The 57,671-nt window shown below is 56.3% G+C and carries 41 protein-coding genes, 1 tRNA gene, 1 other RNA gene and 1 pseudogene (1 of these 44 running past the window's edge); 16 read left to right on the top strand and 28 right to left on the bottom strand.

The genetic code is table 11. The features are described from left to right. The 13 genes from L888_RS0107665 to L888_RS0107605 form a co-directional block, all read right to left on the bottom strand. A protein-coding gene (locus L888_RS0107665) for a glycoside hydrolase family 43 protein (protein ID WP_027952472.1) crosses the window boundary here: on the bottom strand, nucleotides 1-605 show its 5' portion. The gene continues 361 nt to the left of window position 1, outside the view; only the first 605 of its 966 coding nucleotides appear in the window; its start codon is at nucleotides 603-605; the stop codon falls past the left edge of the window. A gap of 18 nt (nucleotides 606-623) precedes the next feature. Further along, a complete protein-coding gene (locus L888_RS0107660; protein ID WP_052323291.1) occupies nucleotides 624-1,727 on the bottom strand; it encodes an endo-1,4-beta-xylanase in 1,104 nt (367 codons plus the stop codon). Then, on the bottom strand, nucleotides 1,717-3,252 hold the full coding sequence (locus tag L888_RS0107655) for an MFS transporter (RefSeq protein ID WP_005846593.1): 1,536 nt from the start codon (nucleotides 3,250-3,252) through the stop codon (nucleotides 1,717-1,719). Before L888_RS0107655 ends, L888_RS0107660 begins: the two co-directional genes overlap by 11 nt. 48 nt (nucleotides 3,253-3,300) lie before the next feature. Beyond that, on the bottom strand, nucleotides 3,301-5,232 hold the full coding sequence (locus tag L888_RS0107650; protein WP_005846595.1) for a sialate O-acetylesterase: 1,932 nt from the start codon (nucleotides 5,230-5,232) through the stop codon (nucleotides 3,301-3,303). Next, nucleotides 5,229-6,734, bottom strand: coding sequence for a glycoside hydrolase (locus L888_RS0107645; RefSeq protein WP_027952470.1), 1,506 nt, complete (start codon nucleotides 6,732-6,734; stop codon nucleotides 5,229-5,231). The genes L888_RS0107650 and L888_RS0107645 overlap by 4 nt, the downstream gene beginning before the upstream one ends. 33 nt (nucleotides 6,735-6,767) lie before the next feature. Beyond that, nucleotides 6,768-8,465: a RagB/SusD family nutrient uptake outer membrane protein gene (locus tag L888_RS0107640; RefSeq protein WP_027952469.1), complete on the bottom strand. Its 1,698-nt coding sequence runs from the start codon at nucleotides 8,463-8,465 to the stop codon at nucleotides 6,768-6,770. Between the two features lie 34 nt (nucleotides 8,466-8,499). Next, on the bottom strand, nucleotides 8,500-11,661 hold the full coding sequence (locus L888_RS0107635) for a SusC/RagA family TonB-linked outer membrane protein (protein ID WP_027952468.1): 3,162 nt from the start codon (nucleotides 11,659-11,661) through the stop codon (nucleotides 8,500-8,502). A 3-nt stretch (nucleotides 11,662-11,664) separates the two neighbouring features. Then, a complete protein-coding gene (locus L888_RS0107630) occupies nucleotides 11,665-13,266 on the bottom strand; it encodes a fasciclin domain-containing protein (protein ID WP_245594845.1) in 1,602 nt (533 codons plus the stop codon). 48 nt (nucleotides 13,267-13,314) lie between these two features. Further along, a complete protein-coding gene (locus tag L888_RS0107625) occupies nucleotides 13,315-15,243 on the bottom strand; it encodes a fasciclin domain-containing protein (RefSeq protein ID WP_027952466.1) in 1,929 nt (642 codons plus the stop codon). Between the two features lie 17 nt (nucleotides 15,244-15,260). Continuing rightward, nucleotides 15,261-16,991 (bottom strand): RagB/SusD family nutrient uptake outer membrane protein, encoded by a 1,731-nt coding sequence (locus L888_RS0107620; RefSeq protein WP_052323290.1) that lies wholly within the window; start codon nucleotides 16,989-16,991, stop codon nucleotides 15,261-15,263. A 33-nt stretch (nucleotides 16,992-17,024) separates the two neighbouring features. Continuing rightward, nucleotides 17,025-20,309: a SusC/RagA family TonB-linked outer membrane protein gene (locus L888_RS0107615; RefSeq protein WP_027952464.1), complete on the bottom strand. Its 3,285-nt coding sequence runs from the start codon at nucleotides 20,307-20,309 to the stop codon at nucleotides 17,025-17,027. 13 nt (nucleotides 20,310-20,322) lie between these two features. After that, nucleotides 20,323-22,791: a fasciclin domain-containing protein gene (locus L888_RS0107610; RefSeq protein WP_044248961.1), complete on the bottom strand. Its 2,469-nt coding sequence runs from the start codon at nucleotides 22,789-22,791 to the stop codon at nucleotides 20,323-20,325. Between the two features lie 211 nt (nucleotides 22,792-23,002). Then, nucleotides 23,003-24,589 carry a glycoside hydrolase family 43 protein gene (locus L888_RS0107605; RefSeq protein ID WP_027952462.1) on the bottom strand — a complete coding sequence of 529 codons (1,587 nt, stop codon included), beginning with the start codon at nucleotides 24,587-24,589 and terminating at the stop codon, nucleotides 23,003-23,005. Between the two features lie 256 nt (nucleotides 24,590-24,845). Between L888_RS0107605 and L888_RS0107600 the strand changes: the two genes are divergently transcribed. Both L888_RS0107600 and xylA read left to right on the top strand, forming a co-directional pair. After that, nucleotides 24,846-26,345: a xylulokinase gene (locus L888_RS0107600; protein WP_027952461.1), complete on the top strand. Its 1,500-nt coding sequence runs from the start codon at nucleotides 24,846-24,848 to the stop codon at nucleotides 26,343-26,345. Nucleotides 26,346-26,363: 18 nt separating this feature from the next. Then, entirely contained in the window at nucleotides 26,364-27,683 is a 1,320-nt protein-coding gene (gene xylA / locus L888_RS0107595) for a xylose isomerase (protein ID WP_027952460.1), read from the top strand. Between the two features lie 128 nt (nucleotides 27,684-27,811). Here the strand turns inward: xylA and L888_RS0107590 are convergent, their stop codons facing one another. Beyond that, the gene (locus tag L888_RS0107590; protein WP_027952459.1) at nucleotides 27,812-29,251 is read right to left on the bottom strand and encodes a potassium/proton antiporter; all 1,440 of its coding nucleotides are present in this window, start codon (nucleotides 29,249-29,251) and stop codon (nucleotides 27,812-27,814) included. A gap of 196 nt (nucleotides 29,252-29,447) precedes the next feature. Here L888_RS0107590 and L888_RS0107585 point away from each other — a divergent pair, with 196 nt between their 5' ends. Further along, complete coding sequence (locus L888_RS0107585; RefSeq protein WP_005846618.1) at nucleotides 29,448-30,320, top strand: sigma-70 family RNA polymerase sigma factor; 873 nt, start codon at nucleotides 29,448-29,450, stop codon at nucleotides 30,318-30,320. A gap of 230 nt (nucleotides 30,321-30,550) precedes the next feature. Here L888_RS0107585 and L888_RS0107580 read toward each other — a convergent pair whose 3' ends face one another. The 5 genes from L888_RS0107580 to rnpB form a co-directional block, all read right to left on the bottom strand. Continuing rightward, nucleotides 30,551-31,639, bottom strand: a complete 1,089-nt coding sequence (locus tag L888_RS0107580) for a phosphotransferase enzyme family protein (protein ID WP_027952458.1) — start codon at nucleotides 31,637-31,639, stop codon at nucleotides 30,551-30,553. A gap of 59 nt (nucleotides 31,640-31,698) precedes the next feature. Beyond that, the gene (locus L888_RS0107575; protein ID WP_027952457.1) at nucleotides 31,699-32,349 is read right to left on the bottom strand and encodes a carbohydrate-binding family 9-like protein; all 651 of its coding nucleotides are present in this window, start codon (nucleotides 32,347-32,349) and stop codon (nucleotides 31,699-31,701) included. Nucleotides 32,350-32,394: 45 nt separating this feature from the next. Then, nucleotides 32,395-32,799, bottom strand: coding sequence for a YkvA family protein (locus L888_RS0107570; protein ID WP_005846624.1), 405 nt, complete (start codon nucleotides 32,797-32,799; stop codon nucleotides 32,395-32,397). Between the two features lie 57 nt (nucleotides 32,800-32,856). Continuing rightward, a complete protein-coding gene (locus L888_RS0107565) occupies nucleotides 32,857-33,282 on the bottom strand; it encodes a hypothetical protein (protein WP_005846625.1) in 426 nt (141 codons plus the stop codon). Between the two features lie 54 nt (nucleotides 33,283-33,336). Next, nucleotides 33,337-33,718: RNase P RNA component class A (gene rnpB, locus L888_RS13845), an RNA gene on the bottom strand. A 240-nt stretch (nucleotides 33,719-33,958) separates the two neighbouring features. Here rnpB and L888_RS0107560 point away from each other — a divergent pair. The 5 genes from L888_RS0107560 (at nucleotide 33,959) to L888_RS0107540 (ending at nucleotide 37,783) form a co-directional block, all read left to right on the top strand. Next, nucleotides 33,959-35,434 (top strand): Do family serine endopeptidase, encoded by a 1,476-nt coding sequence (locus L888_RS0107560; RefSeq protein ID WP_027952455.1) that lies wholly within the window; start codon nucleotides 33,959-33,961, stop codon nucleotides 35,432-35,434. Between the two features lie 156 nt (nucleotides 35,435-35,590). Further along, complete coding sequence (locus L888_RS0107555) at nucleotides 35,591-36,004, top strand: hypothetical protein (protein WP_005846629.1); 414 nt, start codon at nucleotides 35,591-35,593, stop codon at nucleotides 36,002-36,004. A gap of 8 nt (nucleotides 36,005-36,012) precedes the next feature. Further along, nucleotides 36,013-36,915, top strand: coding sequence for a hypothetical protein (locus L888_RS0107550; protein WP_027952454.1), 903 nt, complete (start codon nucleotides 36,013-36,015; stop codon nucleotides 36,913-36,915). Then, entirely contained in the window at nucleotides 36,888-37,388 is a 501-nt protein-coding gene (locus tag L888_RS0107545) for a S24/S26 family peptidase (RefSeq protein ID WP_005846635.1), read from the top strand. Before L888_RS0107550 ends, L888_RS0107545 begins: the two co-directional genes overlap by 28 nt. Before the next feature lie 107 nt (nucleotides 37,389-37,495). Further along, on the top strand, nucleotides 37,496-37,783 hold the full coding sequence (locus L888_RS0107540) for a PqqD family protein (protein ID WP_005846637.1): 288 nt from the start codon (nucleotides 37,496-37,498) through the stop codon (nucleotides 37,781-37,783). Between the two features lies 1 nt (nucleotide 37,784). On the opposite strand, the gene L888_RS0107535 is transcribed toward L888_RS0107540, so the two are convergent. Together L888_RS0107535 and L888_RS0107530 are read right to left on the bottom strand one after the other, a co-directional pair. Beyond that, entirely contained in the window at nucleotides 37,785-39,002 is a 1,218-nt protein-coding gene (locus L888_RS0107535) for a DUF4861 domain-containing protein (protein WP_027952453.1), read from the bottom strand. Then, nucleotides 38,999-41,212: a S9 family peptidase gene (locus tag L888_RS0107530; RefSeq protein ID WP_027952452.1), complete on the bottom strand. Its 2,214-nt coding sequence runs from the start codon at nucleotides 41,210-41,212 to the stop codon at nucleotides 38,999-39,001. The genes L888_RS0107535 and L888_RS0107530 overlap by 4 nt, the downstream gene beginning before the upstream one ends. A gap of 600 nt (nucleotides 41,213-41,812) precedes the next feature. Between L888_RS0107530 and uvrA the strand changes: the two genes are divergently transcribed. Then, nucleotides 41,813-44,650 carry an excinuclease ABC subunit UvrA gene (gene uvrA, locus L888_RS0107525; RefSeq protein ID WP_027952451.1) on the top strand — a complete coding sequence of 946 codons (2,838 nt, stop codon included), beginning with the start codon at nucleotides 41,813-41,815 and terminating at the stop codon, nucleotides 44,648-44,650. Then, on the top strand, nucleotides 44,647-45,534 hold the full coding sequence (locus L888_RS0107520) for a glycosyltransferase family 2 protein (RefSeq protein WP_027952450.1): 888 nt from the start codon (nucleotides 44,647-44,649) through the stop codon (nucleotides 45,532-45,534). The genes uvrA and L888_RS0107520 overlap by 4 nt, the downstream gene beginning before the upstream one ends. On the opposite strand, the gene L888_RS0107515 is transcribed toward L888_RS0107520, so the two are convergent. Beyond that, a complete protein-coding gene (locus tag L888_RS0107515; RefSeq protein WP_027952449.1) occupies nucleotides 45,535-46,011 on the bottom strand; it encodes a hypothetical protein in 477 nt (158 codons plus the stop codon). It lies immediately after the preceding gene. Nucleotides 46,012-46,143: 132 nt separating this feature from the next. Between L888_RS0107515 and L888_RS0107510 the strand changes: the two genes are divergently transcribed. Further along, the gene (locus L888_RS0107510) at nucleotides 46,144-46,959 is read left to right on the top strand and encodes an MBL fold metallo-hydrolase (protein ID WP_027952448.1); all 816 of its coding nucleotides are present in this window, start codon (nucleotides 46,144-46,146) and stop codon (nucleotides 46,957-46,959) included. Between the two features lie 82 nt (nucleotides 46,960-47,041). Here the strand turns inward: L888_RS0107510 and tamL are convergent, their stop codons facing one another. After that, a complete protein-coding gene (tamL, locus tag L888_RS0107505; protein WP_027952447.1) occupies nucleotides 47,042-49,270 on the bottom strand; it encodes a translocation and assembly module lipoprotein TamL in 2,229 nt (742 codons plus the stop codon). A gap of 104 nt (nucleotides 49,271-49,374) precedes the next feature. Between tamL and L888_RS0107500 the strand changes: the two genes are divergently transcribed. The 4 genes from L888_RS0107500 to L888_RS0107485 all read left to right on the top strand — a co-directional run bounded on the left by L888_RS0107500 (nucleotide 49,375) and on the right by L888_RS0107485 (nucleotide 52,342). Beyond that, nucleotides 49,375-50,148, top strand: coding sequence for an RNA methyltransferase (locus tag L888_RS0107500; protein WP_027952446.1), 774 nt, complete (start codon nucleotides 49,375-49,377; stop codon nucleotides 50,146-50,148). Nucleotides 50,149-50,208: 60 nt separating this feature from the next. Beyond that, nucleotides 50,209-51,084 carry a hypothetical protein gene (locus L888_RS0107495; RefSeq protein WP_027952445.1) on the top strand — a complete coding sequence of 292 codons (876 nt, stop codon included), beginning with the start codon at nucleotides 50,209-50,211 and terminating at the stop codon, nucleotides 51,082-51,084. A 10-nt stretch (nucleotides 51,085-51,094) separates the two neighbouring features. Then, nucleotides 51,095-52,165, top strand: a complete 1,071-nt coding sequence (gene hisB, locus L888_RS0107490; protein ID WP_005846662.1) for a bifunctional histidinol-phosphatase/imidazoleglycerol-phosphate dehydratase HisB — start codon at nucleotides 51,095-51,097, stop codon at nucleotides 52,163-52,165. Between the two features lie 106 nt (nucleotides 52,166-52,271). Continuing rightward, a tRNA-Cys gene (locus L888_RS0107485) sits at nucleotides 52,272-52,342 on the top strand. A 366-nt stretch (nucleotides 52,343-52,708) separates the two neighbouring features. Here the strand turns inward: L888_RS0107485 and L888_RS0107480 are convergent. The 5 genes and pseudogenes from L888_RS0107480 to L888_RS13495 form a co-directional block, all read right to left on the bottom strand. Continuing rightward, the gene (locus L888_RS0107480) at nucleotides 52,709-53,773 is read right to left on the bottom strand and encodes a relaxase/mobilization nuclease domain-containing protein (RefSeq protein ID WP_027952444.1); all 1,065 of its coding nucleotides are present in this window, start codon (nucleotides 53,771-53,773) and stop codon (nucleotides 52,709-52,711) included. Beyond that, nucleotides 53,757-54,188 (bottom strand): plasmid mobilization protein, encoded by a 432-nt coding sequence (locus tag L888_RS0107475; protein ID WP_005846667.1) that lies wholly within the window; start codon nucleotides 54,186-54,188, stop codon nucleotides 53,757-53,759. The genes L888_RS0107480 and L888_RS0107475 overlap by 17 nt, the downstream gene beginning before the upstream one ends. Before the next feature lie 363 nt (nucleotides 54,189-54,551). Next, nucleotides 54,552-55,013, bottom strand: coding sequence for a DUF3408 domain-containing protein (locus L888_RS0107470; RefSeq protein ID WP_027952443.1), 462 nt, complete (start codon nucleotides 55,011-55,013; stop codon nucleotides 54,552-54,554). Nucleotides 55,014-55,017: 4 nt separating this feature from the next. Then, nucleotides 55,018-55,974 carry a toprim domain-containing protein gene (locus L888_RS0107465; RefSeq protein WP_027952442.1) on the bottom strand — a complete coding sequence of 319 codons (957 nt, stop codon included), beginning with the start codon at nucleotides 55,972-55,974 and terminating at the stop codon, nucleotides 55,018-55,020. Between the two features lie 179 nt (nucleotides 55,975-56,153). Beyond that, a pseudogene (locus L888_RS13495) lies at nucleotides 56,154-57,062 on the bottom strand (VapE domain-containing protein); the annotation flags it as partial. Between the two features lie 464 nt (nucleotides 57,063-57,526). On the opposite strand from L888_RS13495, the gene L888_RS14470 reads away from it, so the two are divergent. Continuing rightward, on the top strand, nucleotides 57,527-57,671 hold a 145-nt coding region (locus L888_RS14470; RefSeq protein WP_075261853.1), incomplete at its 3' end, for a helix-turn-helix domain-containing protein.

Below are 57,671 nucleotides of genomic sequence, written 5' to 3'. Positions count from 1 at the left end.
ACGGGGCGCGGAGCCTCGGCAAACTGCAGACAGTCGTCGGTGAGACGGGCCACCCGGCCGGGCAGGGCGGGCTCATCGCCCTCGGGCAACCGCTCGGCCTTAAGCATCTTGTTGTCGCGATACCACTGGAGCTGGCCGCCCCAGATGCCGCCGAAATAGACATAAACGGCCCCGTCGTCGTCCTTGAAGGCACAAGGGTCAATGCTGTAGGAGCCGCGAATGGGGTCGGGCTGGGGAACGAAAGGGCCCTCGGGGCGGTCGGCTACGGCCACGCCGAGATGGAAAACATCGTTTTTATCCTTGCACGAAAAGACGAGATGGTACCTACCATTCTTCTCCACCACGTCGTTGTCCCACATCTGACGGCCGGCCCAGGGCACCTGCTCGAGCGAGAGAATACAGCCATGGTCGGTCACGGAACCCTGTTCCACCTGGTCGAGCGAGAGCACATGGTAGTCGCGCATCTCGAAGTGACCGCCGTCGTCGTCCTCGGCAGAGCCGCTGTCCCTGTCGTGGGAGGGGTAGATATAGATGCGGTTGTTAAACACGTTGGCCGAGGGATCGGCCATATAGTCCTCGGGAAAAAGATAACGGGGATGATTCATAAGAATAAGGGTTTGGCGTTATTTGAAGAGGTTGACTATCTGATCCACCACCGGTTTGGCCCTGCCTTGGCGGTCGAAGAGCAGCCCATAATTGGTGCGTCCACGGATGGGCCAGTCGTTGAGCCAGGAGTCGCCGTCGGTGAGTCCCCACAGTGTGACGCGCTCTATCTGGCTGGCATGGCGGCGGTAGATGCGGAAGAAGTCCATCCAGCGTGCGTCGATCTGCCGCTGCACGTCGGCCGGGACTCCGTCGGCATAGGGGTTCATCGGCTGCTGGAACGCGTAATTCTGCTCTATGCCGGCCCCTCCGAAATTCCGGGGAGAGGGCAGCACGTTGAGGTCGAGTTCGCTCAAGCTCACCTTAACACCGCAGGCTGCAAAGCTGTCGATGCTGGCCTCATAGTCGGCCAGGTCGGGATAATCGAGTCCCTGGTGGCTCTGCATGCCCACGGCATCGATGCGCAGCCCCTCGGACTGGAGGTGACGCACGAGGCGGCACACGGCCGCCCGCTTGCCAGGCTTGGCCATGGAGTAGTCGTTGTAGTAGAGTTCGGCATCGGGGTCGGCCTCATGGGCCGTGCGGAAGGCAATGTCGATGAACTCGGGACCGATGATATTATAATAAGGTGACCGGCGGAACTCGCCATTGTCCTCGACGGCCTCGTTCACCACGTCCCAGCCATAGACCTTGCCTTTGTAGCGGCCCACCATGGTGCGGATGTGGGTCTGCATACGGCGAATCAGTTCGTCACGCGAGACGACGGTGCCGTCGGCATGCTTGAAAAACCAGTCGGGAGCCTGCGAGTGCCACACCAGACAATGGCCGATGAGGCGCAACCCGTGCTTCTCGGCATAGCTCACCACGGCATCGGCATCCGTGAAATCGTAGACTCCCTCGCGGGGGGTGACCTCGCCGCCCTTGAAGCAGTTCTCGGCCACAATGGTGTTGAAATGTCGGTCGACCAGCGCATCGGCCTGCGCGTCGCCGCCGGCCGTAATGCGGGTGTTGAGGGCCACGCCCACCTGAAAGTAAGGGCCGAGGGCGTCTTTCAGCCCCGGCTGTTGGGCCTGAGCGGCCAGGCCGGCCCAGAAAGCCGACAAGAGCATGAGTTTATTCTTCATTGGAAACAGAATGTTTGACGGATGATTGAACTGAGACGGCAGAGGGTGTGGGTGCCCCTGCGCCCGATGTGTAACGGCCGGCACCCAGCAGCCGAATCCAGCGGCGGCCGGAGAGTTCGGACTGCATCCGCTCATTGTAGACCTTGGTGATGGGGCTGCGGTGCAACGCCCACACGCCCACGGCCAGCGAGAGTGCCGGCACAAGGCTCGACGTGAGCCGGATGCCCGTCTCGGCCATCTCGCTCTGCACAAGCACGGCCCCCGAGCCGTCGCCCGACGCATAGCCGAAAACAGAGAGCAGGAACCCCGTGAGCACGCCGCCGAAGCCCAGCCCCAGCTTGAGCGAGAACGTCATGCCGGAGAAGCAAAGCCCCGTGGATCGGCGGTTGGAGAGATACTCCACATGGTCGGCCACGTCGCCCATCATGGCCCAGAGCAAAGGAATGGTGGGGGCGTAGGCCAGACTGCGCAGCAGGTTGAGCACAAACATGAGGGGCACGTCGGTCTTCTGGGGAATCCAAAACAGGGCTGTAAACAGGGCCGTGAGCAACAGGCAGACGGTGACCACCTCTTTCTTGCCATAGCGGCGGGCCAGATATTGCGACAGGCAGAGGATGCCCAACAACTGGACGAGAGCGGCCGAAATGTTGAAGACGGAGAAGCCCACGCTGTAGGCATAATGCCTGTCCACCTGCATGCCCAACACATTCAAGAAGTCGGCCAGCGACTTGTGGTCTACGGCATAACGGAAATAAAAGCTCATGGCCGAGTTCCACATGGCCAAGGCAATGAACAGAAAGAACGTGAGCAGCACCACGGCACGCCACGAAGCATCGGAGATGGTGTCGCGCAGATCCTCACGCAGGCTTGTCTGCTGCAAGGGCGGCGGCGAGACACGCTCGCGCGTAATGCGGAAGGTGGCCATGAGACAGCAGAACGACAATACGGAAAAGAGCCCCACCGTGAGCAGCCAGCCCTGTTGCCGGTTGGCACCACCCAGATGGTCGACAAGGGGCAGCGTGGCCCCCTGTACCACAATCTGGCCGATGGTCACGGCCACAAAACGGTAGGTGTTGAGCGAGGTGCGCTCGCCGATGTCGCTCGTCATGACACCGCCCAGCGAGCAGTAGGGCGTATTGACCATCGAGTAACACGACATGAGCAGCACATAGCTCACCGTGGCATAGATGGCTACAAGGGCCTTGTCGGCAATGCCGGGATTCCAGAAAGCCAGCACGTAGAACACGCAGAACGGCAATGCCGTCCAGAGTATCCACGGCCGGTACTTGCCCCAGCGCGTGCTGGTCTTGTCGGAGAGAATGCCCACGGCCGGATCGACAAAGGCATCGGCCACGCGGGCTATGAGGAGCACGGTGCCAGCTACAAGTCCTTCGAGACCGAACACGTCGGTATAGAACATCAGCTGGAACATCAGCATCATCTGGAAAACGAGATTGGCAGCGGCATCGCCCATGGCGTAGCCTATCTTCTCGCGGGCCGGTAGTTTCTGTTGGTTTACGGGCATAAGCAGAGATTGAAGCAAAAACGAAACAGTGGAGTTCGGGAGAAATACTTAGGGTTCGACGGTAATTTGGAATGGCGAGGCGGGCAGACCCTCGGGATTGTAGAGGTTGGCCTGTTCGGGGTTGTTCTTCCAAGCATAGCGCACGGCCGTGGGCCGGGACACGGTACCCAAGGCAATGACCACCGTATTGCCCGATACGCGGGCCTCCACATTGTGGAACCGCCCGTCTTCGCTCCGCAGCTCAAATTCGCTCAAAGTGTCGGCCGGGCGCAGTTTCTGGTCGAAACGTACCACCACATACGGTTGGGACTGCCCCCCTACTCCACGGCTCATCAGCCGAGCCGCCACTGGCTGGGGCGACAAGGCTGCGTGCCTGTTGCCGCGCAGCCGGTCAAGGGCCAAAGCCACGCGGTCGGCCAGCTCTCGCTTGCGCAAGGGGTGGATGTCGTTGGCCTCGCCCAAGTCTATGGCCACGGCCAGTGCGGCATGGGGGTCTTCGAGGGCAGAGAGTCGCTGGGCCTCGCGCAACTCGGCCCATCCCGACTCCTGCGGCTGGGAACTGGGAGCCATGAAATTGGCCAGTTGTACAATGACTACAGACAGACTGGAGTCGGCAAACTGAGTGCGCCAGTCGCCTTTGAGCTTACGCAGCATCGTGCGGTATTCGCCGGCACGGTCGGTATTGGATTCACCCTGATACCACACCACGCCTGCCAGCGCATAAGGAATGAGCGGATGGAGCATGCTGTTGTGCATCACGGTGGGCAGGTATTGCGTGGTGACATCCTGCTGCGGACAGGCGGGCATGCGGGCTCCGATGTGGCTGCGCCACTGCTCGGAGAGCTGAAGCACGTCGTCGGGAGTGAACTCAAGCTGGTATTTCTTGCCCCGCGTGAAAGCGGGGGTGCCCGTCTTGTTGACAAAACGAACGGCAATCACATTGTCGCCCTCGTGCAGCAAACCGGCCGGCACGGCATAGCGACGCGGTGGATACTGGTAATAGGTGACACCCACGCGCCGGCCATTGACGTAGGTGTGGTCGGCATCATAGAGCATGCCCAGCACAAGCAAGGCCGGCCGGCCGGCGTGGGCAGCATCAATATGGACATGCTGGCGCATCCAGACTGATCCCACGACACCTCGGCCATCCACCTGGGCCCAGTCGCGGGCATACTGGTTGGCGGCGGGCCATGTGCCGTCGTCGAAATCAAGTCCCGTCCAGCCTTGGTGCATGCCAGGGTCGGTCTCATCGAGCAACTGCTGCCAACGGTCGTTCATCAACTGGTTGGCACGTGTCTGAGAAGCCACATAGTCGGGGGTGTAAAGCGAGGTGCGGGCCGTGTACTGCGGAAAGTCGCGCTGTAACGAGTCGGCCGGGAGCCAAGCCTCGATGGGTGTTCCGCCCCAGCTGTTGCAGATGATGCCCTGCGGAATGCCTGTCTCGGATTGCAGTCGACGACCCAAGAAATAGCCCAGAGCCGAGAAATCACGGGAGCTGGCGGGCGTGAGCGTCTGCCAGCCCGAGGTTTTAAAATCGGTTTGCGGCCCACTGACGGAGGCAACCTGATCGACCCGCAACAGACGCACGCGGTCGTTGGCATAATCTTCGGTGAACCCAGGATACTGGGGCTGTACACGGCTCACGGGGAGGTCCATGTTGGACTGACCCGTGCAGAGCCAGACATCGCCGATAAGAATATCGTCGAGTTGACAGTGCGCGAAGGTCATGGTGTAAGGGCCACCGGCCTTCATGGCGGGCAAATCCACGCGCCACCGCCCCTTGGCATCGGCCCGAACGACATAGGATTTCTTGTTGAACACAATGGTGAACTGCTCGCCGGGCGATGCCGTGCCCCACACCGGAACAGGCTTGGAACGCTGCAATACCATGCCGCTCTGGAAGATGCGGGCCGGAACGACCTCGGCTTGTACCCCACAGGCCAAGAGACAGCAGAAGAGAAGAAGGAGCGTTTTTTTCATCGTACCACTACTTGATGTCCTTGATGGATGTATATGCCGCGCTGTGGGCGGGCCACACGCTGGCCCTGCAGATTGTACCACGCATCGTCGACCATGCGCGGCATACAGACTGGCTCCGAGATGCCTGTGGCAGAACGGTCGATGCGGAAAATGAACGTGGAGAAGCTGCGTGCCGGAATAGGAAGACTGAACCGCTGGGTGGGAGCCTCGACAAGCAGTGTCTCGGTGATGCCAATATGGCCCTCGGTAGAGGTGATGCGCTCGCCGGAGATTGCTTTATAGGGCAATACGAGATTGAGCGTGAGGGGGCGTGGCAGCGTGTCAATGGCATTGACGATGAGCGAATCGCCCTTGATGAAAGCCGATGACTCGAAGGTTTGGGCCTCCTTGTTGATGCTACTGTTACGGTCGAGCATGGTGGCCCCCACAAGGTGCCGGGCAAACTGCCCCATGATGCGGCCACGGTCGAGCACCTTGCCATAGGTGTTGCCAGGCTGAATGGTAGTCTCACCGCTACCAATGAAACTGTAATGGGACACCATGTACCAGTAGACATAGGCCGAGCCACCGGCCAGCATCGTTTCGTTGACATCCTCGGCAAAAAGCAGTTGCTCGTGCCAAGTGGGAAGGTCGCGAACCTTGGTGTCCGACTGGCTGTCGCCGTCGGTGTCGGCCCGCGGATCTACGATGTGCTCTGTCATCCATGCGCCGATGCCGTAGGGGGCGGCCATGGCAGCCGCATGTTTCATGTATTTGAACGGAGCATGACCATAAGTGTGGCCGCCCAGCAGGTCAATGTACTGTCGAGCTTCGGGATCGTTGAGCGTGGGCGCATAATAATTGGGCGTGTAGCCCAGGGCCTCACCACTCATCAGCTTGACTCCAGACGATTTGTCGAAACGGGAACCATACTCGCGAACCAGCGTATCAAGTTCCTGCGGAGTGTAGTAGCAACCGCTGTAATCAGGATGCCAGTCGGGCTCGTTCTGGATAGACACTACGTCGACCGGGGCCCCATTGTTGCGCATATAGCGCATGAAAGTGTTGAGCCAAGGGAAGAAATCCTTGTACTTGTCGCGGCGGAGCTTGCCGATGGTACCGTCGGCGAGCTGGCCGCGTGCACTGTTATTGGTCTTGAAACTGGCGGGAGGACTCCAAGGTGCGGCAAAGATGATAGCCCCATACTGTCGGGCACGTTTTACGGCTGGCAGGAACCCGTGCCAGTCGTAGGGCGTGTCCCAAGGAGTGGTGACATCGCCAATGGTGTTGGGCGACACCTCCATGCGAAGGATGTTGAGCCCCACCTCGGAGTCGGGACCGTAGAGCTTGTCAATGACACTGACATCATTGATGGGGGCCATAGGGCCGCTCATCGCGGCCGCACCAAATCCGGTGATGGTGTGTAGACGGTCGGAGCTGACCGTAATGTTGACCGTCTGGGCCATAGCTGGCAAAGCGGCCATGCCCATCAACAGGCCAAGGAGGTTTTGTATGCGTTTCATGATTCGTTCTTGTTGTTCGATCTTAGGATGGGATTAGTTCTTGGGCAGATACCAGTTGGAAGGGGTCATGAGCAGTTGAAAGAGCGACTCGTCGCGTTGTCCGGCACGCAGACTCACGGGTGTGGCCAGATAGGCCGGTTCACCACGGCGCAGGGCCACCCGCATGAGGTCGTAGAAGCGGCAGCCCTCGAAAGCTGTTTCAAGGGCCAGCTCACGCATAATCATATCCTCGACAAGAGGAACCTGCCAGTTTACTGTGTCGGCCCGGCTGGCCAGCGTAGTCTCGGGCTGAGGCAACACATAGTGGGCATTGGCGTCGCTGTCACCACAACCACGACTGTGAATGCCTTGGGTGTTGTTCCGAGTGAACACGGTCTGGGAAAAGCTAAGCAACGTACCGGCAGCCTTACGCTCCACAGAGTCTACATAATTGTCGATGGCCTCGGGGTACAGCCCATACTTCAGTACGGCCATGGCCGACTGCGGATAGCCCGCACGGTTGAGTGCCTCGGCAAAATGAAGGTAAACTACCGTGCGACGATAGGTGGTAATACCATTGTTGTTGAGCTTGCGCAGTATCTGAATGTCGGAGGAGTAACGTGAATGGGCTCCCTGAAGCTCAACCCGATGGATATAGCTTGCAAAGAAACGGAGGTCGCCGACAGCATCGGAACTAAGCAGATTGACCTTGGGTACATAAATGGTGTCACGGTGGGAGTCCATACCCTCATACACCATGCAATAGTCTTCGGCAGCACTCAGCTCGCGCAGACGGGCAGATGGCCTGGCCTGGAAGTAGGAATAGTTTTCCGAAATGGAGTTGTAGATAGTGGCCAGCCCGCTCTTGACCCCATTGAAGACCGAAGACTCCATGGGGATATACGACAGCACCTCGCCGCCGCTTGAAGACTGTATGTCTGTGGTATAGCCATTTACAACACCCTTGTACGATGTATCTCCCCATCTTGCCCCACTGGTTCCGGTGACAATCTCTTGACCCTGTCTGGTAAGATAGTCGTGGTAATACTGTGCTGCCTCCTGATAGCGACCGACCCAAAGACAGAGGTCGCCGAGCAAAGCACGCACAGGAATGAAGAACCTGGACGACTCCTGCGCAGAGATACTGCCATAGGCCGGCAGCTCAGTATCGACTTCTGGCGCAAGGTCGGAGATGAAGTAGTTGCAAATAGCCGGGATGTCGGACGGTGACTTGGCCATGGCCTCACGGGCCTCAGACTCCGTAAGGACGGGGTCGGTGAGCAAAGGAATGGCACCATAGACCTGGGCCGCCTGCAGATAAGTCCAAGCACGGAAAGCCTTTACTGCGGCATACTCACGGGCAAAGACACTGCGATTGCGCTTGCGCAGCGTGGTATCGACATGGTGCAGGAAATAGTTGCAGTTGTTGATGACTGCATAGTAATCGCTGATACTGTTGTAGGGATTGGTGGCCGGAACGATGCAGGAAGCAATGGCCTTGAGATCGGCAGAGGCCTTGGCCGTGGGTTCCATGAGGTCGGCACGCAGCTCGCCCAGCAACACAGTGCGGTCTGCAATCTTCTGCATCTGGTGCAGGATGCCCATGACGCTGTAGACGGAGTCCTCGGGGGTATCGAGTTTGTTGTCTTCGGCAAACTCCACAAGGTCTGAATGGATGTTGAGCATGTCGGAGCACGAGGACAAACCCAGCAGAAGCAAGAGGGCCAGGAAAGAGATATGACGTTTCATCATGATATGTTTGGTTGAAAGTTATGGCACTGTCGCCTTACAAATTGATCTTGACACCCATCGAGAAACTACGCCCATGACCTAAGAGCCCACGGTCGATGCCCTGACTGAGCACGCTACCCGAGAGAATGTTGTCGGAGTCTGAACCCAGATAATGGGTCAGCGTGAAGAGGTTGCCAACACTGGCCCAGAGCGTGAGTCCCTTGAGATACTGGTAGTCCATGGGCCATGTGTAGCTGAGCGTCACGGTGCGCAGACGCAGGTAGGAACCATCCTCGATCCAGCGATCGCTGAAGCGACTGTTGCCCATCGGGTCAGAATAGTTCACACGAGGAATGGACGTGTGCTGCCCTTCGGTGGTCCAACGTTGGTTCATGGCCGTGGTCTGATTGTAGAAATAGCTGCCTCCCTCGATGACGGAACGCTGATAGTTGTAGATGTCGTTTCCCAAAGAATAGTTGGCTATGGCTGTAAGATTCCAATGCTTCCAGCTAATTGATGTGGTGAGATTGCCATAGAAGTCGGGGTTGGGGTCGCCAATGACTTGCCGATCCTTGGCATTGATTTCATGATTGCCGTCTACATCGACAAAGTGCATGTCGCCCGCCCGAAAAGCCTGCCTGTTGCCACTCTCGTCAAGGAGATAGAGACCGGCTGCATCGGCTTCGGCCTGGGTAGAGAAGACACCGGCTGTCTTGTAACCGTAGAACACACCCACGGGCATCCCTACCTGCGACAGCACCGTGGCTCCATAGAGTGAAGTCTCCACGGGGACATTGTCATTGGAGAGGGCGGTGAGCTTGTTCTTGTAATGGCCCACACTGGCAGACAGTTCCCACTTCACGTTTTTCTCGTTGAGCACACGCCAGGAGGCACTGACATCGAAGCCCACATTTTCGAGCTTGCCACCGTTGGTCCAGTTCTGCTTGATACCACTGGTCCAAGCCAGACGGCCCAGCGTGAGCAGGTCACTTGTCCAGCTCTTGTAGGCATGGATGCCCAGAGAGAGACGATTGTTGAAGAAGTTGCCCGTGAGACCGGCGGTAAACCGACGGGTAGTCTCCCACTTCAGCTCATCGTTGCCGATGTTGCCAATGGACTTGCCATCGACACTTCTGCCCAACATGTTGTTGGCCACGAAGTAAGTACGAGAAGCCGTGTAGTCGATGTCGTCGTTTCCTGTCACATCGAAGCCCACATTGAGTTTCAGGTAATTGACAGCACCACGGGCGTCAAACCACCTTTCATTGCTAAGCACCCAGGCTACCTCGACACTGGGAAAGAGGCCCCACACGGTGCCAAAAAGATTCAGCCCTGCTGCTGCACTGCCAAAACGGCTGGAAGCCTCGGCCGACAGCGTGGCCGCGAGATAGTAGCGCTCAGCAAAGTTGTAGTCGGCATTGGCATACCAAGTGATATCACGAATCTTGTTGTCGGCCCCTTCGGTCGACTTGTACTGCAGGGAAGTACTCATGTTGGGTGTTTTGTCGTTGCCTGTATTATAGCCACGTTGTACATTGAGCTTGTAGTTGCTGGAGAGATAGCGCACACCACCGAAGACGTTCAGACTGTGGGCCCCGAAGCGATTGTCCCACGCCAGGCGCGTGTCGCTCTGAATACTGTTCTGGCGACCAGCCAGACTCTCTGCCATGTTGTTGACATAGCTGTTGGACATGTTCTTCACTCTGAACGCCGGAACGCCGGTGAGCGGCAGGTAATAGTTCTCGTTGGTATTGAGCAAGGTGAAGCAAAAGTGCTCGCTCAGGGAGAGATGGCGATTGAACTGATAGCGCGGCGTGGCACTCAGGGTGATGAGACGATTGCCGAAAGTATTGCGGTTCTTGCCCTCGCCAAATTCCAAAATGCTGTTGGGATTGGCCAGAGAAACATCTGAACCGTACACTTCGGAGAGATAGTCGTCGGCAGCGGAGAGATAATTGCTCCGGTGACCACTGACATCATAGGCGTAGGGCGAGAGGAACGGAGCCTTGATGAGCCCCAGGAAACCCGGCGAAGTGATGGTGGAACCCGTGACATCGCTGGGGATGCCGTCGTCGCGCAGGTTGCGGTTGACGTCACTGTAGCTGGCATCGAACTTGAGGTCAAGATCCTTAAGCACAGAGATGTCGGTGTTGAGACGCATGTTGAACCGCGAGAAGTCGTTGTTTTTCAGTGTGCTGTTGGCCATGCTATAACCTACGGACAGGTTATAGCTGGCCACCTCGTCGCCGCCCTGTACATTGATGCCATAGTTGCTGGAGAAGCTGTTGCGATAGACCTCGTTCTTCCAGTTGGTCTGGTTGTGATAGGGCTTGTAATAATAATAGGTGGGATCTGTATTGACAAAACGCAACGCCGACACGTCATCGGTCTGGTTGCCCAGCAATTCAGTGGCGTAAATGCGGTAGTCCTCAGCTCCCAGCATCTCGGGAAGGCGTGGCGTGAGCTCGTAACGTCCGTTGACGATTACGTCTATCTTGGTAGCCATACTATTGTTGCGCTTGGTATTGATGAGGATAACACCATTGGCTCCTTTGGCTCCATAGATGGCTGTTCCATTCTTCAGTACCGTCACTTTCTCAATATCGTTCACATTGAAATTGGAGAGGATATTGTTGAAATAGCCGTCGTGAAGCATGCCGCTGCCGTATTGCAGGTCAGTGATGACGCCGTCGACCACAACCAGCGGCTGGGCGTTGCTCTGGAAAGAATTGAGACCTCCGATAAACATCACATAGCCCACGCCCTCGTTGCCGCCCCGCGACATGGTTCGCACGTCGGCACCCAGCCGCTGATGAATGAGTGGATCGATGCTCTCTTCGGCATTGTTTTCAAATCCTGTCACTGTCTTATCAACGGTGGCCACGGTGCGACGACTGTAGTTGCCGCTGAAGCTGTCGCTATAAAGAAGCCCGTTCACTTGATTGAAATGGCGGCCAATGGGCACCTGCTGCACCTGATAGCCCACACCCATCATCGTTACCGAGGAGACATAAGTCGGGAGCTGCAAGCTGTACTCACCCTTTCCGTTGGTCATGGCCGTGAGCCGGTTGTTGCCATAAGCCTCTATGCGCACACCGGGGACGGGCGTACCGCTGGCGGCATCGGTCACAACGCCGCTGATGGTGATGCTGTCTCTCTGGGCCATTGCAGACGCAACTGCAAACAGCAGGGCTCCTGTCAGTATTTGTTTTTTCATCGTTTAATCTTCTTTTGAGGTTGAAGGACATAAGTAGATGCAGTCCAGATACATCTCGCGAGAGTATCTGGAGGTCTCACGGGCCAGGATGGAACAGCGGAGCTGTACGCTTACCTTGAGGTTGTCCTGGTCGAAGTTGCAGGCGGGGAACGTGAAACCCTTGGTCAGAACCACGGTGTCGACCCGCGCCGGGTCGGTGGTGAACTGCACGTTGCCGCAATTATAGGTTTGGGACACACCAGCCGTGTCGACATAGTTGATGTTGGCCCGGAACTTGCAGGGACGCAGATTGGTCTGGTTGGGGTTGTAGACTGTCTGCGGCAGGATGATGGCGCAGATGTCATAAGTCCCCGACAGCGTGTTGTCGACACGGAAAGTAACCGTCCAGTTGGAAGTGGCCGTCTGGGGCAGAATGTCGAGATAGGCATTCTTCGACACGGAGTCGGCCGACACGGAACGGGTGTTGTAGGTGCAACTGGTATAAGACGTGATGTAGCCTGTGCGCTCACCCTCTGTGCGTAGCACCTTGAAGAAAGTCTGCTCGGGTGTAAAAGGCCAGTCGGAGGTCTGATACAACGTACCGTTGCTGCAGGCTACCGGCGTGGCCCCTGACAGGATGCCGCCGTCCATCGGCCTGTAGAAGACATGGTACTCCGGGGTGAGCGCATTGTACTGCACCGACTTCAACGAGTCGCGCCAAGAGGGCTGGATGTTCATGTTGAAGATGGCGTCTTCGAGCAATGAACGATTGGTCCAATAATGCTGCACGGAATCGCGCTTGTCCACTGTCTTGTCGTATACAAAGTACTGGCGGGCCATGGCATAGGCCTTGTTCCAACCTGTCTGTGCGGGAGCAACCATCCAATAACTGGAGTCTTCGGCAGCAAGGAGCCCTATCTGCTGCAGCATGGTATTGCGCTCATGGATAACGGAATCCACATAAACGGGCACCCCATCGACAAGACCGCTTGAGATAGAGGCATCCTCGTCGAAATAGTCTTCGTTGTAGACGCGCAGGAAATCGCCTACTGGCTGATAGTCAGGCCGATCAGTCATAGCCTCATAGAGGTTGTACTGGTAAGGCATCCGGGCTCCGAGCACATGCAGCGTGCCGTTTTTGGCATGGACGTTGCCCGTAGCGATGGGGGTGCCCTCTACGTCGCCGGCCGACAGACTGACGTGCTTGCCATTGAGCAGCCGCACCTCACTGCCGGTACCAACGGCCGAATTGGGAGAAGCGGCGATGTGGTTGCGGATGAAGAACTTCTCTACCGTGGAGTCACCACGATCGGTCTGCACAAGGCTGAGCAGCGAATCCTTGTTGAACGTGCCGTTGACCGGCGCAAAAACCGTGAACGACTGTCCGCCATCGAGCAACTGGGCATAGCTCACCGACGTGCGGCGATGGTGACGGAAGATGCGGGACTGCTGCAGCACTTCGCAGAAATCGCTGAGCTGGGGGTTGGCCTGCAGGCTGGCCCACAGCGACTCGCTGCTGGTGGTGTCTGCCTTGCCGTCGTAATGGTCGGCCCAGTCGCTGCACGCCGTCAGCAGGGCGCCGGCTGCAGCCATGAGGGCTATATGTCTAAATGAGAATGTCATCATCACAATTCATAATTCATTATTTCAATTCAAAATACCAATCAACCTTGACTAATGCCGGTCTTCGCCCCTGGGACTGTTGTAGATGCTGGACGGACAAAGCTCGATATAGTCGAAAGAGAGGTAGCACTTCGGGTCGTCGAGCACTTGGCGGAAGCGCAGCCAGTAGGTCTTCTCCGAATCCAGATAGGTGGTTGTCAGGACGCGGCGCAGGTTCTCCACATTCTCACGGAACACATTGCCACCACTGGAGCGATAGCTGTCCATGCCCTTCATATAGCCACGGTTGTGCATGGCTTTGTCGTTGGCGGTGTTCTCGTCGTTGTCCTCGCCATCCGACACCCAACCAATGTTGGGAGCCACACCGTAGATACGCAGGTCGATGGGAATGCCGCAAGGCTCATTGTTCAGATAGACCTGCACCACACCGCGCTCCGTGCCCACGGTATAGCCCATGCGGATTTCATAGGTGCCGCTCGGCACGGGCGGCAGCTTCATCGTCACGTCATAGATGCCCATGAGGCAAATGGCATTGCCCTCGTAGGAGTGCCAGCCCAATTCATTGCTGTGTACGCCGATAAAAGTCTCGTCGCTCACCTTCCAGTCTTGAATGTAGGCATGCTTGAAGGCCGTGAGATAGTTCTCGCCAAAGTGGCCGCGGGCACCGGCATTCATAAAGTCGGGGCTCATGGTGGTGCCGTCCACACGGATGCGTGTGTTGAGCACTTTGTCGCGAACGTCGGGAGAATAGACTAAAATGTCATCGATGAAATGGTAAATGCCATTCAGGGCGTTCTGGTCGGCATGGCCCGACTCTGACGGAGACAGCACCTTGACACCACGGATGGAGAAATTGTTTTGCAGCCCTTTGCGATTGATGAACAATCCAGCCGACGGACCGCTAAAGCGCATGATGGTGCCGGGACACATGGTCTCATAATAATCTTCAGGGTCGAGCACTGAAGTGACACAGCACTGCTCACGAATCTCGCCGGAGCTCACCCAGTCGCTATAGTTGCCCAGGCGATTGATCAGATGGTAGGAAATGAATCGGTTGAGCGGATTCCGACGGTTGGTCCAGTCATCATCGTACCGGCCGGCATCCGCAGGATAGGTCTGGTCGTACACCCTCTTGGCATAAGCCTTGAGGTCGTCCAGACTGTGGATGTTGTGCAGGGCAAAGATGGAGTCGGTCTCGACAAAGGCCGAGAACTTGAAATAACGCTTCTCGGGCCAGTAGGCCTGGGTGGGGCGGCCACCGTACATGGTGGGCACACCATCGACTACCGAGTCGAGACTGATCGTATAACTCTCGTCAAGATACTTGGAGATGGAGTCTTTCATGCCCGTGAGATGCAGAGCCTCGCTGAAGAGGCGAAGTTCCGGGTTCTCGTCGATGAGGTCGGGCAGAAACAGGTTGCTGGCACCCAGCACATGGTCGATGGTGTGCACCACGCCGTTGGTCACAGAGTCGTCACGCTCGGTTATCTTGGCCGTCTTGTTAACGAAGAATACCAAAGCATTGCCATGCGCGACATCGGAGTCTGAAGAAATGGTGATGTAACGGTCGTTCATGTTCATCTCTGGCAGGGCTGCATCGCTCACGTCGGTCGTGAAATAGGCTCCCCGCTTCACGATGTGCGTGCGGGCAATGGTATCGCACTGGGCTTGGGGAATCTGGTCCACACTGGTCCATCCGTTCTGTTTCAGAAACTGGTCCACGGCTGCATTGGTAGGTGCAAAGAGCGTGAACTTGCCATAGGTGGAGAGCAACGTATAGTAGTTGGCACGGTTGAGGATGGCCTCAAACTGGCTGTAGGTGTCCTGGCGCGAGGAGATAAATCCCGCAGCCGTCAGTTTCACCGATGTATAATAAGTGGTAGGCATCTCCTCATCAGAGCAGCTCTGGAAAAGGAAGCCCGGCGTCAGCGTCAGGACGACGGCCAACAGGGAGAATGCGATTTGCTTGGTCGTTTTCATATCACACAAAACTTCTATTAGTGAGACAACTGGGAATTGTCGCCCGTATTGTAGGCCGAATTCTGGACGAGGCGCGGATTCATCTTGATTTCATCCTCATAGTAAGGCCAATAAATAATGTTCGGGTCGGCGAGCTTGATGCGGATGGCATTCACGTTGTCCACATACTTATTGACAACATAGCTCACCAGCCGACGCGTGTCGCCGTCGCGACGTGCCATGCGCACCAAGTCGAACCAGCGCTTGCCCTCGAACATCAGTTCGCGCTGACGCTCGTCGAGCACCAGTTCTTCCATCTGCTGCCGACTCTGGTAGTTGCCGGCCACAAGCGTATCCGTCACACTGGAGGTATAAGCATTCTTGGCACGCTTGTTCACGGCATTGACCAACGAGAAGGCCTTGGCAAAATGGGCCTCGCCTTTCTGTACCTCAGCCTCGGCTTTCATCAGCATGATGTCGGTCATGCGATAAACGATCCAGTTGCTGTAAGCGTTGCTGCGGCGCGAGAAACTCAGGCGCAGGTCGGCCTCGCCGGTGACATTATTGGTATTCATCGACACTGACTGACGCACGTATTTGGTAATGGCATAGCGCGACGACACATGCTGCATGTTCTCATACACCCGGCAATCGTTGTGGGTGAAGAGCTTGTTGTTGCCGATGGCCGCATCCTTATAGAGGAAGTCGGGGGCACTCAGCTGGCCGATCATCGTGGAGCTGCTGCCATAAAAGTTCCGTATCCAGTTGTTGTTTACGGCCTGATTCTCGTTGAAATACAGCTCAAACACGCTCTCAAAACAGCTTCCTCGCCCGAAGATTGCACCGTAAGCGCTGCCCGAAAGCACGCTTCCCGTAGGCCTTTCCATTAGTAAAGGATAGCCGTTGAAGAGATAAAGGTCAGACACCTTGCCGGCATCCTCACTGCGCATGTCGTCATACTGCCGGCGCTTGTAGGCCAGTATCTGGTCGCAACAGTCTATGCACTTGTCCCAATCGCCCCTCCACAGATACATGTCGGCGAGCAGCGCATAGACGGCCCAGCGCGTAATCCTGGACGAGTTGTAGTAGGCCTTGACATTGTCGTCGGTGTAGTACCGGCGCACGGCGTAGTCCTTGACACTCTCCAGATCGGCTATCAGGGAGTCGAGCACCACACCGAACTTGGATGCAGGAAGCTGATACACGCCCGTGTCGTCAATGCTCGGCCGTGTGCTATAGGGCACATCGCGGAAAGTACGGATGAGATAGAAATAGCACAAGGCGCGGATGGCACTTGCCTCGGCAATGTTGGCACGCATCTCGGCCAGCGTATAGTTGGGGTCCTTGGCCTGTACCAAGGGGGCATAGTAGCACACGGTGTTGCAGCGGTTGATGGTCTGATAGAAAGAGAGCCAGTCGGTGTAGCTGTTGGTAGGCAGAAGATTCTCCTTCAGCAGGTCGGTCAGTTGGGCGTTCGGCGCCGAGCCGGCCGTCATGTTATCGGAACGCACCTCGCCCCATAAGCCCATGCGCGTCAAGCAGTCGTTGCTCTCCAACGACTCATAGCAACTGTTGAGCACACTGGTCACGTCTGACTTCTGCGTCCAGAAGTTTTCCAGCACAACATCATTGAGCGGCAATGTGTCGAGGAAAGAGTTGCACGAGGTCAGCCCCAGTGCCGACAAGCCAGCCACCAGCACCCTTGCCGGCATGGTCCGCAGGCCGCCAAGACGCTTGTTGATGGATTGAACTATCGATAATGCTTTCATATCTTATAGATTGTCTTATTGCATTTGTAAGGTTTAGAGTCCAATGGTGATGCCACCGGTGAACGAACGTGCCCGGGGGGTCTGCGCATTGTCGTAGACGATGCCGTAGCTGCCATAGTTCACTTCTGGGTCGGCACCGCTGTACCTGGTCAGGCAAAACAGGTTGTTGGCCGAGACATAGAAACTCAGACGGGAGAGTCCGATACGTCTCAAGGTCTTGGACGAGAAACTGTAGGACACTTGGCTGTAGTTCAGTCGGAGAAACGATCCATCCTCGACGAACCTGTCGCTGCCCAGCCAGTTGTAACCGCTCTGATACAGGGCACGCGGTACATCGGTCATGTCGCCCTCCACACGCCAACGCCAGTCCACGGCCCGGCTCTGGTTGTCGTTGCTGTACATGTTCTCGGCATTCATGCGGGCCATGTTGATGATCTTGTTGCCCCAACGGAAATTGAATTGGTTGTTCCAAGTGAAACGGCCGACATTGATCTTAAATCCAAAGCCACCTGTAATCTTCGGCAGCGACGAACCCAAGTAGATAATGTCCAGTTCATTGATGGTACCGTCGTGGTTGATGTCTTCATACATAGCGTCACCACCCCTGAACTCATACTGCGAGTTGGTGCCGTAGCCGAAAGTCATGGGCTTGGTCTGTCCTTTCTCGTCGAGCACCACATTGCCGTAGACATCGCGTACCACAGGTGCATTGGGGCCACTTACGCCACTCACTTCGTCCCGAGTATAGTCGGTGTACTGGTAAACACCTTTGTAACGGAATCCGTAGATGGAGCCGAAGGCCCGGTTCAACTCCACGTGTGTGAGATAAGAACCGTTGCGATAGTTGAACTCCTTGTTCATATTGTTGAGCACCGTCTCGTCCATCTTCGTAATCTTGTTCCTGTTGTTGGCAAACGTAATGTTGAAGTCCAGAGAGAAAGGACCGGCTTTTACAATCTTGTTGCCATTGACATTGAACTCCCAACCCACATTCTTCATGTTGCCCACATTCTGATAAGACAGGGCCGTGAAACCCGAAGAGTGCGGAATGCCGCGGTTGACCATCAGTAGATCACTGGTGTTCTGTACATAGAACTCCACGTTGCCACTAATCTTGTCGTTGAAGAAACCGAAGTCCAGACCGAGGTTGTAGGTCTCCTTCTGCTCCCACTTCAAGTTCTTCAGCTGAATATTGCTGGGGTAGACGGAGCCTTCGCCTAGATAGCCTTGGCCGTTGGTGTACTTGCTTAGATAAAGGTATTCGCCATTGGGCTGGTTGCCCACAATGCCCCATCCAGGACGAAGCGACAGCATGCTGAACCAAGGCATCGACTTCTTGAACCATGGCTCCTTGCTGATGTTCCATCTGATGGACAGTGCCGGAAAGTTGCCCCATCGCTGCGACGGGCCAAATTTCGTGGAACCGTCACGACGCACGGAGAGATCGGCCATGTAGCGGCCCTTGTAAGCATAGTGGGCCGAGAACGTGAAGTAGACACTGCGCCAACGACCGGCCGAGGTGTTGAACTGACTGATGATGCCGGCCGCCCCGGTGTCGGTGATGGTTCCTGTGGGCAGTCCATACTCGCCTGTAGTCTGGGCATTGCTGTTGCCGTCGGTCATCTGACCGCGAAGCATCACCATCAGCGAGTGGTCCCGATTGCTGAAATGCGGCGTGTAGGTCATTGTGTGCGTCGTGGTAATACCCAGACTCTTATTGGAAACGGCAGTCGAGAGATTCTGGTTTTTGTTGCTCCATCCACGCGTATTCATGGCTGCCGGCAGGAAAGTATCGTTGTATTTGTTGAAGATATTGAAAACGACTTTGCCCTCGTAGGTGAGCCGGCTCTTGTTCTCATTGGTGCCGAGCAACTCATAGTTGATCTTGAACTCCGGCTCGATGTTGTAGCTTGATTCGCGGTTGGTGGCCAGATTGGCAATGGCTACCGGATTGAACTGGCCCACCAGATTGTTCAGTTCTGAGCTCACCGTCGGCAATATATGATAATAGGTGTCGAGGTTGCGGCCCTGTCTGTCTTGCTCGAAGATGGAAAGATTGGGCATGCGCTTGTACGAAATGGCCAGCAGGTCGGTATAATTACGGTCATTGCTCGTATAGGTAAAGGCGATGTTGGTCTGAATTTTGATGCGGTCGCTCACAAAATAGTCCAGTGCCACACGCGACGTGAAACGATTGAGCAACTGCTTGATGATACTGCCCGACTGGTGATCGTAACCGGCCGTCACGCGGAAGTTGGCCTTCTCGCCGCCACCGGCCAGCGACACATAGTGTTGCTGTTGCCAGCCTGTCTGCTTCACGGCTTTCACCCAGTCGGTATTGTTGTTATACATCTCGTACTCCGAATAGCTGGGATCATAGTTGAACTCCACGATATTGCTGGCAGCATCGCTCAGTTTGGGATTGAAGTAGGCCTCTTTCATCAGCATGGTGTACTGGTCGCCGGTAAGCATTTTATAGCCTTCGGGCTGGTAGGTTCCTGTCAGCCGATAGCTATAGGTCACTTGGGTACGGCCACGTGCACCCCGTTTGGTCTTGATTTCAATCACACCATTGGCCCCCTGCGAGCCCCAGATGGCCGTAGCTGCGGCATCCTTGAGCACAGAGATGTTCTCGATGTCCTCGGGATTCACGTTGAGCAGCTCGGCAAATTTCTCATCATTGGCTCCGTTCACATCAAACTTGCTGTCGGTCTCCCACACGTTGCCGTCGACCACTATCAGGGGTTCGCCGCTCATGTTGACCGAACTCACACCACGCAGACGCATGGACGTGCCCGCTCCCAAATTGCCCGAATTGGCCACAATGTCAAGGCCGGCAATACGTCCTTGCAGAGCCTCGTCGATGGTGCTCACGCCCAGTCCCTCAAATTCCTTGGCACTAATAGACTGCTGGGCTGTAGAAATTTCGTCCACAGGGATGTTCAACCCAGAGCCGCCGGAACGCCGACGGGCACTCACCACCACCTCGGGAATGGTCTTCTCGTCTTCCAGCACCACAATGTATTCGGTCTTGTTCAGTTCCAGCGTCTGTGTCTTGGTTCCGACAAAAGAGATGCGCAGCCTGTTTTTGGGATTCTGAATTTTCAGCGAGAAGTTACCGTTGATGTCGGTTTGCGTAGACGATACGATACGCTTCGAAGCATCTATCTCTACCACATTGGCCAGCATCACCGGGCCGAAACTGTCATTCACTGTACCGGTGACAATCTGGCCCGCCTCCTGAGCATTCATTTGTCCCAATGACAGCAGGCCTGCCATGGCAAGTGCGGATATTCGTTGAATGCTTGTCCTTTTCATATCTCGATTATATTTATTTTGCATAGAATAGCGGGCCGTCGATGAGATGCACCACGGCCGAAGAGCTGGTCTCTATCTGTGTGGCACGTGCGGCATCGCTGCTGTTATACTGATACTCCTTGGCCATACGGTTGTAGAGCTTGCCGTTGGAGGTGAGCACGTGGCGCTTGTTGCCCCGGGCATCGGTCACCGTGATGCCGTTGGCATCGGAATTGACGTGCAGCTTGTAGAAACTGTCGTTTGTGGGGTCGAAAGAGGCCGTTTCGTAATCGCCACTCATGGCCTGTGCTCCGATAAAGATGGCATTGTCCTGAATATGATAGCGCAGGAAGTTTACGATAGCTGTCGAGTCGGCAGTCTTCTTGCCCATGTTGCCCGCAGCCTCATCGGCTTCCACGTCCTGCCATGTGGGCAGCTTGCCACTGGCGATGAGCTCCTCGAGGGATTTGTTGGTTGGCACATACACCGTATAGTGATAGGTGTTGAACACACTGATGTTCGTGCCTCCGCAGGCATTGCGCCCATTGTGAATAGTCTCGAAAAGTCCGCTGCCATCCATCAGCTCCAGAAACTTGCTGTACTCGTCATGCTGGGACAGAATGTCGCGCACCGTCATGCGGGTACACATGATGGGCTGATTGTTGAGCACATAACTACGGCCGTTTTGTTGGTCATAGATGTCGTTCACGGCCGTACCCTCGCCTTCATTCACTTGCCAGCTGCCCGATACGGTCATACCGTTTTTTCCGGCCGCAACATGGTCCACCCTGATTTCAGAGCCTCCCATCGTGCGGTAGTAAGTGTGGCCGTCGGTCACGTCGCCCACCACAATGTGGTTTTCAAGAATATCCTGCAACCGATCCACCACCTGCTCGTAGGAAGCGCGCCCGATGGAGTCGCCCACCTCGCCGGTCAGTGTGTCATAGTTCCAGATGCTGGCCCACACGCGGTCGTTGTCGTCCGGCTTCGACCCGTCGTAGTGGAATCTGAAGAGTTGCGTCGAACTCTTGCCATAGGAACAAGGGTCTACATACTCCAACAGTGACTTGTTGTTGGGGATGAAGAAGCTATAGGTGGAGTTCAGCGAGTTCAGATAGACATTGTACTGGCACTTGTACACACCCCAACGCATGATGTTCATGGTCTGATTGATGAAAGCCGGGAACAGTACGCTTACGTAGGTGGTCGGCGAAAACACCTTATTAGTAAGATAAACGGCACCATTGCAGCCCAGCCACACGCTGTCCACATCACTCCGTTTCACGCCCATAGGGTCGTTGGCATCGTTCATAATGCTACCAAACTTGCTCGGCACGCTCGACACGAATGATGAAATCATATTGTTGTTGATGAGTTCGGCCACCACATAATCGGGCACGCGTTCCCACGATCCATAGTAGTCTTTCAGCACACGGCCGGCTCCATGGTTCCAGTAGTCGGTCATGGCCGCATTGCTGGGCACCATCATCAGCCCCATGTCCTGCTCCAGAGCCACGCTCTGCGACGAGCTGGTGGCTTCACCGGAATAGTAGGTATTCCACTCGGGGTCGAACTTCAACTGCTCCACCGGACCATTGTCGGGCGAGACATTGACGGGCTGCCCCTGCTGGCTCTTCACCGAGAAGAAGCGCTTTTGGAATACGGAATCCACACTCTGATTATAGAGGCGATTGTAGTTTTCCGTGGCCGCCTGACTATAATAAGGTGCACAAAACCGCTCCAGCAACGCATTGAATTCCGACACTTGGCTCTTGCTTCGAATAAGTTCGGCCATATTCTTCAATGGTGTCATCACATCCTGCACCTTGTGAACGAATCCGTTGGAGCACTTGATGTTCTGCTCTGCGATCTGTACACCGTTCACACTCGCATCGCCACTTTGCCGACGGGTCGTGTTGTTGTAGATGAAATTATAGTCTTCGTTGGTAATATTGTTGTTCACCAAATGCCGCTCAATGAAGTGAATCATTGGCACTGCCGACATGTCTTCCAGACACACCACCTGCCCCAATTCACGATAACGAGACCAATAAGGATTGTTGGGCATGTCAGCTGTCTTTAGCACGGGGACGCTGTCGTACACCGTCCCTGATGACAGCCGCCGCATGCAGTCGCCCTCTACAGGCCCCTCGGTACTGGAGAGGTTATTGATCTGGAAGCTGTTGTTAATCATCGCACCGTAGAGTAACATCTTCTTCTGCGAGACAGTGAGTGCGTCATAACTCTTCACTCCAAAACTGTTGTTCTGAAAAAAGCGATCGAAGGCGGCATCGTCGGCCACAAAGAGAGTTTTCGACCCCGTGCGGGCCAAAACCTCGGCATAGCCCAAATCGTCGATCATCCGTACCGTATAGGTATAATTGCCGGCATCCTTCAGATAATCATAGATAGACTGCCCCAGCCAGGAGGGCATCCTTGTGTCAAGGTCGTACTGCGAACACGACACCCCGCCCAGGCTACATGTTGCCAGTAGCAGACTCATTCTAGAGACCCTGGCCAAGACTCTCCTCAGCTTCCGCTTCAAAGATTGTTTAGTTGTCATGATATACTTGTGATTTGATGATTCGTTTATGGGTGATATTTTGGTTTAGAGGCAGTGCAAAGGTATGGAGATTTCGTTCAAAGCCCTATCCGTTGGGTTCACATCCCTTTCGTACATGTCTCATCGTTTCTCCCAGTGTTTCATATCTTTTTCATTTTGTCTCAAAACCATTGTTCCGACTGTATTCAAAGGTATCCACGTCTACAAACCCACCTACTTGCCGAGTGGCGAAATTAAAGATGGCTGCGCGTGTTCCCATGAAGAACCGACGATAATCAAACTGCATCTTGAAACGGTCTATGGCCGTGTGCCATGTCTGCCCGTCGGTACTGTATTGCAATCGGGCCAAATCCTGTCCCAAGGTAAAATCTGCCTGAAGTCTGAGCCATACAAGGGGGCTGTCCAAAGGCACCCGCATATCGTCTTCACGCTGCACGCCGGTCACCCGATGGTCTTTGGCTTCCATCTTCACCGACTGCCTACTGCCCACCAGTTCCCAACCTGTCGCTGTCTTCTCTATGGCCAACAGGGCGGCATCACTCTGAAACACGGAGAGACCAGCCACGTCACCTTCACACATCTGAGACACATCCATCCTTACCGCAGCCTCACAACCCGGCCCCTCCAGCCGTTGGCTGATGGTGTTGGGTGCCACAAAGAGATTTTCGGACAAGCGCGAAGTCTTTAACCGCAACCACCCCGGCCGCTCGGAGAGCGACCAGGCCGTGTCCACTGGATTATGGTTCCACTGCCAGTCAAGCCCCAGCGTCGGGCCGTCGAAAGTATCGCTGCCGGCAATCCGTCCGTCGGTATAGCCCTGTACGGGTTTATCCATCACCTCGGGCACCCGTCCAAGACTGTCTCCCAACAGCGGCCAACCCTGTTCCCAACGGCAGGGCACGAGTGTCATCACGCGTCCCACTCCGCCGCGATCCTGAAATATCATGCCATACCATCGCCCATCGGGCGTATCGACAATGGTGCCCTGTCCCACGCCTCCGAATCCGCCAAACGAGGTGTCAAGTACCGTGCGCTTTTCATAAGGGCCTCGGATATAGTCAGCCCGATAGCACACCTCGCGGCGAACCCGGCCCTTGGGCCAGGAAATCATCAACAGATAGTAACGTCCCTCGTGCTTCACCACACGCGAACCCTCAAGCAGGTTGTCCTCCTCTCCGTCACGCTCGAATAGACGCACGTGTGAATTGGGCTTCACTGACCGCAGATCGGTCGTCAGCTCCACCATGTCTCCCGTGGCATAGAACACATATGCACGGCCGTCGTCATCGAAAAAGAGCGTAGCATCATGAAAGTGGGGCAACCGGCTCACCTGATGCCAAGGCCCCTCGGCACGCTCGGCCGTCAAGATATAGGTCTCTCCACCTGGCTGGTCATTGGGCGAGAATAAGGCATAGAACCGCCCATTGTAATACTTCAGCGACGTGGCCCACTGTCCCCGTCCATACACCGTTCCGCCCACCATATTATATTTAGGCGAGTCCGTCAACCTGTCGAAGAGATAGCCCACAGTAGTCCAGTTCACCAAATCACGCGATTTCATGATGGGGCCCCCTGGCATGAGATGCATCGTAGTGGTGACCATATAGAAGTCACTGTCTACCCGAATGACATCCGGATCAGGCACGTCCGCCCACAACACAGGATTGGAGAACTGCTGCTGTCCCATGGCCAAGGTGCAGGCCAGCAAGGCAAGAAGTAGCGCGATAGTTTTCTTCATGTCGGTATATTCGTATGAGCAGCCTTGGTTGTACTGCCTTGGTTTTAGCGACAACAAAGGTAGCCGATTCCTCACAGAGCCTTTTTCCTTAACGTCTCCTTATGTTATAGATACGCAACCGCCATTGAACATCAGTAGTCTTTTGAGACATTTGGAAAAAAGACAGCCACAAAAAGAAAAGCTACAAAACAATACTATTAGGATATTTTGCTTATCTTTGCCCCCAGAAACCAATCTCCATTTAAAAACCACAACCATGAACAACCGGCAATATCTTCTGGGCTTCGACATCGGGTCGAGCAGTGTCAAAGCTTCCCTCGTCGATACAGAGACGGGTGCCACGGCCGCCACGGCTTTCTTTCCCGAGCATGAGGCTCCCATCAAGGCCGTCAAAGCCGGATGGGCAGAACAAGACCCACACATGTGGTGGACTAATGCTTGTCTGGCTCTCAAGAAAGTTATGGCACAGACCGGAGCCCGTGGCAAAGACGTGAAAGCCATCGGCATCTCTTATCAAATGCACGGGTTGGTATGCGTAGACCGGAACCAACGCGTGCTGCGCGATGCCATCATCTGGTGCGACTCACGTGCCGTGCCCTATGGCGAGCGTGCATTCCGTGATTTGGGCAGCGACCGCTGTCTGGGACACTTGCTCAACTCGCCAGGCAACTTCACTGCCGCCAAACTGGCATGGGTCAAGGAGAACGAACCCGACATCTATGCCCGTATCGACAAAGTGATGCTGCCCGGTGACTACATGGCCATGAGGCTCACCGGCGAGGTCAACACTACCATCAGCGGCCTCAGCGAAGGCATGTTTTGGGACTTTGCCGATCGGAGACCCGCCCAGTTCCTACTCGACTATTATGGTATATCTTCCTCACTGCTGCCCACTGTGGTTCCGACTTTTGCCGTGCAGTGCAGCGTAAGCCGCGAGGTTGCCGACGAACTGGGGCTCTGCGAGGGCACCCCCGTATCTTACCGTGCCGGAGACCAACCCAACAATGCGCTTTCGCTCAACGTGTTCAATCCCGGCGAGATAGCATCCACGGCCGGCACCTCCGGTGTAGTCTATGGCGTGCTGGGCGAAACGGGTTACGATTCCAAAAGCCGCGTCAACACCTTTGCCCATGTCAACTATAGCCCAGATGTAACGCGTCTAGGCGTGCTGCTCTGCATCAATGGTACAGGTATCCTCAACGCCTGGACCCACCGTAATGTGACCCCCGATCTGGACTATACCGATATGAATGCCTTGGCCGCCACCGTGCCGGTGGGCAGCGAGGGTGTGAGTATCATACCTTTTGGTAACGGCACCGAGCGTGTGCTTGAGAACCGCAAAACAGATTGCTCCATCCACGGCCTCGATTTCAACCGCCACACGAGGGCTCATGTAGTGCGTGCCGCCCAGGAGGGCATCGTCTTCTCGTTCTGCTACGGCATGGAAGTGATGCGCCAGATGGGCATGGACATCCGCAAAATCCACGCCGGGCGGGCCAACATGTTCTTAAGTCCTATCTTTCGCGATGCGCTGGCTGCCACCAGCGGGGCTGCCATCGAGCTCTACGAGACCGATGGATCAGCTGGTGCAGCCCGGGGTGCAGGCATGGGCTGTGGCATCTACAGAGACCACAACGAGGCTTTCTCTACCCTACAACGAATGGCCGTCATCGAGCCCGACAGCCATAAAGCCGCACAATATCATGAGGCTTACGAGCGTTGGAAAGCTGTATTGGCCAACGAATCTTTCTTTTAACTAAAAATAAAAACAACTATGACAAAAGAGTATTTCCCCGAAATTGGCAAGATTCCATTTGAGGGTACCGAGAGCAAGACCCCCATGGCTTTCCACTACTACGAGCCCGAACGCGTAGTCAAAGGCAAAAAAATGAAAGACTGGCTCAAGTTTGCCATGGCTTGGTGGCATACGCTGGGACAGGCCAGTGGCGATCAGTTTGGCGGGCAGACCCGCAACTATGCCTGGGATGCCGATGCTAACCCTGTGCAGCGTGCCAAGGATAAGGTGGATGCCGGCTTTGAAATCATGACCAAACTGGGCATCGAATATTTCTGTTTCCATGACGTCGACCTCGTAGACCCCGACGACGACATCGACCGCTATGAAGCCAACATGGCTGCCGTCACCGACTATCTGAAAGAAAAGATGGCTGCCGACCCCACAAAAAAACTGCTTTGGGGCACGGCCAACGTCTTCAGTGACAAGCGTTATATGAATGGGGCAGCCACCAATCCCAACTTTGATGTCGTGGCCCGCGCCGCCGTACAAATCAAGAATGCAATTGATGCTACCATCAAACTCGGCGGTCAGAACTATGTGTTCTGGGGTGGCCGCGAAGGATACATGAGTCTGCTCAACACCCAGATGCAGCGTGAGAAGAATCATCTGGCCCGCATGCTCACCGCTGCTCGCGACTATGCACGCGCCCAGGGCTTCAAGGGCACGTTCCTCATCGAGCCTAAGCCATGCGAGCCCACCAAGCACCAATACGACGTGGACACGGAGACCGTCATCGGATTCCTGCGCGCCAACGGCCTCGACAAAGACTTCAAAGTAAACATCGAGGTGAATCATGCCACATTGGCGGGTCACACTTTCGAGCACGAACTGGCTGTGGCTGTGGACAACGGCATGCTGGGCAGCATTGATGCCAACCGCGGTGATGCGCAGAATGGCTGGGATACCGACCAGTTCCCCATCGACAACTTCGAGCTCACACAAGCCATGATGCAGATTATCCGCAACGGCGGACTGGGCAACGGCGGCAGTAACTTCGATGCCAAGATTCGCCGCAACTCCACCGATCCAGAAGACATCTTCCTGGCCCACATCAGTGGCATGGATGCCATGGCCCGTGCTCTGCTCAATGCAGCAGCCATCCTTGACGAGAGCGAGCTGCCCCAGATGCTGCGCGACCGCTATGCCAGTTTTGACGAGGGACAGGGCAAGGCCTTTGAAGAGGGCCGGTTGAGTCTCGAAGACCTTGTAGATTATGCCAAGCAGAACGGTGAGCCCCGTCAAATCAGTGGCAAACAAGAACTCTACGAGACCATCGTCGCCCTGTATAGTAAGTAGGTCTCGTCATAGCCCTGCGTACAGGGAGAAAAGGATGTACTTATGGGGAATGTGCCCGCACCGCCAACAAAGCGGGCAGGTGCATTCCCCACTTTGCTTTATCGTGCAGATGGTTTTCCTGTCCGCAGCTACTTGGAAATGGTGAGCAGCACGTCGCCTACATGGAGCTTAAGTTGTCCGTTGGGAACAATGAAGCTGTCACCACGCTTGACAAGCATCACCAGATGCCCCTCGGGAAATCCTACGTCGGCCAGATGTTCGCCACGGACCAACAGTTCGGGCGTGACGGCCTGCTCATTAAGTTGCGGCCCCAACTCCTCCGGAATCTCAATGCCAAATTCGCTTGCAGGCTTCTCCTGCTCGCAGTCCAGTCCCAGCCGCCGCGCCGCCCACGAAATAGTGGTACCCTGCAACGACAGCGACAGCAGGGTGATGAAGAATACAATGTTGAACAGCAGATTGCCGTCTTCAAGGCCAGCCATCATCGGATAGGTAGCAAAGATGATAGGCACCGCGCCACGCAGGCCCACCCACGAAAGGAATAGCTTGGCCCGCACGGGCAGCCGACGGAAAGGAAGCAGGCAAATAAAGACCGACAGCGGGCGAGATACCAGCATCATAAACAGTCCGATGGCCAGCCCGATATAGGCTATCTGCCACACCTCTGAGGGATTGACAAGCAGTCCCAGCGTGAGAAACATCACGATTTGAAGCAACCATGTGAGCCCGTCCATGAAAGTGGTCATCTCCCGACGATATGACAAACGGCGGTTTCCCACCACAAGTCCAGCCACGTAGACAGCCAGATACCCGTTGCCGTGGAGCATGTCTGTGAATGTGTAGATGATGAGAATGAAGCTCAGCAACAGCACAGGATAGAGCGATGGATTAGGCAGGTTGATGCGGTTGACCACCCACGAACAGACACGTCCGAGCCCCCAACCCAGCAGTCCGCCCAGGAAAAACTGCACCAGGAGGTTGCCCAGCAGATGAAGTGTTGAAAACTCGGCACCTGTAGCCGCTACTTCAACCAGTGCCAGCGTGAGCATATAGGCCATGGGATCATTGCTGCCACTCTCCAGTTCGAGGATGGGACGAAGCCGATGCTTCAGTCCGATGCCTTGTGTGCGCAGCAGGTTGAAAACCGAAGCCGAGTCTGTGGACGACATCGTGGCGGCAAGAAGCATGGAAAGCACCAGCGACAAATGAATGTCGAGACCTGTGGCCCGGGAGAGGAAAAAGACAAAAAGTCCAGTCAGCGCCGTCGTAAGCACCACGCCAAGCGAGGCCAGCAATACGCCGGGAGCCAAGATAGGGTGCACGTCGTGCATCTTGGTATCCATACCCCCAGTGAAAAGAATCACACTGAGCGAAAGCATGCCGATGAACTGAGCATCCGCCACCTGATTGAATGCAATGCCCAGCCCCTCGCTGCCAAAGGCCATGCCCGTGAATAGAAAGAGCAACAGCGTAGGAACCCCAAAGCGGTAACCGGTCTTGCTGATGAGGATACTCACAAAAATAAGGACGGAACCCAGAAAGATAATGTTTTCAACCGTAAATGCCATATTAGTGCAAAATTACGAAGAATAAGCCAGTTATCTCAGCCAAAGGGTTTGGAAAAATATTCAATAAACGTTATTAATCCATAAATAACAGATAGAGAAATAACAACCTATTGATATTTTACTTATTTTTATTTCGATTTTGGAGGAATAATAAGAAACGCTTCTCTCAGGGCGTTTAAAATGTTTGTGTGTAAGAATGAGACAATTAAAGATTCAGAAAAGCATCACCAATCGCTCCAGCGAGGCTTTGGACAAGTACCTGGTAGAGATTGGTCGGGCTCCTCTTATCACAATTGATGAGGAGATAGACTTGGCACAGAAAATCAAGAAAGGCGGCCGCGAGGGTGAAAAAGCCAAAGAAAAACTTGTCACAGCTAACTTGCGCTTCGTAGTGTCTGTAGCCAAACAATACCAACATCAAGGGCTGTCACTCACCGACCTTATCGACGAGGGCAACATCGGGCTTATCAAAGCTGCACAGAAGTTTGACGAGACCCGTGGCTTCAAATTTATCTCCTACGCCGTGTGGTGGATTCGGCAGAGCATCCTGCAGGCCATTGCCGAGCAGAGCCGCATCGTGCGACTACCACTCAACCAAGTGGGTTCACTGAGCAAAATCAACCATGAAATCAACCGCTTCGAGCAGGTACACGAGAGGCACCCAAGCATGCAGGAAATATCGGATGCCACTAATATAGAGGTGGAAAAGATTGGGCAGAGCATGATGGCCGACGGTCACCATGTGAGCATAGACGCGCCGTTTCAGGAAGGTGAAGACAATTCGATGGTCGACGTGATGGCCAGCGGCGACGACAGTCGCACGGACAAGAGCGTAGATCACGAGAGCATGGCCCAGGAATTGAACACGGTACTGGAGAGCGTGCTCAAGGAGCGCGAGGTGATTATCCTGCGCGAGTGCTTCGGCATAGGCTGCAACGAATTAGGACTGGAGGAGATTGGCGACCAGCTTGGACTCACGCGCGAACGCGTGCGACAGATTCGTGAGAAGAGCATTGCCAAGCTGCGCGAAAGCGGCCACGTGAAGATTCTGATGAAATATCTGGGCTGAACACAGCATCAATAGAAGCTAAGACCCATTTGTTGTGCTGCTTCAACTTCTCTGATATGGGCAAGTTGTGAGTATTGGACGACCAGTTCAACGACTACGGGGTGATCTTTTTCAAGTAATTTTAGGTTGGCATGCAGCCGCAGGACTGTACACAAAAAGAAGCCTCCCCTGAAAGTCTTCCTTAGACTTTCAGGGGGCGTCTTGTTATGAGCTGCATGCTCTGGCTTCGCTCAAAGTGAGCTGATGAATGCTGAAAGGCGTGGCATGCCCGCCTCGGCCAGCTGATAGAGACGGAACTGGTTGTGGGCACGCTCAAGATTGTGGCCGGGATGCGTGGTCTTGTAGTAGGTATCGCCGTTGAGATAGTCGGCAAGGAAGCGCACGCACTGCATATAGGGGAAGAGGGCCATGGCAAAGGGCAGGTGGGTACGCTCGGTGGCCGTCAGGAAAGAGCGCGTGGACTCAATGTAGCCACGGGTGAAACTCTCAATGACATCCCAGCGCAGGGCCACGTGCGACTCGTCGGGGTCGTCCTCGACGGTGGCATTGGCAGCCGTCCGCAGGAAGTCTCCATAGTCAGAGAACACGAAACTCGGCATGACGGTATCAAGATCTATGACGCAGAGCACGCCGCCGCCCTCGTCAAAGAGCACGTTGCCCACCTTGGAGTCGCAGTGACAAATACGCTTGGGCAGGAGTCCGGCGGCATGCAGCCGCTCGGCCAGACACATGTCTTCGGCGTGGGCCAACAGACTGTCCACGAGCGTGCGCACACCGGCAAGCCGACCATGGGCATCGCGTGCCACGGCATCGCGCAACTGGTCGAGGCGAAGCCTCATGTTGTGAAAGTCGGGAATGGTCTCGCCAAGCGGCTCGTCCAAGTCGGCCAGCATGCTCTCGAACCCACCGAAAGCGCTACCCGCATCGTAGGCATTGGGCGGCGTGACGGCATCGAAGCTCTGCGTGCGGGGAATGAAAACGGACACGCGCCAGTAGTCACCCTCTGGGGTACGGTGCCAGGTGGCACCCTCACGTGTGCTGACAAAGTGCAGCACCTTGCGGTCAATGTCTTTCTCCCCACGCGCCTCCAACCGGGCACGGATATGGGCCGTGACGGCCTCGATGTTGTGCTGCAGCAGGGCTACGTCTGTAAAGACCGCATGATTGATGCGCTGGAGCACGTAGTCGGGGCAGTCTTTCTCGACCGTAGATACCTTAAAAGTGTCGTTGATGAGTCCACTGCCGAGGGTTGTCACGGCAATGGGTGTGCCATTCAGGATGAAGTGTGAAAGGATTTCGTTTGTTCGGTCTGTATTCATTGTTGCTGTTTTTTAGTTGGACACATTCTGGCAGGCCCCCGCACGATGCTCCGAAGCGCCTACTCGAGCATCAGCTCGCCGAAGCAGTCGGGGCGGTGGAAATCGGGGGCCGGGGCCGCAATGGGGTTCCAAGAGAGAAAATGGGGCGTGGGCAGCAGGTCACCACACTTGTAGAAATTGGCCCTCAGACGAGTGCCGCCGTCGAACGACACCCCGCCCAAGAAAAAGGCAGAGGCGGGAACGACAAGGGCCAGCTCCCACTCGGTGTGGGCCAGCCGCGCGTCGAACGGCTCCATGCCCAGCGAAGACCAGCGGCCCACGGTGTCGAGCACGTGCTGCGGGGCATGGGTACGCCCCTCGCGGCTTGCACCGGCACCGATGAGCATGCGGCCCGCACAGTTCACCTCTATATTATAGTAGATGCCACCCTCTGCAGACTGGCAGAAGAACTCGCAGCACGAATCCTCCCAGATACGCTCGTCATCATGCCGGGCAACAGCCCTCACGCTGTCTTCGACAATGTGGTAATGCAGCAGAATAGCACGGTCGGTGCGGGCCACACGGAACCTCACCGCAGGACAATAGGAGAACTCCGGCCAGTTGACGCAGCCTATCGTTTGCCACGCCAGCCGGGCACCGTCCATGAGCTCCGGCAGTCCGGCCACCTCGGGCAGTCCGGTCGCAAGAGCCGGTACAACAAGTGTTTTCATTGGATAAGTATGATTGAAGATAAAGCCGCAAAAGGCAGCTTCAAGTTATTCCGCATTTGGATCGAAGAGATGGTCGGCTTCCTCGATCTCGTCGTCGTCGAACCATTGGGCGAGCTTGGCCCGCGCCTTGGCTTTCACGTCCTCCGACACCTCGCCCCAAACCTTGTGGAGCACGTAGACGAGCACGGCCAAATCATCGCTCAGTCCCGCAATGGGGATGGCATCGGGCATCACGTCGAGCGGACTGATGAGATAGCCCAAGGCACCGATGATGATGGCTTTCTCTTTCAGCGACACCTTGTCGCTCTCCAGTGTATAGAAGAGTATCAGGGCCGCATACACAAACTTGGCGCCGGCACGCTTGGCCACGCGCGATATTTTCTCTACAAATCCATTGGCCGTGAACTTGTTTTTGTAGGCCATGAAGTCGGGTAATTCAATCTTATTCATACGTAGTCTCATGATGAGGGGTTCATGATGTCTCCGGGTGACGGGCCGCACCGCCGCTCATGCCCACCGTTCTATAGCCTCGGTCAGGGCGGCCGCCTCGGGATTGTCGGCCTTGAGCCGGCCCAGCCGGCGGCGTTTCAGCAGCACGCGCACGCCTTTCAGCAACAGGGCCACGGCCACGCCGACGACAATGCCCACCAGCAGCGACGTGGTCTCTGAGCGCCAAGGCAGGCTGTCCAGCGGGAAAGCACTGATTACGATGACCGGTACCAGAGCCACGATGCCATAGAAAGTCTGCTGTGCGCGCTGCGTCCCTTCGCTGTCGAGAATGGACTGATAATCGAAGAGGTAGCTGTCCAGTTGCTCACGTGTGACGTGGCTGGCCTCCAGCGTGGGAAAGTCGGGCTCGTTGCCGTGACGCTCCATCGTGCGGATAATGCGGTGCTCGAAGTCGTCCAGAATGTTGGGTTGCAAATCTTTCATATCCTATAAACTCCCGCCGAGGGCTTTTATTATATGACGAAAAAGATAAAAAAGCAAGGCAGCGCCCTGATAAGCCGGGTTCTGTATCCTCCTTGAGAAGGAGCTCTATCATTTATCTACGATGCAGGTCGCCCTGCACCTCAAGCGTTCTACCCTCCATCGTTCCACTCGAAGTGGCTCGGGCAGGCAACCCTGACATGACGATGGTTTACATGAACTTGCAGCCTCCAGCCGGCACGGCACGACGGTCGCCCGCCGCCCGGTGGTCTCTTACACCACCTTCTCACCCTTGCCATCCGCGGGGGATGGCGGTCATTCTCTTCTGCCTACGCCTACTGTCACCAATAGCTTCTATTTTCGGAAGTGGAGCGCCTTGTGCTGCCCGGACTTTCCTCCCGCATCCCGAGGGATGCCGGCGACAGAGCCGGGGCACTGCCTTACCGATTGCAAAAGTAGCAAATAATTCTGAGAACGGGCCATTCTTCCCCAAGTTTTGCAAGTTTTTAAACGAATGTAAAAAGCTGGTCGGCACGGCTTAATAGCCGTTAAGTGTTAAAATCAAAGTGTTAAAATCGGATAAAGGTATAGGACAGAATGGCATATTGACGATTTTTGCGCCTATATTTGCAAGCGAATTAAACCAAAAGCGGACAAACAATAAAATCATAACATGAACATGAAAAAGTATTCCTATTATTTGCTTGCAGCCCTCTGCGTCGTTGCAGTGGCATTCTCTGCAGGCTCGTTCATCAAAGTCCAGGCAGCCGCCAACGAGACGGCGCAGAGCGGACAGCCCGTAGACCTGACCTATGCCACCGACAAGGCCCTGCCCGCCGTGGTTCATATCAAGTATGTGCAAAACTCCAAGACGCAGACCGTGGAAGTGCAGAGCGACCCGTTCTCCGACTTTTTCTCTGACCCCTTCGGCTTCTTCGGCAATCCGCAGGGACAGGGCAACGGTGGCAAGCAACGGCGGCAGGTGCGCACCCCGAAGAAAGAAGCCACGGGCTCGGGCGTCATCATCAGCAGCGACGGCTACATCGTGACCAACAACCACGTGGTGAACGGGGCCGACGAGCTCACCGTAACCCTGGAAGACAACCGTGAGTTCAACGCCCGCATCATCGGTACCGACCCCACAACCGACCTGGCACTCATCAAGATAGACGGCAAGAACCTCCCCACCCTGCCCATTGGCGACTCTGACAAAATCCGTGTGGGCGAATGGGTGATTGCCGTGGGCAACCCCTTCGGATTCAACAACACCGTGACGGCCGGCATCATCAGCGCCAAGGCCCGCACGCTGGGACAGAACGGTGTGGAGAGCTTTATCCAGACCGATGCCGCCATCAACCGCGGCAACTCGGGCGGCGCACTGGTCAACACACGCGGCGAACTCATCGGCATCAACGCCATGCTCTACTCCGAAACCGGCTCCTACTCGGGCTATGGTTTCGCCATTCCCACCAGCATCATGAACAAAGTGGTGGCCGATCTCAAGGAATACGGCACCGTGCAGCGGGCCTATCTGGGCATCAAGGGCAGCGACGTGCTCAACTATATCAACAGCCAAAAGGATGAAAACAAGGAGGCACCCGACCTCGGAACCAACGAGGGCGTGTACGTTGCCGAGGTCGAAGACAACGGTGCAGCCGCAGAAGCCGGTCTGCAGAAAGGCGACGTCATCACTGCCATAGACGGCAAGAACATCAGCAAGATGGCCGAACTGCAAGAGGTTATCAACAGCAAGCGACCCGGCGACAAGGCTACCATCACCTGGTTGCGCAACAAGAAGAAGATGAGCAAGACCGTCACCGTGAAGAACCGGCAGGGCAACACCCGCGTGATGAAGACGGCCGACCTCGACGTGCTCGGCGCCAAGGTTCTCCCCGTGAGCGAAAGTCTGAAGAAGCAGCTGGGCATCAGCTACGGCCTTCAGGTGAAGGACGTGAAGAGCGGAGCCTTCAAACAGGGTGGCATCAGCGACGGCTTCATCATCCTCACAGCCAACGACGAGCCCATGAAGACCATCTCAGATCTGCAGGAAGCTGTGAAATCGGCATCGACCAGCAAGACTCCCGTGCTCTTCATCACCGGCATCTGGCCCTCGGGCAAGACCGACTACAAAGCCATCAAAGTGGGCGAAGAATAGGCCCTCTGCCGACAAACTCATCATGGAGGCGGGACATTCACAACGAGTGTTCCGCCTTTTTTCTTCTTTTTTCGGCCAAAAACCGGGTATCGTCACAAGTTTTTCGTACCTTTGCACCTTGAAAGCCCCATCCATCATGCACTCAATCCCAGCAAAATGAATTGGAAGAAATATTTGCTCACCATGGTTGTCGCCCTGCTTGCTCTGGACGCATCGGCAGCCGAAAAGACCCAAACGGTCTACATGTACGGCTTTGCCGCCTCGTTCAACGACTCCACAGTCTACTTCACCGACATTCAGCAGATAGACTCCGCCAGCGTGGAGAGCCGCACTCATTTCCTTTACAGCCGCAACGACTACTCCTATCAGCTGCGCGACTATCTGGCCGCCAACGGCTTCAAGAACGCCACCTGCGTCACCGCCTTTGCCTTGACGCGCAAGGAAGCCGATAAAAAATACCTCGCCCTGCGCAAGCGTTACCTCAGCGGCGGCCGCTACACCATCAAGTATATTCCGGCATCCGACTTCCGGTTCCAGCCCATCCCGGCTTCCAACGGGGCGGGCGAGTAATCCCTGCCATGACCGGAACGCCACACGCCCACCTCTTCCGCATCGCCGATTTCAACGTGCGTCTTGTCTTCAAAGACGGCGGATGCAACGGCATGCACCTGCTTCCCTCGTTCGAGCCGTTCCGTACAGAGCGGTTCGACAGCACCGATCTGCTCTTCCAACTCACCATTGCCGACACACTGCGGCCGCGGCCCAAGCGCGAGCGCGAGCACATCCGCGTCTTCGACACAGGCAACGGCAACACCGTGGTGGACCGTCTGTCCAACGGCGGCTACCAGTATATCATCAGAGACATCTCGGGCACCGACTGTGCCTTGCTCATCACCAACAAGGACTTCAGCGACTGCCAATGTGCCCTGAACGGCAGCTACAATATGCGCTGCTTCGGCCTGAACAATGCGCTCATGCTCGTCTTCGCCTTTGCCGCCAGCCGCGAGCAGGCCGTGCTCATCCATGCCTCGCTGGTGCGGCAGAACGGCTACGGCTATGCTTTCATTGCCAAAAGCGGCACGGGCAAGTCCACACAGGTGAGCCTCTGGCTGCGCCACCTGCCCGGTTGCGACCTCATGAACGACGACAATCCCATTATCCGCATCATCGACGGCACGCCCTACATCTACGGCGGGCCGTGGAGCGGCAAGACGCCCTGCTACCGCAACGTGAAGGCCCGGCTCGGCGCCATCACCCGCATAGACCGTGCCCCGGCCAACTCCATCGACAAGCTGTCGCCCGTGGATGCCTTTGCCTCGGTGCTGCCGGCCTGTTCGTCCATGAAGTGGGACCCCGACATCTACAACCGCATCTGCGATACCCTCACCCGACTGGTCGAAACCACAGGCATCTACACCCTGCACTGTCTGCCCAATCAAGAAGCCGCCATCCTATGCAATCAAGCCATCCGAAGAACGTAGCCCTGCCCAGGCGGGAGCTGCAATTCCCCAATGCCCAACTGCTGCCCGAGATTGTGCGGCTCATGGAAGAGGGACACACCGTGACCCTGCGGCTGCGCGGCTTCTCCATGCGCCCCTTTCTCGAGGACAACCGCGACAAAGCCCTCTTGACGCTCGCCGTGCATCCGCGCGTGGGCGACCCCGTACTGGCCGAGATTGGCGAGGGACGCTACGTGTTCCACCGCATTGTCCGCATCGAGGGCGAGCTCGTCACGCTGCGCGGCGACGGCAACATCGGCACCGAGCAATGCCTGCTCCACAACGTGAAAGGGGCTGCCATCGGGTTCTACCGCAAGGGGCGCGACACGCTCGAGCGCACCGACGGCCTCAAGTGGAGGCTCTACTCCTGGCTGTGGATGCACCTGCTGCCCGTGCGACGCTACCTCCTGGGAGCCTACCGGCGGCTGTGGCTGCCCCTCTTCGGCCCCATGTAAACACACGAATAAACCCGGATAAAAACACGAATACACTGGGGGCGGACACACGACGGCCATCGGCGGCCCCCGTGAAAACAGACCGACCCCACTATAAAGACCAAGATATGAAAGCAAAAAAAGGATTCAACATCCGCAACATCTGTGGCCACAACATCATCGTGGCCGAGGGCAAGGAGAATATGGATTTCAGCAATATCATCAGCATGAACGAGAGCTCGGCCCTGCTCTGGAACGCCATTCAGGACAAAGATTTCACCGTAGACGACCTGGCAGAGCTGCTGATGGACAACTACCAGATAGACGACGACACCCCGCTGCCCCGCGAACAGGCGCTGGCCGACGCAGAGACGGTGGTGGGCCAGTGGCGCACGGCGGGCATCCTTCTGGACTGATTCAGCGGGCCGAACCCAGGCTTACCTGCAAGGGGCGGGCCAGCATTTGCAGCGTCTGGCGCACGCGCAAGTCCCATTCGGCCTGTGTGCGCACGTCGTACTCACTCCACGCACTGCCAAAATAATAGGTGTAGCGTTCGCCGTTGCGCAACCCTTTCTTCACCCCCACAGCATGGCCCTCGTCGCTGCCCGAGGCGCGGGCATAGAGCAGCCGGTGCGTCTGCGCCCCCTCGGGAAAGAGCACGCCGATGTAGAGCTGGCCGCCGTAGCGGTCGGGACGGTCGGTAGGGTCGGCATACTGCACGTAGTCGCGGCCAGTCACCACGCTCTCGCGCCCCGCTGTATGGATGACAAAACCGGCAGCCAGGTCGCGCGGGCGCGACAATCCCTCGTACCACACGGTCATGCGGTTGAAGTTTGACCCTTTGTCCAGGCTGATGATGCGATGCTCCGTCACCAGCGTATCGCCGCCAACGCGCGTGGGCGCATAGGTCAGCTCCACGGTGAAGCGCAGCGGCCCGTTGTCCAATATCTTGTAACGCTGGTAACAATAAGGCAGCACCAGGCTGTCGCCCAGCATCAACGCCGGCGTGCCGCAGCCCATTGTGGGGCCCACGCCATAGCAGTCCATGCCGTTGCCATGGTCCAGATGGAACGAGGTGTGCAGGTCGATGTCCCTGTTTTTGCGCCCGTTCTCGGCGTTGGCCCATCCCGTCACGTTGCCCTCATAGTCCTTGTAATACCGCTGGGCCATGTCGAGTTCCTTGGAATTCTTGGTCCACACGTCTATGCCGAAGCTGCGTTCGCCCGTTCGTTGCAGGGCGGGCCCATAGACGCGATAGGCCCCGCGGTCGTTTTCCCAGCCTATGTCGTCCTTGCGCAGGGGGTACATCCGCCCGCTCACCCAGCTGCGCATAGGCTCCGGTGTGCCCGGGGCCACGGTGTAGACGGTGCGCCCGTGAGGTTTCACGGGGGCGTCGATGAGCAGCCGCCCGTCGTGGGTAATCTGCCAGGCCACCTGCTGCCCCATCGGGTTGCGCACCACAAACGGCTCGCCCTCGGCCAGTCCCAACCGCCGGCGCAGACTGTCGAGGCCTATCTCTATGAGTTCCTGCCGCTGGAAGTCCAGCGGATTGACAGCCGTCACCGTCACCTCGGCGGCACGGCCCGGGGCCGGCAGCATGGCCAGCCACAGGGCAAAAAGCAGGGTTCGCATCATTTGTTTGCTTTAAGATGGTCCACGAACCACGCAGTGATCTGGCGCAACAGATGGTTGCGCGTGTTGCCGCCATGGATGCCGTGGCTGCGGTTGGTGTAGTAGTTCTCCTTGAAATCCTTGTCGGCTTGCACCAGCGCCTCGGCATACTCGAAGGTGTTCTGCGGGTGCACGTTGTCGTCGGCCATGCCGTGGCAGAGCAGCAGGGCCCCGCTGAGCCGTGCGGCGCGGCTGATGGCGTTGTCGGCATAGCCGTCGGGATTCTCCTTGGGCGTGCGCATGTAGCGCTCGGTGTACACCGTGTCGTAGAAGCGGTAGCTGGTGGGCGGCGCCACGGCCACGCCGGCCTTGAACACCGGCCGGCCCTCGCTCATGCTCATCAGCGTGCAGAATCCGCCGTAGGACCAGCCCCAGATGCCGATGTTGTCCTTGTCCACGTAGGGCTGCCGGCCCAGATAGAGTGCGGTCTCCACCTGGTCGCGGGCCTCGAGCAGGCCGAGACGCTGATACGTGCACTTCTCAAACTCGGCCCCACGACCGCCCGTTCCGCGGCCGTCCACGCACACCACGATGAAGCCTTGCTGGGCCAGATACTCGTCGTAGGCGCCGCCCTGACCCATCGAACCCACGTTCCACGAGTCGACCACCTGCTGGCTGCCCGGCCCGCTGTACTGGAACATGATGACGGGATACTTCTTCGAGGCGTCGAATCCGGCCGGTTTGAGCATCCATCCGTCCAGCTTCACGCCCTCCGAAGTGGTGAAGCTGAACAGCTCTTTCTGCCCCCAGCCATACTGCCGCATCCTGGCCTTGAGCGCGGCATTGTCCACCAGTGTGGACACCACCTTGCCGTTCTGGCTGCGCGTAGTATATATATAAGGTGTGTTGCGGTCGCTCCAAGTGTTGATGAAATACTTCAGATCGGCCGAGAAAATGGCCGAGTTCCATCCGGCCCGGTCGGTCAGCCGCTCGGTCTTGCCGTTCTTGTGGGCCACGTAGACCTGCCTGTCGTGCGGCCCGAGAGCCGCTGCCTGATAGTACACGTCGCCGTTGGCCTCGTCACAGCCATAGACCGCCGTGATGTCGAAGTCGCCGTTTCCAATCTTGCGCAGCAGCTGCCCGTTCATGTTGTACAGGTAGAGGCGCATGTGGCCGTCGCGGTCTGAGGGCATGAGAATGTAGTCCTTGCCCATGCGGATGCCCGCCATGGCCTCCTCCTTGACGTAGCGGGGCACGCTCTCCCTGACGAGCAACCGGGTCACGGTGCTGCGTGGATTCACGCCGTAGAGGCTCAGCACGTCCTGGTGTCGGTTCATGGTGTAGACCACAATACGGTCGGCACTGGCCGTGGGCAGTATGCGAGGCATGTAGCCCTCGGCGTCGAGGGGCACGTCGAGACGCTGCGCGCGGCGGGTCTTGATGTCGTAGCTCCAGGCCGAAACGCGCGAGTTGGCCTCGCCGGCCTTGGGATATTTATAGCTGTAGGTGCCGGGATACACGGCGTTCTCCGTGTGGGTGGGGTCCATGCCCTGGTAGATTTGCAGGCTGTATTCCCTGACGTCCGTCTCGTCGTAGCGCAGCCAGCAGAGCATGGTGCCGTCGGCATTGAACGTCAGGGCGTGGCTGAAGGAGAACTCTTCCTCGTTCACCCAGTCGGGGATGCCGTTGATGACGGCGTTGGTGCGGCCGTCCTTGGTCACCTGGCTCTCGCTGTTGTCGTAGAGCAGTTTCACGAGGAAGATGTTGTTGTCGCGCACGAAAGCCACCTGATTGCCGTCGGGCGACCACACGGGGGCCTGTTGCGGGCCGCCGTCGGACAGGCGTTCCAGCTTGCGGCTCTGGATGGTATAGATGTAGAACACGGCCTTGTACGAACGTCGGTACACGGGTTGCGTCTTCGTGCGGATGAGCATACGGCGGCCGTCGGGCGACATCACATAGCCGTCGAAAGCCTCTATTCTCTCGCCCTGCGTGCGGTTCACGTCGAAGAGTACGGCCGTCTGGGCACCCGTCTTGAACGAGTATTGCACAATCTGCGTGCCGTCTTTCGAGATGCGTGCATACTGGTCGGTGCCGTCCAGGGGGCTGATGCCACTGATACTTTCGGCGGCAAAGGCGCCCTGGGTAATCGACTTCAGGTCGAGCTTGTCGGCAGCCAGCGTGGCCGACGCGGCCAGGAGCAAGGCTGTACACATGGTGATAATCTTCTTCATGGGTGAGCGTATATCGGTTGTGCACGGGGCCGTCGTGCCCCGCACCTGCTGCAAAGTTAGCCAAAAATGCTTAACACGCCAAGGCTTCGGCAGAATAATCGGTGCGTGGGCGGCAGATTTATGGGGCGGCGGCAACCGTGGTTCCGTCGGCGGTCGCCCACGGGTCGGCCGGCGTCTGCGGCGCAATGGCGTTGCGTCCACGGTGCAATCGCATCGCGTTTTCACCGTTTTGGCCGCGCGATAACGGCGTAATCGCACGGCCGTTGCGCCGCTATTTGCCACGGGCCGCACGGTGCTCACGGACGTTTCGCAAGGCTTTTCTCACAGATTACACAAGTTTCACAGCTGGCGTGCGTAGAATTTTCTCACAGATTCCACAGATTTCACAGATGCCAATCCCCGCGCAGCATCTGTGAAATCTGTGGAATCTGTGAGAAAATTCTACGCGAAGCATCTGTGAAATCTGTGCCATCTGTGAGAAGTAAGGGGCCGGCACGGAGGCCGGCACGCATGTTTGGCACAAACGTTCACCGCCCGCCGCGACAGTTTTTCCAAGAATTCTTCGTAATTTTGCAAGAATAAACCACAGGCTTCGCAATTATGGACGAAAACTATATCGAGATTAAAGGCGCACGGGTGAACAATCTGAAGAACATCAGCCTGCGCATTCCCCGCAACCGATTTGTCACCATCACCGGCGTTTCAGGCTCGGGCAAGTCGTCGCTGGCGTTCGACACGCTCTATGCCGAGGGCCAGCGGCGCTACGTGGAGAGCCTGTCGAGCTATGCCCGGCAGTTCCTGGGCCGCATGAGCAAGCCCGAGTGCGACTTCATCAAGGGGCTGCCGCCGGCCATTGCCATCGAGCAGAAGGTGATAGCACGCAACCCAAGATCGACGGTGGGCACGTCGACCGAGATTTACGAGTACCTGCGGCTGCTCTATGCACGCATCGGCCGCACGTTCTCGCCCGTGTCGGGGCAGGAGGTGAAGAAGCACTCCACGGAGGATATACTGCAACAAGTGCTCCAGTATTCCGACGGAACCCGGTTCATGATTCTGGCTCCGCTCGTCGTGGCCGACGGCCGCTCGACGGAACAGCAACTGGAGATGTACCTGCAGGAAGGCTTCAGCCGCATCATGCTGGACGGCGAGGTGGTGCGCATCGAGGACGTGATGGGCCAGACGCTGTCGGCCCAAGGGCTCTACCTGGTGATAGACCGCATGAGCGTGTCGCACGAGAAAGACGCCATCGCCCGCGTCGTCGACTCGTCCGAGACGGCCCTCTACGAGGGCCGCGGGGCGTGCCGGCTGGTCTTCCTGCCCTCGAACATCGGCTACGATTTCTCGTCCAAGTTCGAGGCCGACGGCATTCAATTCGAGGAGCCCAACGACAACATGTTCTCCTTCAACTCGCCGCTGGGCGCGTGTCCCACGTGCGAAGGCTTCGGCAGCGTCATAGGCATTGACGAGAAACTCGTCATTCCCAACTCCACGCTCTCGGTCTACGACGGCTGCGTGCAGTGCTGGCACGGCGACAAGATGAAGATGTGGCAGGACGAGTTTTGCCGCAGGGCGCAGCTCAACGACTTTCCCATCTTCAAGCCTTACTACGAGCTCTCGCAGCGCGAAAAGGACATGCTGTGGCACGGTTTGCCCACTGACATGAAGAAGAATGGCGGGCGGAGGGCCGACAGCGTGTGCATCGACGCCTTCTTCCAAATGGTCAAAGAGAACCAGTACAAGATACAATACCGCGTGATGATGAGCCGGTACCGCGGCAAGACCGTGTGTCCCGACTGCCGGGGCACGCGGCTGAAGAAAGAGGCCACGTGGGTGAAGGTGGGCGGACGCAGCATCACCGACCTGGTGGAAATGCCCGTAGCCAATCTGCGCGAGTGGTTCGACCAGTTGCAGCTCACCGAGCACGAGGGGCAGATGGCCCGGCGGCTGCTCGTCGAGATACGCTCGCGCCTCGAATTCCTGTGCGAGGTGGGGCTGGGCTATCTCACACTCAACCGCCGCAGCAACACGCTCTCGGGCGGCGAGAGCCAGCGCATCAACCTCGCCACCTCGCTGGGTTCGTCGCTCGTGGGCAGCCTCTACATCCTCGACGAACCGAGCATCGGCCTCCACATCCGCGACACCCGGCGACTCATCGGCGTGCTGCGCAAGCTGCAGCAGCTGGGCAACACGGTGGTCGTAGTGGAGCACGACGAGGAGATTATCCGCGAGGCCGACTGGCTTGTCGACATCGGTCCCGACGCCGGCACCCACGGCGGCGAGATTGTCTACGAGGGCAGCCTGCCCGAAAGCCTGCGCCGCGGCGACACGACGGACAATGACACGATACTGGCTTCGCACCCGCGAAGCTACACCATACGCTATCTCACGGGGGCCGAGACCATCGGCGTGCCCACGTCGCGACGGCCCTGGAACCGCTCGATCAGGCTCAACGGCTGTCGCATGAACAACCTGCGCGGCATCAGTGTGGAGTTTCCGCTCAACGTGATGACCGTGGTCACGGGCGTGTCGGGCTCGGGCAAGTCGAGTCTGGTCAAGGGCATTCTCTACCCCGCTCTCAAGCGGAGCTTCGACGAGGTGTGCGACGCACCGGGCGAGTTTCTCTCCCTCGAGGGCGACGTCGACGGCGTGCGCCACGTGGAATTTGTAGACCAAAATCCCATCGGCAAGAGCACACGCTCCAACCCCGCCACCTATCTCAAGGCCTATGATGCCATTCGCCAGCTCTATGCCGACCAGCCCTTGGCCCGGCAGATGGGCTTCACGGCGCAGTATTTCTCGTTCAATGCCGAGGGCGGCCGCTGCGAGGAGTGCAAGGGCGCGGGCTTCATCACGGTGGAAATGCAGTTCATGGCCGACCTCACGCTGGAGTGCGAGGCCTGCCACGGACAGCGGTTCAAGCAGGATATTCTCGATGTTCGCTTCGAGGGCAAGAACATTAGCGACGTGCTCAACATGACCGTCTCCGAGGCCCTGGCCTTCTTTGGCAAGCACAAGCAGCGCGCCATCGTGTCCCGCCTGCAGCCGCTCGAGGACGTTGGACTGGGCTACATCAAGCTGGGACAGAACTCCTCGACCCTCTCGGGCGGCGAGAACCAGCGCGTGAAACTGGCCTACTTCATCGGGCAGGACAAGCAGGAGCCGAGCCTATTCATCTTCGACGAGCCCACCACGGGCCTCCACTTCCACGACATCGCCCGGCTGCTCAAGGCCTTCGAGGCCCTGATTGAGCGCGGCCACACGGCGCTCGTCATCGAACACAACATGGATGTCGTCAAGTGTGCCGACTGGGTGATCGACCTTGGCCCCGACGGCGGCAACCGGGGCGGCAACGTGGTGTGCACCGGCACGCCCGAGACGGTGGCCCGGTGCCCGCAGAGCATCACAGGGCAATACCTCAAACGCGAGCTGAAATGATTTCCATCCTCATCCCTGCGTTCAACGACGACTGCACGGAGCTGGCCACCGGGCTGGCCCGCCAGGCCGAGGCCATCGGCGGGCTGCAGTGGGAACTCCTCGTGGGCGACGACGCCTCGACCGATGCCGGCGTGGTGGCGCGCCTCGAATCCATTGGTCGCCGCGCCCACTGCCGCTACATCCGGCAGGAGCAGAACGCGGGGCGCGCCGCCATTCGCAACCGCCTGGCCCGCGAGGCCCGGGGCAAATGGCTGCTCTATGTCGATGCCGACCTCGTGGTGGTGGACGACAACCATCTGCGCAAGCTGGTGGAGGCCGGCCGGCATGCGGCCGCATGCTACGGCGGCTACCGCGTGCTGCCCGGCCCTGCGGGCAACCTGCGCCACCGCTACGAACGCGCGGCGGCACCCGTCCACACGGCCGCACGCCGCCGGCGCACGCCCTATCTCGACTTCAAGGTGTCCAACAGCCTGATACGGCGCGACGTGATGCTGCGCCATCCGCTCGACGAACGGTTTCGCAAATATGGGTATGAGGATGTGTTGCTGGGCAAGCAACTGCAGACGGCAGGGGTCGGCGTGGCCCACATCGACGCGCCCGTCGGCTTCGCGCGCTACGAAGACAATGCCCGGTTTGTACGGAAAACGGAGGAGGGCATCGAGACTTTGCACCGGTTTCGGGCCGACCTGGACGGCTTCTCCCCGCTTCTGCAAATGGCAGAAACGCTGCGCCGCATGCGATTGGCCGGGCCTTTTCTGTTTGTTTACCGTTTGTTGGGGCAGCGATGGCGGCGCAATCTGGTGTCAGACGCGCCCTCGCTGCAGCTGTTCAAATGCTACAAACTGGGCTATTTGCTCCGTCTGATGGCTGCCGCCGAAGACTAATCATTCTTTTTCGGCACGAGGCAGGGCCGAAAGATGCACCCTCCACCTGCCCCCGCGAAAGACCGCCGGCAACCGGTAGACAGCCTTTTCCACCAGCCGCCCCGGACGGCCGAGGGTGTCGATGCCCACAAAATGCCGCACCCGCACCTCCACCAGGGCCATGCTGTCGGCCGGATAACTGATGTCACCCAGCTCGCAACCGGCCCCTTCGTCCATGCCGCGCAGCAGGTCCACCTCCTCTTGATGCACCTGTGAGGCGGCATAGGCCAGCCATGGACGCGACTCTTCGGTGGCAAACGCCGCCGCACGCTCGAGATTCCAATTGAAATAGGCCACGGCGAAAGAGTCTACTTCCGTCCGCAGCCGGCTCTCACTGCTCTCCCGGCAACCGCCGGCCAGCAGTACCGCCAACACCAGAATCCACACCGTGCACACCGTGCTCCAGGCGCCGGCACCCGTCGAAATCATCTGTTTCATGGCTTGTCGCTTTTGCTTTCACTGCAAAGTTAACCAAATTTTGACAAGAAGAAATGTCCTTAAACTTTTTTGTACATAAAAACTTGACCATATCCTCGCTTTTCCATACCTTTGTAGAAAATTTGAGGTAAAATGCTGCAATATATATCATTCGGCAGTGGAAGCAGTGGTAATTGCAGCTTCCTGTTCACGGAGACAGACGGTCTCCTCATTGATGCCGGCGTAGGAGTACGCGCGTTGAAGAAGTATTTTAAAAACTACGGAATATCATTTGACAGAGTCAAACACGTTCTTATCACCCACGACCACGCCGATCACGTGCGGGCAGTAGGCAGTCTCAGCAAGGAGTTTGGGCTGCCGGTGTATGCCACTCACAAGGTTCACGTGGGCATAGAAAAGAACTGGTGCGTGCGCAGCAAGGTGCCTGTGGAGCGAGTAAAAATCATCGAACACGGCGTGTCTTTCCACTTGGGCGAGTTCCAAATCACGCCCTTTGCCATTCCGCACGACAGCTCCGACAATGTGGGCTACTGCATTCAGCACCAAGGCGCCACCTTTGTGCTACTCACAGACGTGGGCCATCTCACCGACGAAATCAAGAGTTTCATCGGCCGTGCCAACTATCTGGTCATCGAGGCTGACTACGAACGCGAGATGCTCGACCGCGGTCCCTACCCCGAACGCCTGAAAGACCGCATCCGCGGCCCCCTCGGCCACATGAGCAACGAGGACTGCGCCATGGCCATTGCCGAGAATGCCACGGTGGGTTTAAGCCATGTTTGGCTCTGCCATCTGAGCGATGAGAACAACCATCCCGACCTGGCCGAGAAGACTGTGAAGCAGATTTTGCGCGCCCATGGCATCGTGGCGGGTAATGAAAACGGCGCCGACTTCCGGCTTGACGTGCTGAAACGCAAGACCCCCTCCGAGATTTTCCACCTGTTATAGCCGCCGGTCCCTCTCGCTGCTGCCGCGGCGCGGCTTTTCTTTTGCCGTTTGTGGCAAAAGAAAGGACTGCCGTGGCGACGCGTCAGAACGGCATGCCGACGGCAAAATGGAAGGCAAAGTCGCGGCTGAGCCGCGGATGCAGCAGGGGCCAGTGCTCGCGCCGGCTGTCGTAAGCGGGATTCACGGCCTTCATGCCCATGTCGAAACGAATCAAAAAATAATCAAAGTTAAGCCTAATGCCCAGGCCGTAGGCCGCGGCTATCTGCTTGTAGAAGCGGTCGAAACGGAACTGTCCGCCCGGCTGATCGGCGTAGTTGCGCAGCGTCCAGATGTTGCCGGCATCCACAAACACCGCCGCATTGAACTTCCAGAACAGGTAGGTGCGGTACTCGGCATTGAGATCAAGTTTGACGTCGCCCGTCTGATTGATGAAGTCGATGCGGCCGCCCGTGCCGCGATAGCTGCCCGGCCCCAGCCCACGCACGCTCCATCCGCGCACACTGTTGGCCCCTCCCGAGAAGTAACGCTTCTCGAAAGGCAGGATGGTGCTGTTGCCATAGGGCCACGCAATGCCCAGGTCTCCGTGCACGGCCAGCGTGTTGTGGCGGTCGAAGCGGAAGAGATGGGTGTAGTCTGCATCGAACTTTACGTACTGCGCAAAGGCTATATTAAATAAGGTGTACCGTCCGTTGGCATTGCGTTTCAGCCCTACGGCCCCCGCCACGCCATGGAGCAGGTTGCCTGCAGTTTCCACATTTGCCCTCACGGCATCGGTGCCGTCGCTGTAGGTTATGCCGAAACCCAGCTTCATGATGAACAGGTCCTCGTAGTTGTAGCGCAGGATGGCGTTGCGGTTGGAAACGCTGTCCAGGTAGTCGTGCTTGAAGGTTTCGCTGATCCAAGGCATGTAGACGTAGTTCAGATCGAGCACGTCGAGCCGGTAGGTGGTGTGGTGATGGGGCTCGGCCCAACGGTAGCGCCAGGCCGTGGAAAAGACCCGACGGTGGAACTCGGGCCGGTTCTGCAGGTCCCACGACACGGAGAGCTCCGAGGTGGCATTGCTTCGCCGGCGGAAGGTGTTGGAGAGAAAGGGGGCGATGAAGCGCGGAAACGACAGCTTGGTTTCCACGCTATACTCCTCGTAGTCCTCGTCGCGGTAGCCCTCCAGCCCCGTGATGGCCTCGAAAGCCCCGCGCAGCTCCACGCTCAGCAGCTCCGAACCGCGGAAGATATTACGGTTCTCATAGGTGAGCGAGGCCGCCGCACCGAGGTCGCCCGCGGTGTTGGTGCCCTCGGGACGGAACGAGAGCGAGTGGGGCTTGTTGGTGCTCAGCTGGATGTCGCAGTCGAGCAACGCCGTGTCGGTACGCTCGCGGAAACGGATGTTGGTGTACCTCACGGCCTGCATCTTGCCGAAGTTGTTGTAGGTTTTTTGCAGGGCCGACGCGCTGAAAGGCCGGCCCTGCTGCAGGGCGGTGCCGTTTTCGAGCACGCGCCGGCGCAGCTGCACGGCATTGTTCCCGTCGGCCAGATAGCGGATGTCGCCGATGGTGTAGCGCGGATGGAGCGTGTCGGGCTGTGCGCCCGACGCGCGGTATTTCAGCAGGTGCAGCGTCACGTCCACCTCATTACTGTGGGCGGCCGAGTCGACGCTGTACTGGATGAAGTCCTTGTGGAAGCGATAGTAGCCCGAATCCATGAGGAGAGCCGTGAGGCGTCGGCGCTCCTCGTCGAGCCGGGCCGCGGTGAACCTCTCGCCGGGCTGCAGCCGTTCGTCGCGGTAGTTCTTGCGCCGGAGGGCCCGCAAACGGTCATTGGCCAGCACGCGGCCGATGGCCGAGTCCTGAATGTCGTAGGCAACGCGGCGGATGGCATAGGGCTCACCGGGGTGAAGACGGTAGATGGCTTTCAGCTTTTTGCCGCGCGTGCGCGTGTCGAGGGTCACGGATGCGTGCATGTAGCCCATGTTCTGCAGGGCCGTGCGCAGGTCGGCCACGGAGAGGCGGGCCTGCACACTGTCGAAGATCATGGGCTCCTCGCCTATCCTCCGCAGCGTGCGGTTGATCCATTTGGTGGTGTCGCGGCCGGCAAGATCGTAGGTGCCCAAGGGTATCTTGAACATGGAAAACCACTTGGTGTTACCCTGTTGGCGCACGTAGGGCAGCAGCGACGAGAGGTCTATGCGGCGGTCGTCGTTCTTCAGCTCCACGCTCTCAAGCAGATAACTCCGCTCGGGCACAAACTTGGTGGAGCTGCACGCGGCCAGCAGAACCGCCCCGAGCAGGAGGAAGAAAGCATGCGACGTTTTCAATTATCTCTTATTTTACCGTGCAAAGATAGTGTTTTTTATCTGAGATGGCACAGATTAACACCGGTTTTTCGCCTATTTCCAAACTTATTCTTTACCTTTGCAGCATGATCAGCAAGGCCAGGATGAAGTTTGTACGCGCGCTGGAGCACAAGAAAGCGCGCCGGCAGGAAGGCCTCTTTGTGGCCGAAGGCCCCAAGGTGGTGGGCGACTTGCTGACCCGTTTCCGCCCGCACATGCTCATCGCTACCCCCGAGTGGCTCCATGCCCACCGCCACGACGCCCATGCGTGGCAGGGGGCCGAGCTGTGCGACGTGACCGAGGACGAGCTGCGCAAGGCGTCGTTCCTGCAACATCCGCAGCAGGTCATCGGCGTGTTTCCCATGCCCGAGCCCGCTGCCGAAACGGCCGACTGCCCACCCACGCACGAGCTCTGCCTGGCCCTCGACGGCGTGCAGGACCCCGGAAACCTGGGCACCATCATCCGCATGGCCGACTGGTTTGGCATCGAACACATCTATTGCTCGGAAGAAACGGCCGACGCTTACAACCCCAAGGCGGTGCAGGCCACGATGGGCAGCATAGCCCGCGTGGAGCTTTGCTACACCGATCTGCCGGCGTTCATCGGCCGGCTGCCGGCCGACTGCCCCGTCTACGGCACGCTGCTCGACGGCGCCGACATCTACCGCGAGCCGCTCTCGCCCACGGGCCTCATCGTGATGGGCAACGAGGGCAACGGCATTTCCCCGGCCGTGCGCCAGCTGGTGACGCGCCGACTGCTCATTCCCAACTACCCGCCCACCCGCGAAACGGCCGACAGCCTGAACGTGGCCATCGCCACGGCACTGGTGTGCGGCGAGTTCAGACGACGGTGCCCGTAGCCCCGCGGCCGCGCAGCACCCCCACCTCATAACCCCTCAACAAATCAACCCACAACCCTTATGGAAACAGAATTGTACAAGCGGCGCAGCGTCAGCAGCTGCATCAAGGCCGCGTTCGACCTCTTCAGCACCAACGCTTGGAGCATTCTCCGCAAGACGTGGAAGCCCGCACTGGTGCTCTCGTTGCTGCTCAGCCTCACCACGGTGCTCGCTTCTCCGCAGGCCCTTTTGGCCACCGGCCTCCACATGGCCGAGCATCCCACGCTGCTTTATGCCGCCATGCTCGGCTCTGTGCTGCTGGTGCTCGTCGCCTACATTTGGTTCCTGGCCGCCGTCATGGGGCTGCTCAACGGGCAGTCCATGGACACAAACCTGCCCCGCATGGCCCGCCTCGTCCTCACTATGACAGGCCTTGGCATCGCCCTGACCCTTGCCACGCTCGGCATCAGCTTCGGCATCGGCTTCTCCACGGGCGGCCACGACCAGCTGGGCAAGCTGGCCTTGGGCGGCGTCATCGCCTACGGGCTGATGTTCGTAGAGCTGCTTGTGCTGCTGCCCCTTGCCTACTCGAGCATGAAATACTGCATGGAGCCGCAGCAGCGCGTCGGCACCGTCTTCGGCCGCCCGCTGCTCACGGGCTTCCGCCACTGGGGCTACCTCTTCCTCACAGCCCTGCTTGTAGCCATCATCACGCTGATACTGAGCTGCATTTTCATGCTGCCCCTCGCCATTCTCTACCTTGCCGGCATGGTCAACACCAGCGGCATGCTCCTCGGCGACCCGAGTCTTCTGCCGGCCTGGTTCGGCCCGTTGAACTTCGTTGTCGGGGCCATGTGCCAGTTTGCAGACTGTTATGTCATGGTGTGGGTGCTGATGGTGTTCCACTATGCCTATGGCCACATCGAAACCCTCCATTGTCCCGCCCCGGCCCTCTGACCCCACAGCCATGCAACGCATCCTATTCATCGACCGCGACGGCACCCTCATCGAGGAGCCCGAAGACGAGCAGATCGACTCCTTTGCCAAGCTGCGGTTCATGCCCGGCGTGTTCCGCAACCTGGGTTTCATCCGCCAGCACCTCGACTTCAGGCTGGTGATGGTGAGCAACCAGGACGGACTGGGCACGCCGTCGTTTCCCGAAGACACGTTCTGGCCGGTGCACAACTTCATGCTCCAGACGCTGCAGGGCGAGGGTGTCACGTTCGACGACGTGCTCATCGACCGCCACTTCCCCGCCGACAACTCGCCCATGCGCAAGCCCGGAACGGGCATGCTCACGGCCTACACCGGCAACCCGGCCTACGACCTGGCCGGGAGCTGGGTCATCGGCGACCGCGAGACCGACGCCGAGCTGGCCCGCAACCTGGGCTGCCGCGCCCTCATCCTGGGGCGCGACGGGCTCACGTGGGACAAGATTGCCGAGCTGCTCTTTGCCGGGGAGCGCGTGGCCGAGGTGCGCCGCACCACCAAGGAGACCGACATCCACGTGCGCATCAACCTCGACGGCGCGGGCCATACGCAGGTGAAGACCGGCCTGGGATTCTTCGACCACATGCTCGAGCAGATAGGCAAGCACGGCATGATGGACCTCACCATCGAGACGCGGGGCGACCTCTGGGTGGACGAGCACCACACCATCGAGGACACAGCCATCGCCCTGGGCGAGTGCCTGCTGCGCGCCCTGGGCGACAAGCGCGGCATCGAACGCTATGGTTACAGCCTGCCCATGGACGACTGCCTCTGCCAAGTGGCCCTCGACTTCGGCGGACGGCCGTGGCTCGTGTGGGACGCCGACTTCCATCGGGAGATGGTTGGCGGGATGCCCACGGAGATGTTTCTCCACTTTTTCAAGAGCCTGAGCGACTCGGCGCGCATGAATCTCAACGTCAAGGCCGAGGGACAAAACGAGCATCACAAGATAGAGGGCATCTTCAAGGCCCTGGCCCGGAGCCTGAAAATGGCCGTCAGACGCGACATCTACCACTACGAACTGCCATCCACCAAGGGCACGCTGTGAGGCGGCGGACAAATAATTGGCAGAAAACATCGGATAAAATTTGGCAGTGTGGGATTTTATCTGTACTTTTGCAACCGCAAACCGATAGCCGTTTCGGTGCGGAAAGGGTGCCTTGTCCGAACGGTCAGGTAACGGTCTGCAAAACCGTTCAAGGCGGTTCGACTCCGCCAGGCACCTCTCTTCAAATCGGGAAGACGCATCGTTGCGTCTTCCCGATTTCCGTTTTTCGCCCGCCGCCACCGCGCCGTCAGTCTGCGGGCTCTTCCTCCCCGTCCTCCTTTTTCCTCTTCACCGCACGGACGTCACGGCGTAAGATAATTATTAAAATGTATCTAATTGAAAATAAAGAAGTTACCTTGTTGGTATAACTAAACAGGTAACGATTTGGAAACGAGCGAAATGCTTTGTGTCGCTGTTTTCTGCTAAAGAAAGAACGCTTGTTATTCTGTTTGCAAAGATAATACTTTGCTTGCGAATAACAAGCGTTTTTGACGAAATATTCTCTTTTCTGCGCTTTTGGTTGATTGTTTGGCTGGCTGTGGGTTATATACCTCTTCCTCTTTTCTTCTTTCTGTTGGCTTGATTTCTGAGTCTGCGCTGCCATGTAGTTTCGGCATAGTCATCGCCCTGTGCAGTTGGTGTAATCAAATCGCCCAATCCTTCCACCACTTCATCGGCTGCGCTAATGGCTGCGTCTGCCATTGTACCGATAGCCTGTGCAATCTGCGGAGTTTTTTCTGTTGTTTGTGGCATATATGAACGACTTTTAGGTACAAGTTGATAACCTGCATCAGGTTGCTCTTTCTTTTCTGTTGCCTCTTGTATCGTTTGGTGTGGTTTCTTCTTTTCTTCCTTGTTGGTTGCTTCAAAGTTCTTCTGCAAGGAATGGTAGCCAAACTCCCTGCCGATTTCGGAAGCCTTGAATTTATGTTCTCCGTATGAGAACTTCAAGCCATAGACTTTGCCCTGCTTGTTTTTCATGCGCTCTATGGCTATCCCGTTTTTGTTTAACTCGTAGAGGGACATGGAATGCCCTGTGATGCCTGTGCCTTTATACTTGTCAAGCAGGGTATAGCAAATATTCTGTACCTGCTGTTTCGTTTGCTCTCTCGTCGGATTGGATTTTTCCTTTTGGTGTTTCCTTTCCGCCTTGACCTCCTTTGCGATGGTCAAGCCTTTCTCCCTGCTGATTTCCTCCGCTACCCTCGCTGCTCTGTTGCTTACAAAGGTGGTATCATAGACCTCTCCATAAAGGCTGATACGATTGGCAATGATATGGATATGCCTGTTGTCGGTGTCCTTGTGCGTTACAGCCACCCATTGGTGGTCGTCAAGTCCCATTCGCTTGGCAAACTGATGGGCTATCCACATAAGTTCGGACACAGGCAGTTTTTTCTCGTCCTGTGGTGCTATTCCGATTTCAATGCGGAGGAACTTGTTCCTGCAACGGCTGTTGTAGTCGCTGACCACTTTCATTTCCTCATGGATAGTCTTTGGCTCCCTGCTGCAAAGATTGTGGAAGGCAAGCCTATAACCGAGTTTGCGCTCTCTAAAAATATAATCCAAAGCTGTGCTTCCGTGGGCTATCGCCTTACATTTTCCTATCATCTCTTGTCATATTTAAGACCTTATATATATCATCATCTATACGAAAATGAGGGTCGTAAAACCGCTTAAATGCTTCTTTGGCACATAAGGAAAGGTTCTTTGTGATGAGTACCCACCTTTCATCCTTGACCTTGATGAGATTGGAAACCTGCCCATAGAACCTTCCTGTATGCTGGAGAATGGCAATGGCTTCCCTCTCATTGTCGGTCATCTTGGGAACGGCTGTAACTTCTCCGTTAAGGAGTATCTCACGGCAGTAATCCGAGAACTTTCGTCCTGTGTTTTCCGCCTTTGATTTGATACGCTGCTTTTCCTCTAATGTGCATCTTACCTTGATGAACTCTGTCTTGTTCATCCTCGTTTCTTCCTTGCCTCGTTGCTGCCATTTGGCAGGTTTTCCTTTGTATCCATTCATATAAGTTTCCTTGAAAGTTAATCATTGTAGATGATTCGTTGTTTCTTAATTTCTGAACACTGACCGATGAGAACGGAGTGATTACGGTCTAATCTCCCCGATAGTCTGACGAGGGGAGCAGGGCGCAGTTTGTGGGTACAAACTGACGTCTTACAATGTCAGCTAACGAAACGTTTACGCATAAAGCGTTTTGTCGTCCAAAAATGAATGCTATGCATTCAGAAGATTAACTGCGTTCGTGGCATTCCCACCGTTCAATGTGTTCAGTAAAAATCTATTGTTGGTACTACCCTAAAACGGTCGAGGATTTTGAGTGAAAGGGACATCCTTTTACTCGATAGTCCTTGACCGTTTTTCTGTTGTTTACAGCTTCCTCCATTTTTCTATATCTTCTCCGTATTCTTCCAAATGAATGCGCACGATATTCTCCACGAAACTTGAGAGGTTGCTGCCCCTGTCACCCAACCTGCGTACGATGAAGTCGGCAGGTTCCTGTGTCTCCCTGCTCAGATAGACCGCTTTTCTCTCACTTAGCTTTGTCGGAACAAGGAACGCTTGCTTGTATGCTTCGAGTGTCTCCTTTCTCATCTTGGCACTGATGCGTCGTTGAATAGTTGCATGCTCTGTATGCAGTACAGGCTCGGATGGCGTGGCATGCTCTATGGCATGTTCTGTTTCTTGTTGTTGTTGCTCTTGAATAGTTTTCATTCTCTTTTCCCGGAATTCAGAGACAGATTGTTCACTTGAATTTTCAGCTTGGCTCATACCAAAAGTTTTTCCTATGAAACGATCTATTTCTTCCATGTTTCTTCTTTCCTTTTTCATCACTCTATCTTATTTTAAGTTTGACTTGTTTTATTTTGTTGCTTGTATTTTGAGATTTCTCATGCTCACGGACACGGCTGATATGAAAATCGTTGAGGTCTTTGAAGTCTCTATAATACACTGCCATATCTTCTACCTTAAAACCTGCGTTTACAAATTCCTGTACTACTCTCTGCCCTGCATAGTCATTGTCAAGAAAAGTACGAACGGAGGTTATATTCCTCTCGTTCAGGTAGTGAATACTTCTTGCTACATTACTCACGGAATTCATCACGAGACATTGGTTGGTTACTTCCCCTTTCATTGAAAGAAAAGAGAGAAAGTCCATAAATCCCTCGAACAGACAGACGGGCTGTGCCTTGTCCTCAAATATCGGAGTGATGTCCTTCGGGGCAATCGTTCCCTTGAACAAATGATTGTCCCGTAGTTCATAACCACCCGAAGAATTAGCAAAGCCGATAGCTTCATATCTTCTTCCCCTTACCTCGTAACTGATACATTTGAGAAAGGGTTTTGCCTTTTCCAAATCAATGCAGCGTTCCTTTTTGAGGTACTCCTGCAAATGCGGCGGCAAGGTGTCTGATAGGCATATCAGTCTCCTTGTACCGCTTGCTGTTACATTCTCTATTTGATTTGGGCTGATGGATATTTCTCTCTTTGGAGAATTGGAGCTGTACGCTGTATGCTCTAAAGCGTTCTGCCCCAAACGGCAGATGGCTTCCGAGAGCGTGCAGTCCTCCAAGCGCATATAAAGGTCGATGATGCTTCCGCCCCTGCCTTCGGCATAGTCTATCCAAAGGTTCTTTTCCGTGTCCACCTTGAAACTCGGATGTGTTTCCTCCCTGAGTGGTGAGCGGTACATGGCATAGGTAGGTGTTTTACGGACAGGCCTGACACCCTTCTTTTCGAGATACTCCACAATGGAATATCGCTTGATAAGTGATAAATCTTCTTCTTTCATTGTTTTGATACTTTAATGGGTTGAATGATAATTATTTATGCTTGTCTGTTTTATGGGTTTATCTTTTCCAAAGTTTCCCCTCCAAACTTTTTCATCTTTCTTCTTACTACATATTATTTTGTGATAAGTGATTGATAATCAGTATTACTTTGTAGTATAGGACAATACTACACATTCTACTACATTTGGCTACTACAAGTTTGAAGGAGCGGGCAGGGCAAGATTTTCCTAATCTTGTAGACATAGATGGGGCTATCACCGTTTCTTCATTTGCTCACCTTTATGTATCCTGCTTTCTTCAAGGCTTCGCCCATACGCTTGGCAACAAGTGGCTGGTGGGTATAAACACCCAGATAGGTGAGTATCTCCGTAGTGGTCATTAACGAATAGTTTTCATCTTCCGCTGGTTTCTCGAAGCAACGCAACAAGAGCTCCATTTCTGCAGTCTGTACTTGAAAGTCCTCACTCTCTCTGTATAGTTCGGCAATCTCTTCATCATCAAACCAATAGCGGAAACCTGACTTTAACAGGGCTTTGGCTTCAGCATAGACATTGTCCATTGAAATACGCTTGGCTTTCTCTATGTCTATGGATAGAACTTCAAAGGGCAGAAACCTTCTGCTGCCTGTCGGGTCTGTAAGAAAGTCATTGCCGTTCACTGATGCCACAAAGCTTGCCAAGTGGGGATGCTCCTCCACGTACTTGTCATACGGCATACGGTACTTGACCATCGGACAGGTGATGAGGTTTTTCAGCTCATTCTCGTCCCGCTTATTGAGGGCTTTGAGCTGGTCATCTATATTTACGATAAGGTTCTGACCGATATAAGTGAGTGTGTCTTTCTCCTGCGGGTATATCTTGCCTGTGTAGCTATAGCCATGCAATGCAGGGGGACAGAGCAAATTCAAGAATGTAGTTTTGAACTTGCCCTGCTCGCCTGTCAGCACGAGGCAGGTATGGTTACGGCATTCACGGTCGTCCATGGCATTGGCGACCACTGCCACAAGCCATTTGGTAAGATACGGCAACCATTTGTTAGAATTACGGACAACAACGCAGCTGGCCAAATCGGAAATTGCTTTCACTGAAAATCTATCCTCAAGGTTCAAGAAAAGGTGGAATAGCGTGAATGAATTGTGAGTCAGTCAGTTCTGATTTTTAAGTCTTTCAACGCAAAACCTCGAAAAGACGGGGTTATACCAACTTCGGACAGAGCAGCGTTACCAAAACATTACCACCTCCTTTGCAAGTGAGGATTGGGAAAAGCGGTAACGAACAGTGCAAAATCCGACCTGAATTTCGGGGATTACCTCCTGCAGAGGTACTTCGATGAAAGGAAACAGGCAAATAAATTGCGGACTGTTTCTTTACTGGAAAAGCCACTCTACTTTGACCCCTTTGGCCAAACAGGATTGCTCACCTTGGCCATAATATGATTGACCCTTTTGGCCAAAATAATATTAACCACTTAGTACAAGTGTCGTTAGAGTTTTTTTATGTAGATTTGGGAACCCGAGTCCTGGTGTAAGGGGTAATAATAAAATCTATGCAAATGAACAAGAGAATCAAGAACATTTTAAGATGTTATGCGGCAGGGATGGGTATCAAGGAAACGGCATCCACGTTCCATACTTCCCGTAACACTGTCCGCAAGTATGTCCGCCTGTTCCTTTCAAGTGGGAAAAGCATCGATCAGC

This window comes from Hallella seregens ATCC 51272 (genome assembly GCF_000518545.1).
GTDB lineage: Bacteria > Bacteroidota > Bacteroidia > Bacteroidales > Bacteroidaceae > Prevotella > Prevotella seregens.
Note: the sequence above shows the minus strand (reverse complement) of the source record. Positions and strands in the feature narration are given on the sequence as shown.

Excerpts from the sequence above, each read along its gene's own strand:
- L888_RS0107660 (WP_052323291.1), bottom strand. The coding sequence starts at position 1,727 with ATGAAGAATAAACTCATGCTCTTGTCGGCTTTCTGGGCCGGCCTGGCC.
- L888_RS0107655 (WP_005846593.1), bottom strand. The coding sequence starts at position 3,252 with ATGCCCGTAAACCAACAGAAACTACCGGCCCGCGAGAAGATAGGCTAC.
- L888_RS0107650 (WP_005846595.1), bottom strand. The coding sequence starts at position 5,232 with ATGAAAAAAACGCTCCTTCTTCTCTTCTGCTGTCTCTTGGCCTGTGGG.
- L888_RS0107645 (WP_027952470.1), bottom strand. The coding sequence starts at position 6,734 with ATGAAACGCATACAAAACCTCCTTGGCCTGTTGATGGGCATGGCCGCT.
- L888_RS0107640 (WP_027952469.1), bottom strand. The coding sequence starts at position 8,465 with ATGATGAAACGTCATATCTCTTTCCTGGCCCTCTTGCTTCTGCTGGGT.
- L888_RS0107635 (WP_027952468.1), bottom strand. The coding sequence starts at position 11,661 with ATGAAAAAACAAATACTGACAGGAGCCCTGCTGTTTGCAGTTGCGTCT.
- L888_RS0107630 (WP_245594845.1), bottom strand. The coding sequence starts at position 13,266 with ATGATGACATTCTCATTTAGACATATAGCCCTCATGGCTGCAGCCGGC.
- L888_RS0107625 (WP_027952466.1), bottom strand. The coding sequence starts at position 15,243 with ATGAAAACGACCAAGCAAATCGCATTCTCCCTGTTGGCCGTCGTCCTG.
- L888_RS0107620 (WP_052323290.1), bottom strand. The coding sequence starts at position 16,991 with ATGAAAGCATTATCGATAGTTCAATCCATCAACAAGCGTCTTGGCGGC.
- L888_RS0107615 (WP_027952464.1), bottom strand. The coding sequence starts at position 20,309 with ATGAAAAGGACAAGCATTCAACGAATATCCGCACTTGCCATGGCAGGC.
- L888_RS0107610 (WP_044248961.1), bottom strand. The coding sequence starts at position 22,791 with ATGAGTCTGCTACTGGCAACATGTAGCCTGGGCGGGGTGTCGTGTTCG.
- L888_RS0107605 (WP_027952462.1), bottom strand. The coding sequence starts at position 24,589 with ATGAAGAAAACTATCGCGCTACTTCTTGCCTTGCTGGCCTGCACCTTG.
- L888_RS0107600 (WP_027952461.1), top strand. The coding sequence starts at position 24,846 with ATGAACAACCGGCAATATCTTCTGGGCTTCGACATCGGGTCGAGCAGT.
- xylA (WP_027952460.1), top strand. The coding sequence starts at position 26,364 with ATGACAAAAGAGTATTTCCCCGAAATTGGCAAGATTCCATTTGAGGGT.
- L888_RS0107590 (WP_027952459.1), bottom strand. The coding sequence starts at position 29,251 with ATGGCATTTACGGTTGAAAACATTATCTTTCTGGGTTCCGTCCTTATT.
- L888_RS0107585 (WP_005846618.1), top strand. The coding sequence starts at position 29,448 with ATGAGACAATTAAAGATTCAGAAAAGCATCACCAATCGCTCCAGCGAG.
- L888_RS0107580 (WP_027952458.1), bottom strand. The coding sequence starts at position 31,639 with ATGAATACAGACCGAACAAACGAAATCCTTTCACACTTCATCCTGAAT.
- L888_RS0107575 (WP_027952457.1), bottom strand. The coding sequence starts at position 32,349 with ATGAAAACACTTGTTGTACCGGCTCTTGCGACCGGACTGCCCGAGGTG.
- L888_RS0107570 (WP_005846624.1), bottom strand. The coding sequence starts at position 32,799 with ATGAATAAGATTGAATTACCCGACTTCATGGCCTACAAAAACAAGTTC.
- L888_RS0107565 (WP_005846625.1), bottom strand. The coding sequence starts at position 33,282 with ATGAAAGATTTGCAACCCAACATTCTGGACGACTTCGAGCACCGCATT.
- L888_RS0107560 (WP_027952455.1), top strand. The coding sequence starts at position 33,959 with ATGAAAAAGTATTCCTATTATTTGCTTGCAGCCCTCTGCGTCGTTGCA.
- L888_RS0107555 (WP_005846629.1), top strand. The coding sequence starts at position 35,591 with ATGAATTGGAAGAAATATTTGCTCACCATGGTTGTCGCCCTGCTTGCT.
- L888_RS0107550 (WP_027952454.1), top strand. The coding sequence starts at position 36,013 with ATGACCGGAACGCCACACGCCCACCTCTTCCGCATCGCCGATTTCAAC.
- L888_RS0107545 (WP_005846635.1), top strand. The coding sequence starts at position 36,888 with ATGCAATCAAGCCATCCGAAGAACGTAGCCCTGCCCAGGCGGGAGCTG.
- L888_RS0107540 (WP_005846637.1), top strand. The coding sequence starts at position 37,496 with ATGAAAGCAAAAAAAGGATTCAACATCCGCAACATCTGTGGCCACAAC.
- L888_RS0107535 (WP_027952453.1), bottom strand. The coding sequence starts at position 39,002 with ATGATGCGAACCCTGCTTTTTGCCCTGTGGCTGGCCATGCTGCCGGCC.
- L888_RS0107530 (WP_027952452.1), bottom strand. The coding sequence starts at position 41,212 with ATGAAGAAGATTATCACCATGTGTACAGCCTTGCTCCTGGCCGCGTCG.
- uvrA (WP_027952451.1), top strand. The coding sequence starts at position 41,813 with ATGGACGAAAACTATATCGAGATTAAAGGCGCACGGGTGAACAATCTG.
- L888_RS0107520 (WP_027952450.1), top strand. The coding sequence starts at position 44,647 with ATGATTTCCATCCTCATCCCTGCGTTCAACGACGACTGCACGGAGCTG.
- L888_RS0107515 (WP_027952449.1), bottom strand. The coding sequence starts at position 46,011 with ATGAAACAGATGATTTCGACGGGTGCCGGCGCCTGGAGCACGGTGTGC.
- L888_RS0107510 (WP_027952448.1), top strand. The coding sequence starts at position 46,144 with ATGCTGCAATATATATCATTCGGCAGTGGAAGCAGTGGTAATTGCAGC.
- L888_RS0107500 (WP_027952446.1), top strand. The coding sequence starts at position 49,375 with ATGATCAGCAAGGCCAGGATGAAGTTTGTACGCGCGCTGGAGCACAAG.
- L888_RS0107495 (WP_027952445.1), top strand. The coding sequence starts at position 50,209 with ATGGAAACAGAATTGTACAAGCGGCGCAGCGTCAGCAGCTGCATCAAG.
- hisB (WP_005846662.1), top strand. The coding sequence starts at position 51,095 with ATGCAACGCATCCTATTCATCGACCGCGACGGCACCCTCATCGAGGAG.
- L888_RS0107480 (WP_027952444.1), bottom strand. The coding sequence starts at position 53,773 with ATGATAGGAAAATGTAAGGCGATAGCCCACGGAAGCACAGCTTTGGAT.
- L888_RS0107475 (WP_005846667.1), bottom strand. The coding sequence starts at position 54,188 with ATGAATGGATACAAAGGAAAACCTGCCAAATGGCAGCAACGAGGCAAG.
- L888_RS0107470 (WP_027952443.1), bottom strand. The coding sequence starts at position 55,013 with ATGAAAAAGGAAAGAAGAAACATGGAAGAAATAGATCGTTTCATAGGA.
- L888_RS0107465 (WP_027952442.1), bottom strand. The coding sequence starts at position 55,974 with ATGAAAGAAGAAGATTTATCACTTATCAAGCGATATTCCATTGTGGAG.